37 protein-coding genes are annotated in these 43060 nt (G+C 52.1%); 6 read left to right on the forward strand and 31 right to left on the reverse strand.

What is annotated here, in order from left to right; genetic code table 11:
* From B3F49_RS10015 to larA, 3 genes are read left to right on the forward strand one after another with little or no spacing between them, the layout of a single operon-like run.
* Positions 1-1032, forward strand: coding sequence for a type II glyceraldehyde-3-phosphate dehydrogenase (locus tag B3F49_RS10015; RefSeq protein WP_293910778.1), 1032 nt, complete (start codon positions 1-3; stop codon positions 1030-1032).
* The gene (locus B3F49_RS10020; RefSeq protein ID WP_293910780.1) at positions 1020-2300 is read left to right on the forward strand and encodes a phosphoglycerate kinase; all 1281 of its coding nucleotides are present in this window, start codon (positions 1020-1022) and stop codon (positions 2298-2300) included. The genes B3F49_RS10015 and B3F49_RS10020 overlap by 13 nt, the downstream gene beginning before the upstream one ends.
* Positions 2301-2303: 3 nt before the next feature.
* Positions 2304-3557 carry a nickel-dependent lactate racemase gene (gene larA, locus B3F49_RS10025; protein WP_293910782.1) on the forward strand — a complete coding sequence of 418 codons (1254 nt, stop codon included), beginning with the start codon at positions 2304-2306 and terminating at the stop codon, positions 3555-3557.
* On the opposite strand, the gene B3F49_RS10030 is transcribed toward larA, so the two are convergent.
* From B3F49_RS10030 to B3F49_RS10060, 7 genes are all read right to left on the reverse strand, one after another.
* Entirely contained in the window at positions 3538-4560 is a 1023-nt protein-coding gene (locus B3F49_RS10030; protein ID WP_293910784.1) for a helix-turn-helix domain-containing protein, read from the reverse strand. The genes larA and B3F49_RS10030 overlap by 20 nt on opposite strands.
* Before the next feature lie 42 nt (positions 4561-4602).
* Entirely contained in the window at positions 4603-5685 is a 1083-nt protein-coding gene (locus B3F49_RS10035; protein ID WP_293910786.1) for a glycoside hydrolase family 88/105 protein, read from the reverse strand.
* Between the two features lie 9 nt (positions 5686-5694).
* Positions 5695-8817, reverse strand: coding sequence for an alpha-mannosidase (locus B3F49_RS10040; protein WP_293910788.1), 3123 nt, complete (start codon positions 8815-8817; stop codon positions 5695-5697).
* A gap of 9 nt (positions 8818-8826) precedes the next feature.
* Positions 8827-9663, reverse strand: a complete 837-nt coding sequence (locus B3F49_RS10045) for a carbohydrate ABC transporter permease (RefSeq protein WP_293910790.1) — start codon at positions 9661-9663, stop codon at positions 8827-8829.
* Positions 9660-10538, reverse strand: coding sequence for a carbohydrate ABC transporter permease (locus B3F49_RS10050; RefSeq protein WP_293910792.1), 879 nt, complete (start codon positions 10536-10538; stop codon positions 9660-9662). Before B3F49_RS10050 ends, B3F49_RS10045 begins: the two co-directional genes overlap by 4 nt.
* A gap of 61 nt (positions 10539-10599) precedes the next feature.
* Positions 10600-11868 (reverse strand): extracellular solute-binding protein, encoded by a 1269-nt coding sequence (locus B3F49_RS10055; RefSeq protein ID WP_293893095.1) that lies wholly within the window; start codon positions 11866-11868, stop codon positions 10600-10602.
* Between the two features lie 133 nt (positions 11869-12001).
* The gene (locus tag B3F49_RS10060; RefSeq protein WP_293910794.1) at positions 12002-14521 is read right to left on the reverse strand and encodes a hypothetical protein; all 2520 of its coding nucleotides are present in this window, start codon (positions 14519-14521) and stop codon (positions 12002-12004) included.
* A 116-nt stretch (positions 14522-14637) separates the two neighbouring features.
* On the opposite strand from B3F49_RS10060, the gene B3F49_RS10065 reads away from it, so the two are divergent.
* Entirely contained in the window at positions 14638-15660 is a 1023-nt protein-coding gene (locus tag B3F49_RS10065; RefSeq protein ID WP_293893101.1) for a helix-turn-helix domain-containing protein, read from the forward strand.
* Here the strand turns inward: B3F49_RS10065 and B3F49_RS10070 are convergent.
* From B3F49_RS10070 to B3F49_RS10130, 13 genes are all read right to left on the reverse strand, one after another.
* Complete coding sequence (locus B3F49_RS10070) at positions 15616-16686, reverse strand: Gfo/Idh/MocA family protein (RefSeq protein WP_293910796.1); 1071 nt, start codon at positions 16684-16686, stop codon at positions 15616-15618. The two genes, B3F49_RS10065 and B3F49_RS10070, sit on opposite strands and share 45 nt — an antisense overlap.
* A complete protein-coding gene (locus B3F49_RS10075; RefSeq protein ID WP_293893107.1) occupies positions 16683-17756 on the reverse strand; it encodes a Gfo/Idh/MocA family protein in 1074 nt (357 codons plus the stop codon). Before B3F49_RS10075 ends, B3F49_RS10070 begins: the two co-directional genes overlap by 4 nt.
* 11 nt (positions 17757-17767) lie before the next feature.
* Complete coding sequence (locus tag B3F49_RS10080) at positions 17768-18928, reverse strand: Gfo/Idh/MocA family protein (protein ID WP_293910798.1); 1161 nt, start codon at positions 18926-18928, stop codon at positions 17768-17770.
* A 62-nt stretch (positions 18929-18990) separates the two neighbouring features.
* Positions 18991-20694, reverse strand: a complete 1704-nt coding sequence (locus B3F49_RS10085; RefSeq protein WP_293910800.1) for a sensor histidine kinase — start codon at positions 20692-20694, stop codon at positions 18991-18993.
* A complete protein-coding gene (locus B3F49_RS10090; RefSeq protein ID WP_293910873.1) occupies positions 20684-21430 on the reverse strand; it encodes a response regulator transcription factor in 747 nt (248 codons plus the stop codon). The genes B3F49_RS10085 and B3F49_RS10090 overlap by 11 nt, the downstream gene beginning before the upstream one ends.
* Before the next feature lie 26 nt (positions 21431-21456).
* Complete coding sequence (locus B3F49_RS10095; RefSeq protein ID WP_293893115.1) at positions 21457-22305, reverse strand: carbohydrate ABC transporter permease; 849 nt, start codon at positions 22303-22305, stop codon at positions 21457-21459.
* Positions 22305-23186 carry a carbohydrate ABC transporter permease gene (locus B3F49_RS10100; protein ID WP_293893118.1) on the reverse strand — a complete coding sequence of 294 codons (882 nt, stop codon included), beginning with the start codon at positions 23184-23186 and terminating at the stop codon, positions 22305-22307. The genes B3F49_RS10095 and B3F49_RS10100 overlap by 1 nt, the downstream gene beginning before the upstream one ends.
* Positions 23187-23258: 72 nt before the next feature.
* Complete coding sequence (locus B3F49_RS10105; RefSeq protein ID WP_293910801.1) at positions 23259-24542, reverse strand: ABC transporter substrate-binding protein; 1284 nt, start codon at positions 24540-24542, stop codon at positions 23259-23261.
* A gap of 221 nt (positions 24543-24763) precedes the next feature.
* The gene (locus B3F49_RS10110) at positions 24764-25639 is read right to left on the reverse strand and encodes a PfkB family carbohydrate kinase (RefSeq protein WP_293910803.1); all 876 of its coding nucleotides are present in this window, start codon (positions 25637-25639) and stop codon (positions 24764-24766) included.
* A gap of 3 nt (positions 25640-25642) precedes the next feature.
* Positions 25643-26731, reverse strand: a complete 1089-nt coding sequence (locus B3F49_RS10115) for an ABC transporter ATP-binding protein (RefSeq protein WP_293910805.1) — start codon at positions 26729-26731, stop codon at positions 25643-25645.
* An 11-nt stretch (positions 26732-26742) separates the two neighbouring features.
* Positions 26743-28434: an ABC transporter permease gene (locus B3F49_RS10120; RefSeq protein WP_293894214.1), complete on the reverse strand. Its 1692-nt coding sequence runs from the start codon at positions 28432-28434 to the stop codon at positions 26743-26745.
* 74 nt (positions 28435-28508) lie between these two features.
* On the reverse strand, positions 28509-29525 hold the full coding sequence (locus B3F49_RS10125) for an ABC transporter substrate-binding protein (RefSeq protein WP_293894217.1): 1017 nt from the start codon (positions 29523-29525) through the stop codon (positions 28509-28511).
* 239 nt (positions 29526-29764) lie between these two features.
* Positions 29765-30640: a sugar phosphate isomerase/epimerase family protein gene (locus B3F49_RS10130; RefSeq protein WP_293910807.1), complete on the reverse strand. Its 876-nt coding sequence runs from the start codon at positions 30638-30640 to the stop codon at positions 29765-29767.
* Positions 30641-30756: 116 nt separating this feature from the next.
* Between B3F49_RS10130 and B3F49_RS10135 the strand changes: the two genes are divergently transcribed.
* The gene (locus tag B3F49_RS10135; protein WP_293910809.1) at positions 30757-31560 is read left to right on the forward strand and encodes a TIM barrel protein; all 804 of its coding nucleotides are present in this window, start codon (positions 30757-30759) and stop codon (positions 31558-31560) included.
* Here the strand turns inward: B3F49_RS10135 and B3F49_RS10140 are convergent.
* Positions 31541-32827: a sn-glycerol-1-phosphate dehydrogenase gene (locus B3F49_RS10140; RefSeq protein ID WP_293910811.1), complete on the reverse strand. Its 1287-nt coding sequence runs from the start codon at positions 32825-32827 to the stop codon at positions 31541-31543. The genes B3F49_RS10135 and B3F49_RS10140 overlap by 20 nt on opposite strands.
* Before the next feature lie 67 nt (positions 32828-32894).
* Here B3F49_RS10140 and B3F49_RS10145 point away from each other — a divergent pair, with 67 nt between their 5' ends.
* The gene (locus tag B3F49_RS10145) at positions 32895-33536 is read left to right on the forward strand and encodes an SGNH/GDSL hydrolase family protein (protein WP_293894228.1); all 642 of its coding nucleotides are present in this window, start codon (positions 32895-32897) and stop codon (positions 33534-33536) included.
* On the opposite strand, the gene B3F49_RS10150 is transcribed toward B3F49_RS10145, so the two are convergent.
* The 10 genes from B3F49_RS10150 to B3F49_RS10195 all read right to left on the reverse strand — a co-directional run.
* On the reverse strand, positions 33525-34133 hold the full coding sequence (locus tag B3F49_RS10150) for a TetR/AcrR family transcriptional regulator (RefSeq protein ID WP_293894231.1): 609 nt from the start codon (positions 34131-34133) through the stop codon (positions 33525-33527). The genes B3F49_RS10145 and B3F49_RS10150 overlap by 12 nt on opposite strands.
* A gap of 9 nt (positions 34134-34142) precedes the next feature.
* Complete coding sequence (locus B3F49_RS10155) at positions 34143-35561, reverse strand: FAD-binding oxidoreductase (protein ID WP_293894234.1); 1419 nt, start codon at positions 35559-35561, stop codon at positions 34143-34145.
* Complete coding sequence (locus tag B3F49_RS10160; protein WP_293894237.1) at positions 35558-36553, reverse strand: electron transfer flavoprotein subunit alpha/FixB family protein; 996 nt, start codon at positions 36551-36553, stop codon at positions 35558-35560. The genes B3F49_RS10155 and B3F49_RS10160 overlap by 4 nt, the downstream gene beginning before the upstream one ends.
* On the reverse strand, positions 36546-37367 hold the full coding sequence (locus B3F49_RS10165; RefSeq protein WP_293910813.1) for an electron transfer flavoprotein subunit beta/FixA family protein: 822 nt from the start codon (positions 37365-37367) through the stop codon (positions 36546-36548). The genes B3F49_RS10160 and B3F49_RS10165 overlap by 8 nt, the downstream gene beginning before the upstream one ends.
* Positions 37368-37528: 161 nt before the next feature.
* Complete coding sequence (locus B3F49_RS10170; RefSeq protein WP_293910815.1) at positions 37529-38845, reverse strand: TRAP transporter large permease; 1317 nt, start codon at positions 38843-38845, stop codon at positions 37529-37531.
* Complete coding sequence (locus B3F49_RS10175) at positions 38845-39384, reverse strand: TRAP transporter small permease (RefSeq protein WP_293894246.1); 540 nt, start codon at positions 39382-39384, stop codon at positions 38845-38847. Before B3F49_RS10175 ends, B3F49_RS10170 begins: the two co-directional genes overlap by 1 nt.
* Positions 39385-39453: 69 nt before the next feature.
* Positions 39454-40470: a TRAP transporter substrate-binding protein gene (locus tag B3F49_RS10180; protein WP_293894249.1), complete on the reverse strand. Its 1017-nt coding sequence runs from the start codon at positions 40468-40470 to the stop codon at positions 39454-39456.
* Positions 40471-40592: 122 nt separating this feature from the next.
* A complete protein-coding gene (locus tag B3F49_RS10185; protein WP_293892488.1) occupies positions 40593-41582 on the reverse strand; it encodes a TRAP transporter substrate-binding protein in 990 nt (329 codons plus the stop codon).
* A complete protein-coding gene (locus tag B3F49_RS10190) occupies positions 41579-42355 on the reverse strand; it encodes a response regulator transcription factor (RefSeq protein ID WP_293892490.1) in 777 nt (258 codons plus the stop codon). Before B3F49_RS10190 ends, B3F49_RS10185 begins: the two co-directional genes overlap by 4 nt.
* Positions 42333-43060 (reverse strand): sensor histidine kinase (locus tag B3F49_RS10195; RefSeq protein WP_293910817.1); only part of this gene is annotated, 728 nt, incomplete at its 5' end. The genes B3F49_RS10190 and B3F49_RS10195, both read right to left, overlap by 23 nt.

Consider the following 43060-nt stretch of genomic DNA (forward strand, 5'->3'; position numbering starts at 1 on the left):
ATGAACAAAATCAAGGTCGGCGTAGCCGGATACGGAGTAATTGGACAGCGTCTTGCTGATGGAGTCGCCCTGCAGGGTGATATGGAACTGGTCGGGGTTGCCGATGTGGCGCCAACGCTCAGCGTACGGGCCCTCAAGGAAAAAGGCATGCCCTACAAGTTCTACACAGCCGCACCGGACAACACTGCAGCCCTTGAGGCGGTCGGGATTCCCATCAGCGGTACGCTTGAGGACCTGGTGAAGCAGGTTGACATCATGCTCGACGCCACCAGTGCCGGCGTTGGCCTGAAGAACAAGGAAATCTACAAGAAGTACGGCAAGAAGGCCATTTTCCAAGGCGGGGAGAAGAACGCAATCGCCGATGTCTTCTTCCACGGCTATGCCAACTACGAACAGGGCTTGGGTGTCGACTACTTGAAGCTCACCAGCTGCAATACCACCGGTCTCATTCGTGCAGTAGACTGCATCGACCGTGAAGTCGGGGTGGAGAAAGTAGCCATCACGATCATCCGCCGTGTAGCCGACCCCGGTGATTACCACCGCGGCCTGACCAACGCCCTGCAAATCGACAAGGCTCCCAGCCATCAGGCCGTCGACTTGATGACCATCATGCCCCATGTCCAGGCTACCGGCATCCTCGTGCACACCCCGGTGACCCATGGGCATATCATCACCGTGGTCATGACTCCCAAAAAGGACATCTCGGTTGACCAAGCCATCGCCATATTCGAGAAGCACCCAAGAATTCGGGTGGTCTCCATCGACGAAGGCTTCTTGGGCAATGCAAGCCTCTTTCGGTATGCCCGCGACCTCGGCAATCCCCGCGGGGACATGTATGAGATCGCCCTGTGGAGGGACTCGGTGGTAAAGAGCGGCAGGGACTTGATGTTCGCCATCAACATCCCCCAGGAGTCGGTGGTGATCCCTGAGAACATCGATGCCATACGCGCTGCCATGCAAATGCAAAAGGACCGCAAAAGCGGGACCGAGGCAACCAACACCTATTTGGGGATTGGAACATGGAAGAAGTAACAACGGTTCGCATGAGAAGCCTCGATGATCTTGATCTCAAGGGAAAATTCGTACTGTTCCGCCCTGACATCAACAGCCCCATCGATCAGGCAACCAAGAAAATTGTCAACACCAACCGCCTTGAGAAGGCAGAGCCCACCCTCACGCATTTGCTTGAGGGAGGGGCCAAGGTGGCCATCATCGCCCACCAAGGTGATAGCTTGGACTACCAGAACCTGATCAGCCTGAGCGAACATGCATCCATCCTCACCCGTTTGACCGGCAAAACGGTCTCATACCTTGATGATGTCTGCGGTCCGGCGGCAATCGCGGCGGTAAAGGCGTTGAAGGAAGGAGAGGCTGTGCTTTTGGGAAACCTTCGGTATCTGAGTGAAGAGATCACAGCCTTCGAGAAGGAAGTGAAGCTGACACCCCAAGAGATGCAGCACACCTGGCTGGTGCGTTCCCTCGCCCCCCTCTTCGACCTCTATGTCAACGACGCCTTTGCCGCCGCCCATCGAAGCAGCCCTTCCATGGTTGCATTCCAGGAAGTGCTGCCTACCGCAGGCGGCAGGCAGCTGGTGGCCGAATACACCGCCCTCTCCAATGTGGCATCTCATCCCATCCACCCCTGCGTCTTTGTATTGGGTGGCGGGAAGATCAGCGATGCCTTTGGCATGATGAAGCATGTGCTGGCAAACAACACCGCAGACAAAATCCTTTGCGGCGGCATCACGGCCTTGGTCATGCTGCTTGCACAGGACAAGGAACTTGGGCAGAAAACCAGGGCCTTTCTGCAAGACCGCGATCTGACACACTTCATCGACGAAGCACGGGAACTAGTCACCATGTGGCCCGACCGTTTCGTCACCCCCATCGACCTTGCATACGAAGTGGACGGCAAACGCACTGAGGCTGATGTATCGAGCATTGCGGTCAGTGCGGATTTGCAGACAAACCTGTTCCCCGATCTTGGCGAGAAGACCATCGAGCTGTACAAGGCTGAAATCGCCAAGGCGGGTTCGGTCTTTGTAAACGGACCGGCCGGCGTCTACGAGGACAGCAGGTGGGAGAAAGCAACCAAAGAGATTTGGAGAGCAATCGCATCATGCAAAGGCTACACCGTCATCGGCGGCGGCGACACCATCACAGCAGCCACCAAGTTCACCAATCTTGAGGATTACTCCTATGTCTGCACTGCAGGAGGTGCAATGGTGCGGTTCCTCTCAGGCAAGAAGCTTCCCCTCATCCAAGCAATGGAGAAGGCTTGGGAGCGGGACAAGGAGTGAACCATGCAGGTGAGCATCCCGTACAACAAGAACGAGCAGGTACTGCTGAGCATCGACGATGAACTCTTGCTCGGCATCTACGAGCCCAATGCAATTCCCTCCCTTGGCGCCCAAGAGGCATTGCTCCAAGAGCTGGGGGACACGATGGATACCTTCCTGGAAGGTGCATCAAGCGTTCTTGTAATCATCAACGATGCCACCCGCCCCACACCCACCCGTTCCATGCTCAGTGCTTTGCTGCCCTGTTTCGAGAAGGCAGGCATCAGTGATGCCAATCTGATGCTTCTGGTTGCAACCGGAGCCCACCGTCCAGTGAAGGAGGATGAGCTTGATCAACTGCTCGGCCCTTACAAAGAGCGGCTTTCACCCAGATTGGTCAGCCACGAAGCAAAGGATGAGAAGAGCCTGGCAAGAATCGGGGTGACACGCAATGGAACCCCGATCCTGCTGAACAAGCTGCTCTTTGCCTATGACCGCATCGTAGTGACCGGAAGTGTCGAACCCCACTACTTTGCAGGGTTCACCGGGGGACGGAAAGCCTTCCTCCCAGGCATAGCCGGCTACGAGACCATCGTGGCGAACCACAAACTCGCAGTCAATGATGCCGCCCGCTCCTTGGCGCTCGAAGGCAATCCGGTCCACGAGGATATGATGGATGCACTCAGTCACATCAAGGCTCCCGTTTTCTCGCTGATGACCGTCTTGGACAAGGAGCAGAACGTCGTTGCTGCAACCGGGGGAGACATCGTCGAAAGCTTTATGAAAGCGGTGGCCATCGCAAGGCGGGTATTCTGCGTACCGATTTCCCGAAAGGCCGACATCGTGGTCTCAATCGCCAAGTTCCCGATGGATATCAATCTCTATCAGTCTCAGAAGGCCATTGACAACGGCGCTCTTGCCGTCAAGGACGGAGGCACGCTGATTCTGGTCTCTGCGTGCAGGGAAGGAATAGGAGACCAAGAGTTCGCCGACCTGCTGGGCTCCTGCAGCTCTCCTGACCAGGCCTTGCAAGTAATCGAAAAGACTTACAAGCTTGGTTATCACAAGGCAGCAAAAATGGCATCGGTCTGCAAACGCATGAAGGTCTTGGCATATACCAAATTGACCGACTGTCAGGTTGCCTCGCTTTTTCTTGAGCCGGTGTCAGACCTGCAGGCAGCCTTGGATGGTGCGATTGCAGAAGCAAAAGCAAAAGGGATCGAGAAGCCTTCGATCATCCTGCTTCCCGACGGCTGCGTCACCGTACCGTCTCTGTAGTGAGCAGCTCCTTCTTCTTTACCGCCCGATACTCGTCCTCGCTCTGCAACGCCTTCGAAGGCGTTGCATCGGTATTGCGTTCGGGGTCCAGGGAACGAAGCAACTTTTCGGAACGGTGATCGCTGTTCCTGCGGAATTCAGATGGCGTCACGCTGCAGAACTTGGAAAACACCCGGTTGAATTGACTGAACGAGGAGAATCCACACTGCTCGCAGATGTCCTTTATTTTCAAAGAAGTGTAAAGAAGCAGCTGCTGTGCATTCTTCACCCTGATCTGCTGCAGATAGCTTACAAAATTCAGTCCTGTAACCCGCTTGAACTGGTGGGACAGATAAAACGAACTGACTGTGAAATAGTCAGCAACATGCTGTAATCGCAGCTCCTCGGAGAAATGGGTGTGCAGATAGCTGGTCACCTCGTAGATTTTCTGCGTGATTGAATCGGTAATCTCTTGCTTGGTATAGGTATTTGCCTTTCGATTGACGCAAAGCAACCACAACAATTCAAGAAACTTGTTGTGAATCATCAACTCATACCCGACCCTCAGCTCATTACCCAGAATGTATATGGCATTGAACAAGTCCACAATCTTCATCTGGATCTCCAAGGGGAACCGAAAGATCGGGGGTTGCTGTTCAAAGATGGTGAACAACCGCTTGAGCTGACGCTCCAAACCCGGCATCTCAAAAGGAATGCGAAAGGCCACGATGAGCCGTGCCTTAGGATTCTCACCTTTCGGATACATGGTCATATGCAGGCATGAAGGCTTGAGCAGGACCAGGTCATACCGCTGCAGGCTGAAGTACTCCCCTTCTATGATATGGCTGGCATGGTCGTCGACCAAGAAAAAGAGCTCATAGAAGTCATGGAAGTGCTGGAACTCCATATTCATGGAATCGGAACGCACCCCATAGTCAAACACATAGAACAGCGGGCTTCTGTCATTGTTGACGGTGATCGAGAAATCCTGCCTGAACAACAATCGTTTATCCCATTGTTCCATAGAATGACGATACAGGGCATTCACCCGGTTTGCAAGGGTAAATCACCCTTGCATTTCCATCAGGAACAACATTGCAAGTGCTTGTCCGTAGGGCATCGGCCTGAGCGGTATTTCCTTGTAGAAATCCTTGCTCGCCCGTCCCATCGGGGTCCCGTATGAGACCTGCTGAACCACTCCGTTCTCGTCCACAACAGCAAGCAGTGCTTGCAAAGCCTTGTCCGAGATTGCACAGTATGATCGGTCCAGCAACCCCATGTTCATCGCCTTGAGGATTCCGTATCCGAAACCGCAGGTTGCGCTGCTCTCCAAGTAGCTGGTCGGGTCGTCCAACACGGTATGCCACATCCCGCTCTCATCCTGCAATGCAGAGAGGGCTTTGATCTGGCGCACCAAGACAGTCTTCAGGTAACGACTGACTGAGGCAGGGACATCCACCATCTCCAGCAACACTGGAATTGCAATAGTCACCCAGCAGTTGCCCCTACCCCAGAAAGCCTCGCTGAAGTGATGTTTTCCTTCAAACGTCCACCCGTGGTACCAAAGCCCGCTCTTCACATCACATAAATACTCGATATGCAGCAAAAATTGGTAGACGGCCTCATCGATGTACTCTTGTCTTCCAAGGATCCGACCCACATTTGCAACTGCGAGGACGGTCATCATCAAGGTATCGTCCCACAACTCACCGGGATTCTCATCATCGGTGGTGCGGTGCTGGAATCCACCTTCCTCCGTCCGGTCCAGACCGCCTTCCATCACCCATTCGACCCATTCGACGGCGATATCCCTATACACTTGCTTGTTCGTGTATTCGGCAAGAAAGGAGAGAGCGAGGATGGGAGCCATTGTATTGACGTTCTTGCCCGGCAGGCCCTGCTCGATGCGCTGGTCGTAGTACTGCGTCAGGATATCCAGATAACGCTTCTCCTTGGTCTTCTCGAACAACTTCCATAGTCCGAAAAGCCCGACCCCATGCGGCCACTCCCAAAATTGGTAGAGCTTGCGATGTGCATCATCAATTGCACCCGCCAATGTATGGGAGGCATAGTCAGGATCATCAGGTGCATAGAGCACCGGCAAAAACCCGGCAACCAACTTATTCAACGTCTCATCCACTTCTCGCATGACATCTCCTCATTCATCATTCAAGACAAGTTCCACACTCACAATCTCATGTCCCTTCATTGCTATCTTTACAGCCTGAGCCGTGACGGGCAGTTGTTCCAATCGCTGTTCGATCAGATTGCAAACCCATGCCTGTTTGACGGCAAGCGGGAAATGAAGCGTGAATCTCCCATCCCTGCCTGCCATGCTGATCAAACGCAGGATGAGCGACGGCCGCTCTTCACACTTCTTTATGGTCTCGATCACCACCCCCGCTGGATCCACCTTGGCCAAGGAGAATTGACCGGCAACCAAGCCGGTTGACTGTTCTGAACGCTCGGCGACCAGGCTTTGGTGAAGGGCATACCCTTCCTCGATCACCTTGCCTTGTTCATAGCCGCCCTCATGGGGCAAAAGAGCGTAGCAGAAGTCATGAGTGCCCCTATCGGCTGTTGGGTTGGGATAGGCAGGGGCGCGCAGCAATGAAAGCGTCAGCATATTGCCCTTGGCCGAGTACCCATACGACTGGCGGCTGAGCAGGGCCACCCCATGGGTTTTCTCACTGAGGTCCACCCACTTGTGCGCCGGCACCTCGAACTGCACCTCGTCCCAACTGGTGTTGGCATGAGTGGTCCGTTCACACACCCCGTAGGCAATGTCATAGGAGGCCCTGGGTGATCGGACATCGACAGCAAAAGAGGTGCGTAGCATCAGGTGGTCCTCATGCCAATCTACATGGAGATTGAAATCAATACGCTTGCTGTGGGCATGGAAGGTAATCTGCTGGCAATACGTCGACTTGAGCCATTTCCATGTTGCTTCAAGGGTTATACCGAGCTCCGAACAGGAAAGCACGCGGTAGTGTACCTCACTGTCCAAGGCATACTGCATTACAGCACCCTGCTTGCCGATGTTCCACGCATCGTACTCCTTGGGTAAATCGACGGCAAGGCTGAATACATTGCCCCGCTCTCCCTCGGAAAGCACTTCGCGCTGCTGCATCTTGTCATACAGCCTTGCAAGCGAACCATCGGCGGCAAAAACCACCTCATAGCAAGGTGTTTCAAGCTTTGGCTCATCCCACGAAAACAGCAAAGCGGATTGGCTTTGCTGATTTCCCAATCGATACCGCTTCCACCCCTTGGACGGCACGTTGCAGGCAATGAAATGAAGCTTCGAACCTTGCTTATAGGAAGGAAGCCGTCTGCCTGTCTCGTCATGGATGCTGCACAAGGCAGCTGCTTCAACACAGCATACATCACTGCGCTCGAAATCCAACGTATTGAAAACAACTACATCCTCGGCTGTCTTGGCTATGTTGGAAGCCAGGAATGAGCGGGCCCGGTCAGCTGCTTCATCGAAGGTGTCTGCGACCTGCTGGAGCTGGGGTATGGCTGTCTCATAGACTTCCTTGATGGAGGAACCGGGAAGGATGTCGTGGAATTGGTTGAGGGCGAGCATCTTCCAAGCCTGTTCGAAACTCTGGTGAGGATACAGCTGTTTCGCATCCAAAGCCCAAGCGAGAGAGCAGAAAAACTCCGAGGCAAAGGCCTTTTGTTCGCACAGGCGGTTGAGCCGCTTGACTTCAGCCATGGTTGTATAGGTGCCCCGGTGGTACTCGAGGTACAGCTCTCCTTCCCAGACGGGAGGTGATTGCACATCATCCTTGGCCTTGTCCAAGAAATCCCGGACTGTACTGCTGTACGTCTTGGGAAGGCCGGGGATGCCCGCCTTCATTCTGTGGTGGTTCTCAAGCATCTGCTTGGTCGGGCCGCCTCCACCATCACCGTAGCCGTAGAGATGGAGGTTGGAGAAACAAAGGTTCTTGTCCTGGAACCGCTGACGGGTGCCGAGAATCTGACTAGGCGTGAGCACCCCGTTGTAGGTTGTCTCGTGGCTGGTCTTCTTCGGATAGGAGGCAAGGCTTTCATAGTCGGTTGTGCTGACCAAATAACTGAATATCCGGCTGCCGTCCAAGCCTTGCCAGGCAAAGACGTCGTGGGGGAATCGGTTGGTCTCATTCCAACCGAGCTTGGTGGTGACAAAGTAGGAGATGCCCGCACCTTTCATGATTTGAGGCAGGGTCGCAGGAAAGCCGAAACAGTCGGGAAGCCAGAGCACGACACTGTCCTTGCCGTACTCATCCTTCATCCATCGCTTGCCCCAGTAGAACTGACGGGCAAGCGACTCCCCGCTGGTGAGTATGGTATCACTTTCGACCCACATCCCCCCTTCCACTTCCCATCTGCCCTCAGCAATCCTGGCCTTGATACGTTCATACAGCGAGGGCATGTCAGCCTTGATGAAGGCAAGCAACTGCATCTGGCTGGAGCTGAATATATAGTCGGGATACTGCTCCATCAGCGAGAGGACGGTGGCATAACTGCGTATCCCCTTCTCCCGGGTTTGGTCGACTGTCCACAGCCATGCCATGTCGATATGGCTGTGTCCTACAACAGCCACCTTGGACACGGAAGGTGATGGGAGAGAAGCAAGAACTTCAGAAAGGACAGCCCTCGCCCGTTTGAGCATCGGAACATTCTGCAACGCTTCGGGACTGGAAAAGTCCACTGCTTTGATAGCCTCGATACAAGCTTTGCAGAGAACAAGATATGCTTCACTCCCCGTTTCAACCGTCATTGCTGTTTCATAGGCTAGATCCAGATCGTAGACGAAGGCCTCAAGCTCCTCGTTTGCCAGGTACATGCTGATGTCCAAGAACACATCCTGTTTCTCGCTGGAAACATAGGAGTAGAGAACCAGTTCCACCTCCTCGGTGGGGGGAAGGTCGACTTCGGTATGGCGGACATCCAAGCCACAGGCAAGCTTGTCGTTCAGATAGACCAGAAACTGGGGGTTGTTGAAGTTCCAGATGTCCTTTGCCCCGGTTTCCACCTTCAGCCGAACATGCCTTCCAACCCAGGAGGAGGGAATCTTCAGCAGGGTCCTGAATAGGGCATGGTACTCATGTCCACCATATCCGCGGCTCTGGTCGAAAGGCAGCCAAGACTCACTTTCGTGGCGCTTGTCCCAATCATGATAGGCACATGTTTTATACTGCAGATCATGCACATTCATACGCTGTGCATACCGGCTTTGTTTGAGTGCCTGAAGCGGCCCCTGAACAAATAATTGGAGTTGTTGTTTTGTCATACCAGCAGTTTACCCTTTCACCCCTGAAGCCGAAAGTCCACCAACGATATATCGCTGCAGAATGATGAACAAGATGATGATCGGGATGATGGACATAACCGAGGCTGCAAGGATGCTGCTCCAGTCGACACCGTTGAATCCAATGTAGTTCTTGATGGCGATCTGGATGGTGTACTTCTTCTGGTCGCTGAGAACAAGCAGCGGCAGGATATAATCATTCCAACGCCACATGAAACTGAAGATGGCAAGGGTGACCGTACTGGAAGTACCCAAGGGCAGCATGACGTAGAGGAAGGTCTGAGCCTCATTGCTTCCATCGATGCGGGCCGCTTCTACAAACGAGAGAGGAATCGACAGGTAGTGCTGACGGAACATGAATATTCCGGTTGTCGTGGTCACAACGGGGAGAATCACGCCCCAGATATTGTTGTACAGGCCAAGCTCGCTGATGACTGTCACTTGCGGTACAGTCAACGTCTCGCCGGGGATCAGGGTGCCCAGCAGGAAGATGCCGAACACAAGGTTGGTGTATGAAACTTCATGTCGATAGATGGCAAGTGCGTAGCCGCACATCGCACTGATGACCAAGGTGATGGCAGTTCCCACTACTGCGAGGAAGAGACTGTTGAAGACGTACCCGAAGAATCCTTCTCCGATGACCTTCCGGTAGTGCACGAAGGTGAAGCGTGAAGGCAGCATCGCCAAGGGATAGCTGAAAAGCTCCCCGGTTTCCTTGAATGAGCTGAGGACCAGCCAGACAATGGGGAACAGAATCACCAGGGAAACCAGCAGGGTCACTGTCGAGGGGCCCAGGTTTCTGGAAACACGTAGCAATGGCTTGCTCATCGGTCACCTCCATTGCTGAATTTGAACTGCACATAGGCGATGAATGCAAAAACAACCATGACAACCAAGGAGATGGCGGAAGCATAGCCATACTGCATCTGGTTGAACCCTTTGTCGAAAATGAACTGGATGATGAAGGTTGTATTCAACCCCGGCCCGCCCTGGGTGATACCTTGCACCAAGGCGTACTCTTTGAGGAGGTTCACCGTTGAGAGCAGGGTTGCCAGGAAGGTGGTGGGAGCGAGCATGGGGACTGTGATGCGCAGGAATGTCTGCCTCGTGGTACTTCCATCGATGGATGCCGCCTCGTAGATCTCCTGAGGAATGTTGTTGAGTCCTCCAATGAAGATGACCATATAAAAACCGGTGGAGGCCCAGTTGGAAGCGAAACTGATCACAAACGTTGCAAGCTTGGGATTGAGCGCCCACTGAAGCGGGGTTCCACCTAGTGATTGGATGACGAAATTCACCAAACCATACTCTGCACTGAACATCCAGTTTATGGTAATACCGACCACCAATGCGCTGAGCAAGGAAGGGATATAGGTCAATGTCCTTGCCAAGCCCTTGATCGCAACACGCTTTGAAGTAACCAGGCTGGCGATGAGCAACGGTATGATAACCTTGAAAGGAAGACTGAACAGGGTATAGGTAAACGTTCTGCCAAGCGATTGATAAAATTTAGTGTCGGCAAACAACTCCTTGTAATTCGCCAATCCGATGAAGTTCATCACTTTCCAGCCATCATAGTTGGTGAACGAAAAACCAACACTCAACCCCAGCGGGATGAGGAAAAAGGTGGAAAAGAGCAGCAGACAGGGGGCAACGAACAACCAGAAGGCTCGTACGTGCCGTTTTACATATCGTGTCTTCATACCATACCTTGTTTCTTGCAACCATGTCCGGGCTGCCAGGCAGGCAACCCGGACAGAGATGTCAATACTTGAGATCCCAGCCTGACTTCTTGGAAAGCAGGGCTGCAAAATCATTGAGAGCCTTCGCGGCGGTGAGATCGCCGTTTACCGCCTGTTTCAGGGCATCACGGTACTCATTGTCGTAGAAGTTTCTCCACATGGAACTCTCATCGACGCTGAATGCGTAGGTGACCTTGCCGACTTCACTCTGCAATACTTTGTAGTCCTCGGCAACCTGTGCATCCGAAGGAGAATACGTCACACCGACCAAGGATGAGAGACCCTTGTCACGATTGAGGTACTGCTGAAAATTCTCCTTGGTGTAGAACCACTTGAGGAAGGAAATCGCCAAATCCTTGTTCTTTGCTTTCGCCGGTACGCCAAGACCGCTGCCACCGAGAATGGCACTTGCACTCTTTCCCACCGGAGAGGGCATGACACCCCATTTGAAGTTCTTGATCTGGTTGTAGAAGGAGTTGTAGTTCCAGCTTCCGCTGAAGTAGATGCCTACGTCGCCGTTCTTGAAGTAGTCGGCCGGGTTGTCTGTCGTACCGCCGGCCCAGATGGCCTTGGGCATGAACTTGTTGTTCCAGTCGATGAACTTTTGCAAGGTGGCGATATTCTGGGGACTGTTGATGGCGACATCGAAGCCGGCCCCGTCTTTTTCAACCATCGATCCGCCGTTGGCATACATCAGGTTGTCATAGCGTGCACGGGAGGCATCCATTGCCATTCCGTATTTGACACCACCCTTCTCCTTGAGCAGGATTGCATTCTTCTCCAGCTCATCAAGGGTCCAAGGCTTCTCAATCGTAGGGGCGGTAATACCTGCACGAGCGAAAGCATCCTTGTTGTAGTACACATTGGTAATCGTGAACTGCTGCGGCAGAATGGACTTCTTGGATGACTTATAGTCCTGAACGATGATCTCAACGGCCATAGGCTCAAAGATGGACATATCGAAATACTCTGCCATATCAAGGAACTCATCCGGATAGAGACGTGAGAGCCGGGTAGTGGTGAGCAGGTCGGGCAGGTCGTTGTTGCGTGCCATCAAGGGGAACTTGGTCAATTGGTCTTCATAGGGAATAACCATGACATCCAAGGTGTTCCCTGTCTCAGCGGCCCACTGCTTCATGGTATTGAGCAGGGCATCCTCACTTGAAGGTTCTTCGCTGAGCATCACCTTCAACACCTGTGGACCGGTACTCGCAGCCTCTTTTGTTCCAGCAGCAAAAACCATGCTGGAAAGCAGAAGAGCCATCAAGAGAATCGTCGATACTTTCTTCATATCATACCTCCTACGTATGAGAAAATAAGCCGGATCGGAGAGCTATGCTCTCATATTCAGTATAAAGAGCATCAGATGATAAACTACAACTTTATTGCCCAATAAATCGTTTTTAGTGTGCATATCTTGCGTTTTATCGCTCACTTTGCCACAGATTCGTTCCAACCGGGTCAAAACCATTGTACTTGACCGGCTGTCCTTGAACCTGCAGGGAAACACCCCATCCTCCCTCCAAGCGTCCCAAGGCCGCATCCTCGAAAACATACGTTTCTGCTGTTGCATTCATGGGGGTGTTTTGCATCGCCTGCATGAAGGATTCAAGGCTGCCATAGCCATGTTTTGAGCCCACCCTGAGCAGATAGACAGCCTTCCTGCCCTGTGCAATGAACTCCCGGTCCTTGTTCGGCCCGTAGAGTACCCGCTCAAGCTTCTCACTGCAGTACAAAGCAACATACCCGCCATTGTGTGCTTCGGCAAAGAGCCAATTGCCTCTCTGCTCAAAGGCTGCGAACTCCATGGTCGGCAGGTATACATGGGTGAAATCAACCGGATGGTCAGCCTTGGTGTTGAAGACGATAGAGGCGAAGTTCTCATACTGGTTCACCCGAGGCAACGTCCCGTTTCCAGCCCAGTAGGAGGGCCTGGCATGGCCGAAGAGGTTGTGCTCGCCCGGATGGTTGACCCACACCTGCTCGGTGGCGGAGAAAATCAAGTGGATGGGGTTTTCCTGGAAACCCCGTTCTCCAACCCGAAAATTATTGGCACTGCTGAGCAGTGAGCAGGAAGTCTTGCAGGCATAGACATCGGCGTGCCCGTTGTAGCCGTGCGTCGATTGGCTGACCAATGCCTTGCCTTGGGGAACCTGGCAGAACTGCCGGTACTTCAGTGGTGCCTGGTAGTCGGAGAAGCAGAGAGCGGTTACGCCCTTGCCTGCGTGGCTGGTATTGCCGATGCCGTAGCCGATCCAATTGATGAAGGACGGGCAGTTGGAGTTGTTGCCGAACAGCTCCTTGGGGTAGGTGCGGCCTGCGGTGGTACTGAAGATTCCATCGAGAGAGTAGACGGCAAGAATGTAATAGATGCTGTCCATCGCCTTCTTGGCAAGGGCCTTCATCTCTTGGTTGCTTGTCTGTGCATACAGGCTTGCAAAACCCAGTGCATCGATGGGCAGGTAGGGAGGACTGTTCCATTCAGTAAAGCCGATGGCAAAAAAGGTCTCAAACCAAGGACGCAGCAGGCCGATGGCCTTTTGCTGCATCTGGACTCCTGTCATGCCGCTGTTGGTGAAGATCTCGTCCGGGTAGAGCTCGCCTGCAAGCAACTGGCAGACATGAAACATGAGGGCATGGTTCTCACTGTAGAACCACATGGCATCGTCCCCTCTCTCGTCATGCCAGTACCGGAAATTGAGCAAACATTGCTTCATCTCACTCTTCAGATCCACGGTAACATAGGGATGGTCGGCAAAGGTTCTCAGGATATGAGGGAAATACGAGAGATAGAAGTCGCTGCAGTCGCTTCGCTTGTTGATGAAGGTGATCTGGCGTCGCAGGATATGTTCAAACTCATCCTGAGGTCCACCTGCATGCAGGATTGCCACCGCCCGGTTTGCATTACGCTCGCCGTATCGTGCGAGCACTTCGAAGGCCTGCTGCTTGCGTTCATCCATGGTTGGTTTGGCTTGGGGAACCAGGGAGAGGGGAAAATTCTCAAAAGCCAGGTGATAAGCCATGCTCATCCCCTGCACCCGGACAGTGGCCTTGAACTGCAGGTATCCGATGGGAAGCTGCTCGCACGGACCGAGTGAGCAGGTGCTCTTTGAGGGAAGAAAGACAGCCGTAGTCTCGTAGAGATCGCCAACCATGAAGTTTTCCTCGGTGGCCCCTGCAAGGTGGATCTCAAGATTCTGGTTTTCATAGGGATTTGGACAGAACAACTCAACTTCACCTGTGCGCACATGGTTGCTCTTGCAACTAAGGTTTCCCAAAGCTTCCTCGACCGCCAGCACCAGGGCGGCATCGCGCTCACCGATGGGAAGCTTCTGTACAAGGCCTTCTCCCTTCGAATCGAGGGTGAGAGAGAAGTTGCAGTCGCTGTCACGCTCAGCAAACTCATCCCAAAACACCACCACCTCGTTTTCTCCCTGGCGCAGCGGGAGGGTGATATGCTTTTGCTGCATCTGATTCCTGACATGCGGGGTAAACGTGGCTATCAGCTGTTGATTCACCCATATCCTCGCCCCTCCACACACGGAGAGTTCACACCCAAGATCCATAGGCTTCATTGCATCGAGAAAAGTAATTGCTGTTGCACTGATCCAAGTGGGATTTGGATAGAAGCCGGAGAGTGAGAGTACCGGGTCATTGAAGGGGAAGCGTGCAGAAAGCTCCAGCTCTTTGCCTCCATAGAGAACCGAGCCTCCAACCACCTTCTCGGTGAACGTTGGATAGGGCTCAATTGCCTCCCTGCGCTGCTTTACGAAGGTCTCCCGAACGGGATTGACATGGGATGCCGCTCCCACCGATCCCTCCCAGACATTGGCCTCCTTCTGAATGATTACAGCTTCACCTTTCACAGGTTGTACATGAGTTTCACTGACGAGAAACCGGTTGATGATGTGCTCTTGTTGTAATGCATAGCTAAGGTATTGCATGGATGACTCCTCCCACATACGCAAGTATATGCTTGGATTATTGCAAGAACCACGTATTTTTTGCTGTAATACATATTCAAGCTTGCATTTCATGCGTTCTGAGCTAGGATGGGAGTATGAAGTACGAAAAACTGGACCTGCTTTTCAATGAGACCTTGGTAATTAAGGTCAACCATGCTGACGATCCTGTCTTCTATGTCTTCGATTACCAGAAGCGCCATTTGAATATGGAATTCCAACACTTTCACACCTACTATGAGGTGTATGTCCTGATCGACGATGCGGCGACACACATCATTGAAGGCGAATATTTTTCGTTGCAGCGTGGCGACATTGTCCTGCTCAAGCCGATGTGCCTGCATAAAAGCCTCTATCCTGAGCATGAGAATCCTAAATCCCGATTGATCATCGCTTTTCAGTTTCCCCTGCCTTCAGGCTTTGAACGGCAGACAGAGCGCCTCCTTTCCCTCTTCGACGAGAAGGTCCCCATTTATCGTTTCGAGCCTGCGATACTGCAAAGCATCATCAAGCTGTTCAATGAGATTTACCTGATGGGAACCAGCAGTATTCCAGGGTCGGATTTGATGATCCACCATACATTCCAGAAAATACTCTGGATCATTGCCACCAACCGGAAGGCCAATCGCTATGCAAAGCAGGAGATTGTCGATTCGATCACCCAGAAAATCTACGAGATCACCAGCTACATGCACTCCCATTTCGAGGAGGACCTTCCGCTTGCTGAGATCGCCCTCAAGTTCTCCATCAGCCCCTTCTACCTCTCCCGGCAATTCAAGGAAGTGACGGGAACCACCTACATCACCTACCTGCAACTGGTACGGGTGCGCAATGCACAGAACCTGCTGCTGTACAGCAATACCTCGATCAGGGATATCTGCTCGCGATGCGGGTTCTCCTCATTCAGTCAGTTCAACCGTGTCTTCCACAAGTACTGCAATATGAATCCAACCGAATTCAGAAAGGATGTGAATCATCAATCACAGCTGCTGTTACGGCAATCAGATCCCGAACGCAATGCCCATGCCTCGCTGCCCAGGATATTGCAGTCTCCCGAGGAACAGGAAGGCAAGCGGTCAGAGATGCATCGACAGGGTGCCAAAGTCATAGAGAGGCAGTGAAACCGAAGCTTTGTCCACATGGCTCTTGTAGGCTGCCAGCACCAATTCCAAGGCATCACGTCCGCATCGACCATCCACCGTCGGTTGGACGCTCGTCAGCAAAGCACGTTTGAAATCGGCATACACCCTGCTGTGGCTCGAGCCATACACCGAACTCTGGACTGAATGATCGATCTCATTACGAAGAGCTTGGATTGCCGGATCGCTGAACTCCCACACTTCGATTTCCTGAGCGCATTCACCGCCTAGTACGACGGTGCCCTTCTCCCCAATGAGGGTGATCCGCTCTTCCAGATTCTTCTTATAGAGGTTCGTAGTACCTTCAAAGCTCCCGATTGCCCCATTGGTGAACTGAACAAACCCAATGCCGACGTCCTCCACCTCGAGATACGGGTGACAACGATTGGCAAGCGTTGCACTGACGGTGGAGATTTCCGATCCTCCAAACCAACGCATCAAGTCAAGGCCGTGGATGCACTGATTCATCAATGCACCGCCATCCTTCTCCCAGGTGCCCCTCCAGCTGTCCTGTGCGTAATAGGCTGCATCACGCCACCATCGCACCTGCACGGAAACATGGCTGAGCTTGCCGAATCCCCCGCTGTCCAAGGCCTTTTTGACCAACAAGCTTGCATCATTGAACCTATTCTGCTGGCAAACGCCGAGCGGCACGCCATGTTCTTGGGAGAGTGCAAGCATCTCATCGGCATCCGAAAGGCTGAGCGCCATGGGTTTTTCAACCAGCACCGCCACTCCTTGAGCGAGGCAGTATTTGGCTATTTCTGCATGACTGGCACTGTCGGTGGCAATGGCAACCATGTCCAACGATTCACTATCGAGCATCGTTCGATAGTCTGAATACCTGTTCACATGCAAACAAGGAAGGTTCAAGCCTTCCAAGAGAACATCAATCGCTGCAGGATTGGTATCACACAATGCTACAACATCCATACCACAAGCCAGGGCTGAAGGAAGGTGGTTGGGCGCAATACGCCCACAGCCTATCAATGCATAGCGTATACTCATCTGATGCGTACTGCCTTTGTCTGTGCTTCAATGGCAAGCTCGATGGCCCGGAACGTATGCTCTTGCTTCATCGCCGTCTCGGTACGATCGAGCACATCCCGGATCAAGCGGCCGAAATATGGAAATCCCACCTTACCCCCGACACGGAAATGCTGCTCCCCCTTCTCATTGACGAGAATCACATGATCACCCTCTTTGGAGGCTGCAACATCGATATATTTGCGCAGTTCAATATACCCTTTCGTCCCGACGATGAAGATGCGTCCATCACCCCAGGTACCCAGACCATCGGGGGTAAACCAGTCAAGACAGAAGTAGCAGGGGATTCCGTTGCTTGCGGTAAAGCAGGCATCCCCGAAATCCTCAAGACCGGGATACTCTGGATGGTAGAGATTCCCCACCCTGCTTGAAACCAGTTCCGCATCCTCAGAGCCGCTGAACTGCAGGATTTGCTCCAGCTGATGACTCCCTATATCCACGAGGATGCCACCGTATTTCTCTTTCTCAAAAAACCAAGCCGGTCGAGTGGGGGCGGCAAGCCGGTGAGGGCCCCATCCGCGGATGGAGACGATGTTGCCGATTGCTCCCTCGTTGAGCAACCTTTCGGCGTAGACGGCAGATTCTACATGCAAGCGCTCGCTGTAGTAGACAAACCACTTGCGACCGGTCTGGGCAACTTTCTTCCGGGCCTGATCAACCTGTGCCTGGGTGGTGAACGGCGGCTTGTCGGCAAAGAAATCCTTACCGTGGTCGAGGGCCTCAAGGCCGAGGGGTCCGCGATCGCACGGAATGCCGGCGGTTGCCACCAACTGAATGGAAGGATTCTCCAGCAACTCCTGCTTGCTTAAGCCAACCTTTGCCGTAGGAAACTTTGCTACAAAAGCTTCCATTTTCTTCGGATCGGGATCGTACACATACGCGATATCAGCGCCTGCTTCAGACAGCCCGTTGCACATCCCATAGATATGGCCATGATCGAGGCCGATGACACCGACAATGCACTCACCTTGCTTGCAAACCGGTTGGGGCTTACCCTCGGGTGCGTAATTCTGTCCATCCATTTTTTGCATTTCCAACCTCCTTATTTTCCCATCGTCCCGAGGCTTATCTCGGTGTCTTCCAAATTCTCCACTGATTTTCCTTTCTTGTGGTATCGCACCATCCGCGCCAACATCCCTTCGGTCGTATAGAACGGGTCGTCCTTTGCCAGGGGCAACGCCACCCTCACTCCCTCGGTGGAGGATTTATACATGGCACAAATCAACTCAACGGCCTTTCTTCCTTCAGAGCCGGTAACCAGCGGCTGTGACCCATCGAGAACTGCTTTGAGGACATTCTCCAGCTGGGCTTCATGGCCTTCCACCGGGAGGGAAGGAAGTGACTGATAAAGCTTCTCCAATTCACTCTCCATCGCTGGATTTGGTTCATAGAATCCATTGGGCAGCTGCTTGACCGACTTGCAATACCAAGGGATTCCAATGGAAGCCTTCTCTGCTGCAAAGAAAAATTCCTGCTTCTCATCATGATCGACCAAGCTGGCATTGACCTCAGCAACCGAATCGGAGTAGGAAAGAATCGATAACGATACATCCTCAACCTCACTGTTGGTGTGGTTGACATTGCTCATTACCGATACAACGGAATCGGGCACTCCGATGAGCCATTGAAGGATGTCGATCTGATGCACTGCATGGTTGAGGGTGCAGCCGCCACCCTCTTTCTCATACGTCCCCCGCCACCAGAGATCATAGTAGTTCGACCCTCTCCACCACATCGAGTTCACCCGTGCAAAGAGAACCCGACCCATCACTCCATCTTCCAAGAGCTGTTTGACCCGCATGGGAGCGGTACGGAATCGATTCTGGGATATCACAGAAAGGACCTTGCCGCTTGCTTGTTGGGCTGCAATCATCCGGTCACACTCAGCAAGTGAGGGAGCCATAGGTTTCTCGACAATAACGTGCTTGCCTGCAGAAAGAAAATCAACAGCCGCTTGGCAATGCTGCGACGGCGGCAGGCACAAGGAGACCAGATCAATGTCGTCCCTGCCGAGCAGGTTTTGGTAGTCTTCAACAATCGAAGCTTGTGACAGTTCAAACCGATCGGAGAGCTTTCTCGCTTTCTCAGGGTAGATATCACAAAGCGCCTTGATCTCGCAGAGCTCGTGAGAATATTGATACCCTCTGATATGAGCCGGTGCGATATTGCCCGCTCCAATAATTGCAACGCCAAGTTTTTTCATAGCATTCCCCTTTTCCAGTATTCAGCATACCCGTCTGTACGTATATCACAATGTGAGTTCTTTCACAGAACTTGGACATCTTTTTGATTCATCTCCTCTTCCTCGCTCCGGTAGACGAACGGCAACCGGACTTCCACAGAAAAGCCCTGTTCAGAAGGAATCAAATACAACCCGTATCCCTGCCCGTAGGCATAGAGAATACGTTGGTGGATATTCAAAAGGCCTATATGATTGCCTCGCACATGCAATGCTTCCTGGGAAAACGAGGACGCGGTTTTGCTGAGTTTATCCTGCAAGTCAGCAAAAACATCGGCGCTGCAGCCAGGTCCGTCATCGACAACCCTGATGCAGAGTCCTTGTTCATTACAGAACATAACCACCTTGATGGCAATAGGTTTTTGGCGCAGATACACCCCATGCACGAAGCAGTTTTCCACCAAAGGCTGCACGCAATACTTCAAAATTCTTATATCATCGGGAACGGTCTCCTGAATATCCAGGTCGAAGCTCACCAAATCCCGATACCGGATCTCTTGCAGGTGCACATAGTTGCGGATATAACGAATCTCTGATAGAAGGGGTATTTCATTGCGCCTCTCCCTCAAATCGAAATGCAGGATATAGGAAAGCGCCCGAAGCGCTTCAAGGCTCTGCTTCTTGTTTCCAAGCTCGACGATACTGACCAGGCTGTCGAGTGTATTGAAGAGGAAGTGAGGGTTCATACGTGCCTGCAACACCTCGAACCGTGATTGCGCCTGCATTGCTTCATACCGACGCAGGTTTACATACATCTTGTTGAATGCAATCATGAGCACAATGAAAACCAGGGAGAAAAGTCCTGTCAGAATCAGGATGAAAAGGTAGTTTTTCCTTGATTGATTGATGATCTTCGTCCAGGGGATTCTCGTCGAGAAGGTCAATCCCAATTGCGTATTCCTGGAGAACATAGAGATATATGCGTCTTCCTTGGCAAAGACCATACCGTTGCTCAAATCGATTGAATCGAGCACTTGCAAATCTGTATCATATTGAAGCATGGGCTTTACTTGCAACGGGATATTCCTGCTCGATTCCAATGCCATGCCTTCGCGGTCATACACAATGACTTCAAGGGGGGTGAAATCATCTCCAAAACCAACCTGATAGGAGTTCATGTGTTGAATCAAAAGAGATGTAAGGTTGAATTCAAGAAACGCAAAGGCAATCCCGCCTTCTTCTGTCCGATACCAAAAAGCTACAGGAAGAAGCGTCGACAAATCCAGATCATCGCGAAAAGCTCCAGCCACCTCAAACCCAAAGTCATTGAAGCCTCTGGATCCCAACAGCTTCAACATGGACTGCTTCTCTTCGGTCATATAGGCTTTCCACCAAGGATTTCGTTCAGTAACCGGCTTATTGACATTCGGTGCATAAAACACAGTCCCATCACTACTGACAATCCACGAACGGTCGAGGCTTGAGGAGGTCAGACGCAGGTCGAACAACTCCTGAACCAAGTCAAGGTTACGCTCTCCTTGCTCGTGGAACCGAAGCAGCATCTGTACCCGTAACGCCGCTTTTTCAATGGGAGTGAAAATTGTTGTCTGTAAATTTTCCGTATAGACCTGCAGGAATTGTTTTTTGTTGTCAAGCAGGAACAGCGTACTGCGCTGAACCCATAGCCAACTGAGCATCAAGATTACTGAGATGAGTATCGAAAGGGAAACAGCCAGAATCCTGTTCCATGACCGCTTTACCTGTCCTTTGAGAAGTCCGTCATTGGACATAGTCAATCCCTTGCTTGGACAGGGTACTCTTCCGATATTGGCCGGGAGATACGGCATACCGTTTCTTAAAGCACCGGTTGAAATAGGAACTATCACCAAACCCAACCCGGTCGGCAATTTCTTCCAGCGTCAAATCGGTATCCAGCAGATACTTTGCAGCCATATCACTTCGATAGGCATGCAGGTATTCTACAAACGTCATACCGCACTTCTTGCTGAATGAAGCACTCAGATAGCTTGGAGAAACGTTGGCAAACTCGGCGACAGCGCACAACGAGATTTCTTGATTATAGTAGTGCTCAACATATTGGACCGCTTTTTTCACATAGACAGGCAAATTTCGATCAGTAAAATAATGAATCTGCGGATCTTTGGCATTCATCAGGCGAAGAATCTTATCCAACACCTGTTCCAAGTCCTTCTGAAAGACCGGCTTCAGCAGGTAGTCGAATACTGAAAGTTTGATGGCCTTCTGTGCATAGGAGAAATCCCCGTATCCGCTGATGATGACTGCCAGTCCATCCCAATTGGATGCACGTACTTCCTCCAAGAACCGAAGGCCGGTGTTCCCTGGAATTACGATATCACTAAATATGATTTCTGGTTTGTTTTGTGCAAAGAGAGTACGGGCCTGTTCATAGGTGGAAGCCTTGGCTACAATCTCAAAAGCCGCATTATATGAGGAGATATAGGAACTGTACCGTTCCATGGCATTGGGTTCATCCTCGATCAGCATTACCCGCACACATCCCCCCCTCGGTATCAACCCTTTACGCCGGTCAAGGCGATTCCTTCAACGAAATACCTTTGGGCACTCAAGTATACCAGAACTATGGGCGCAATACTTATTAATGTTGCTGCCATGACCTGATTCCACTTCACATCGAAATCCCCCCTCAGCAAGGCAATACCCAACGTCAAGGTACGGTTGACATCACTTTGCAAAAATACCAAGGCGTAAAGATACTCATTCCATATCGCCAGCAGGGTGATGATCAACAATGTAGTCAGTGCCGCCTTGGAAAGCGGGAGAATGATGTGCACAAAACGTGCCCAGTACCCATAGCCGTCGATTACGGCAGCTTCTTCCAATTCCTTGGGTATGCTCAGGAAAAATTGACGAAGTAAAAAGGTCCCGTAGGCAGTAAAAATGCCGCTGAGTATCAACGACCAGTGGGTATCCAGCAATCCCATTTCACGAAATATGATGAAATTCGGGATGAGAACTACTTGGCGGGGAATCATAAGCGTTGCCAAGTAGAGAAAAAAGAGCATATCCCTTCCCTTGAAGCGGAGCCGCGCAAATGCATAGGCGGCCATGCTGCTGGTGGTGAGTGTCCCGATGATTACCAAGCTCGAGACCTTGATGGTGTTCCACAGGTACATTCCAAACGGGAGCGCCTTGAACACCTGTCGATAATTGTCAAAATTGAATGATGTGGGAATCAGAGAATATTGTTTGGTATAGACTTCTGAATAGGTTTTGAAGGAGGTTGCTATCATCCACCAGAAGGGGATGAAAAAAAATGCCGCCAGAATAACCAACAAGAGGTACCAAACCCAATTCTTGGTGACTTTTCTCCATTGAATCGTTGCTACTTGTGTTTTCATCAGTTGAACACCCACTTATCGGAATAATGGTTTTGCACCAGTGTGATGATAAAAATGGTTATGAAGAGAATCAGGCTGAGTGCAGAGGCATACCCCATCCTGAAGAACTGAAAACCATTTTGATAGATATACATAACAAGCGTATTGGTAGCATTGGCAGGCCCTCCTTTCGTCAACACCGAGGTCAAGTCAAAAATTTGGAATGAACCAATCAGACTCGTGGTCAGGGCAAAGAACGTGGTCGGGCTGATCAGGGGAATCGTGATATGCAAGAATACATCCATACTGTGCGCGCCATCGATGGATGCCGCTTCATAGTAGGAACGGGGGATTCCTTGCAAGCCGGCAAGGAAAATGACCATGAAATACCCGAGTTCCTTCCACAGCCCGACGAGAATGACTGAAGGCATGGCCCAGACAGGAGAAACAAGAAAAGGAATGATGTTGATTCCCAGCAGGGAAAGCACATGATTGATCAAGCCATTTTCCGAGCTCTCCAGAAGAGGCGTCCAAATAAGCGCGACTGCCACACTTGAACAAACCGAGGGGAGAAATGCGACGGAACGAAAGAAATTGCGGCCGTGCAACTGCTTGTTCAGAAGGATGGCCAAGAGAAGGGAGAGCAGCAGGTTCAGGGGGACCTTGATGAATGAGTAATAAGCAGTATTTTTCAATGCCATCCAAAACACATCGTCTGTAAGCAGCTCCCAGTAATTAGCAAAACCGATAAAGGATGGGCTGTTTAGTAATCCCCAATCCAGGAAACTTATACCAAACGATGCGAGCGTTGGAATCATTGAGAATAGTAGAAAGCCAAGTATGTTCGGCAACAAGAACAGGAATGCCGCCAAGCCCTCGCCATGCTTCATTGTTAGTTTCATACTACGTAACCTTTGGTGGATGAACGCGGATTATGTCGTCGGACAGCAACCCGTCCGACGACATACCACAATTTATTTTGAATTTGTTTCAATGATTTTGGTGATATCTCCACGGATATCGGCCATGGCTTGTGCAGCGGTCTTGGTTCCCAGCATTGCACTTTGAACAGCCGGTATTACCTTCGATTCAATGGCTGCGTATCCTGTACGAAGCGGCAATGTGTGCCCGTACTCCTTGGCGATCAACTCACTAATCTGCTTGATCTGCTTCGGATAGAGATTGGGATCAAGATACAGATCCCAGTTCTCGGCGATGTTGAGCGTCGGTGGGAATCTCTTTGCACGTACATAGAGGTCTTCACCTTCCACACCACGGAGGAACTTGGTAAAAATCCAGGCAGCTTCTTTCTGCTTGGAGGACTTGCTTATGCTGATGGTATTGCTCTTGAATACAGTGGTATTCTTGCTGTTCATTGCTTGCGGCATGGTCCATGCTTCAAAGCGAATCCCCTCGATCTTCTGGATTGCGAGAATTTCTTGTGCGGATCCGCTCATCATGGCAATGGTACCATTGCTGAACCAACGGCGCAAAGCTTCGGTGTTCCCGCTGTTGATGGTATCCTTGGGCATGTAGCCTTCCTTGTACAGGTCTGCAAGCATCTGAATTGCACTTGAGGCTTCAGGACTGTCACCGGTATAGCGACTCTTGTCCTCGCTGAGCAGGGTACCGCCCTTCGACCAGATATGTGGCAGGACACTGGAGAGATAATTGGTATCGATTGCAAAACCATACACCTTGTCTTTCTGGGGGTTGAAGGAGCGAACGATGCGTTCAAAATCCTTGGTGGTCCAATCCAAGGAAGGAAGTGCAACACCGGCTTTCTCAAAGACATCAAGATTCAACAGCATGTACAGTGGAGCGGTTCCCCAAGGAAGGCCGTAAATCTGTCCGTCGACTGTTGCTTCCTCGATACCCATCTTCGGATAGAGGTTCAAATCAATCTTGTCCCTTTGGATATAGGGGCTGAGGCTCTCGACCGCACCAAGCTTGATGAAGTCATAGAAATAGTAATCGTCGATACGCATCACATCGGGAGCCATGTTGCCTGCGATCATGGTCATGAGCTTGGTATGGTAGTCGGCATACCCGCTGACAATCGGCTCAATCTTGATATCGGGATGTTTCTCCTCGAATGCCTTGATGATGTCCTGTTCAACTCCGATGGCATCAGGATTACCCCAGAATGCATACTTGAGTGTCACAGGTCCGCTTTTCTGTGGTTCCTGGGAGCCTTGCGCTCCCACAGTGGCAAGAATCATTACCAAACCCAACAATACCAGTAGTGTTCGTTTCATCGTGCTAACCTCCTTTTGGTTTTCTTCGATGTTCCTACATCCTCATGGTCCGAGGGCCAAAACACCATGGTTGATTTTTCTCTATACTTGGATATTCTTTTGATATTTTGCAAACAATTATCCTATAAACAGACAGAAAATCCATACATACTAAATGAAACGAGTCCTTTTTTCGCAAAAAAAGAAGAGAGGCCGAACCTCTCCTCATTCCATGCATACTGCTAAATGCGATCCCGCTCCATGCGCTTGTGCACCTCATCAAGCGTTCCCCTAAACACTCCGGGCTTTTCCATCTTCAGACTGCAGAGCGCTGCCGCAAAGCGGGTGGACTCAGCTGCATCGTGGTCCTGCCTCCAGGCCAGGTATGCTGCAAAAGCGGTATCACCCCGTCCGGTACGACCACTGTTGTTGCTGTTGGTGAACGGGGCGGTATGGATGTTCCCCTGATGACAGACCATCACTTCGGTATTGTGGGTGAGCATCACCTCCTGTGCTCCCCAGCCGTACAACAGTCTGGCCGCCTTCTCGCGGTCGTCCAAGCCCGTGAGAATCTTTGCCTCGGCGGCATCGGTCTTGAAGTAGGTAATATAGGGAAGCAGCTCCTGCTTGCGCCCCCAGTCCCTGAAAACAAGATTCTTCTGTTCATCCAGACACCGAAGCACCCCTTGGGCGTCGAGGGCGACCTTCCCGCGTTTTGCAAGCGGCAAAACCAGAGAGTCTGGAATTTCTCCACCGAACAGGCCTGCAAGGTGGTAGATGGATGCCTCTGCCTGCACCTCCTCAAGCACGAAGGGATCCGCCTGGGAGAGGAGTATCACCTCACGTCTCTCCTTGTCTGCAGTGAAGTAGGTATTCTTGATCGAAGTACTCTGTTTGGAGGGCAATACGTCCCAGTCAACCAGAGGATGCTGAAGGTTTTTGAGAATATGCAGGTCATTGTCAGCCAGCTTGGTGATGACTTTAACACGCTTGCCGGCAGACCCTGCAGCAAACGAGGAGTAGACGACAGCCCCTCCTACGATATCCTGTCTCACGTTCTGATGATCGATCAGAACATCCTGGGAAATGTGTCCGAGCATCAAAATATCATACTTCACTTCTTATCCCTCCATCGGCAGCACATGCAAGCTGCGGTCCTTGAATGCCAACCCCACTTTATGACCTTGGGAAAAAATCGGGTGATACTGGGGGTCGGCTACTTCTATCTGAAGAACCGTGCGGTCGGGCAGTTCCACCTCATAGAGCATCTGAGAGCCGAAGTAGACAGAGTTCACCACCACCCCTTCCACCAGAGCCTCACTCGGATGCTCAGGGAGAATTGATTCAGGACGGGCTACAATGAGTACCTCTTCACCTGCCTTGATCTCCTTGTTCCAGCGAGGAGCAACGATTTTCTTACCCAAGAACCGCAATAGCAACTGCTGTGCATCAACCGTTTCTACGACTGCGCGCAAAAAGTTCGCCTTCCCGATGAACCCGGCAACAAAACGATTCACCGGATGACTGTAAATCTCGGCAGGAGAACCCACCTGTTGGATCAAACCCCTGTCCATGATTACAACCTTGTCGGAGAGCGTCATCGCCTCCTCCTGGTCGTGGGTGACATAGACGCTGGTAATTCCCACGCGCTGCTGCAGCTTGCGGATTTCCAGACGGGTGGAAACACGCAGCTTGGCATCGAGATTCGACAGCGGCTCATCAAAAAGCAATACCTTCGGCTCCATAACCAACGCCCTGGCAAGACTGACACGCTGCTGCTGCCCGCCGGAAAGCAGTCGAGGCTGACGATCACCCAGATTCTCGAGACCGATCAGGTTCATGATATCATCAACCTTGCGCTTGACTTCCTCATTGCTCTCCTTGCGAATCCTGAGGCCGTAGGCAATATTCTCAAACACTGTCATATGAGGAAACAGTGCATAGTTCTGGAACACCATCGCCGTCGGACGCTTGTTCGGGGGAATCTGATTCATACTCACCCCGTCGATATAGACATCACCGCAGGTAGGGGTGTGAAAGCCTGCAATCATTCTGAGGGTGGTGGTTTTCCCACACCCCGAGGGGCCGAGCAAGGTCACCAAATCGCCTTCCTTCACCTGCAGATTGATATGGTCGACAGCCATCACCTTGTCAGAATCGCTGCCGAAGGACTTCGTCAAATCTTTCAATTCCAAATATGCTTCTTTCATGGCTTCTCTTCCTATTCAATGATGGAGCTGGATTGCATGCCCCTGCCCATCCGGTCGGTTGCGAGCTTGATCAAGCCCAAGGCGAGCAAAACGATGGCGATCAGCAAAAGACTCATGGCGGCGGCCTGAGCATACTGACTATTGTCGACAAACCCGAGTACGGCGACAGTGATGAAGTTCCACTTACCCGATACGACAAAGATGATGGCACTGATGGCGGTCATCGAACGGACAAAGCAGTTGGCCAAGCCCGAGAAGAACGCCGGGGTGATCATCGGGAGGGTGATCTTTCTAAACGTGAGACCGCTGTCCGCACCCAAATCAATCGAGGCCTCCTCGATGGAGGGGTCTATCTGCTCAATGGCGGCAACACCGTTTCTGATACCCACGGGCAGGTTTCTGAACACCAAGAGAGCCATGATAATGAACCCCGTCCCGGTCAGGGTCACGGGCATCAACGGTGATGGCGTATTGAAGGCGAGAATATAACCGATACCTACGACGGTTCCGGGAACCGCAAAGGTCAGCATACTGGAGAACTCCATCGCATTACGCCCGAAAAATTGCTTTCTAGTGATCAAGTAGGCAATGAACATGCTCAAAATACCGGTAATCGGGGTAATGATTACAGAAATGTAGAGGGAGTCGAGGATGTAATTTTTCCCTACACGCCACATTTGAACGTAGTTGCGAAGGGTCAGCGTTGCATCAATACCCCAAAGCTTCTGGAACGAACCCCAGACGACCATGCTGTAGAAGAGAAGCACGATCAAGGCGAACATAATGCAAAAGGCATAGACAGGGTACTTGATGTACCACTCAAGATTCTTGATGGTTGCCGAGGTGGGCTTGCCGGTAACGGTGACATACGACTTCTTGGAAAGCAGGTACTTCTGCAGATAAAAGGCGATTACCGTAGGAATCAACAGCAGGATGGCAAGCGTTGATCCGCGGGCAAGGTCATACATGCCGGTAATCTGCAGATACGCCTGCACCGAAAGGACCGAGAAGTCCCCGCTGAGAATCATGGGATTGCCGAAATCGGCGAGTGACTGGATGAATACCAATAGCCATGCACTGACGATGCCCGGGGTGGCCAGCGGCAGGATGATGGTCTTGAAAATCTTGATCCTCGAAGCTCCGCAATCCATTGCGGCCTCTTCCAAAGCAGGGTCAATGGCCTGCAACACCCCCACCAGGGCCAGAAAGGCAGTCGGGGCATAAGCGATGACCTCAACAATGGTCAGGCCGGTCAGGCCGTAGATGTTTCCAATCGCCCCTGCAAAAATTCCCGATCTTCCAAAGAGCAGGATGCAGGCGAGAGCCACAACAAACGGCGGGCTTACCATCGGGAAGGTTGCAATCAAACGGAATGCACCCTTCGCTTTCATCGGAGTCCTGGTGATGGCATAGGCGAACACAAAGCCGACAAAGGTTCCGATGGTGGCTACAAGGACACCGAGAATCATCGAATTGAAAAGCGGCCTGATATAATACGACTGCCTAAGGACATCGCTGTAGTTCTTGAGGCTGAAATGCCCCTCATACGACAGGCTTGTCTTGAACACCTGATAAATCGGGAAGATTACAAAGAGAATCAAGAGATAGAAGATTACAAGGATGGAAATAAGCAAAAACGGTTCCTGTATCAGCTTCTTTATCTCATTGATGCGTTGAATATGGCTGCGGCCCTGATGTTTCATCACCCACCTCTTTACAGCAAGGTGCAACCCCGCTGAAAGCGTTGAGATTGCACCTTGATTTCCGACATGAACTGTTATTTGCCGATACGGTCTCTCCAAGCGGTGACGTACTCATCCTTGGCAAGTCCCATCTTCACGGCATCGTAGTCAATCAACTTGATGTCGGACAGCTTGACGGCTCCTTCTGCAACGGCTGCCTTGGGATTGACAGGCAGACGTGAATACTTCTTGAACAGGTTCTGGGCTTCTTCAGTGAAACACCAATCCATGAATATTTGAGCCTCTTCAACCTGCCTTGCCCCCTTGATCATGGAGACGGCACCTACTTCATACCCGGTACCTTCCTCGGGGAAACTCATTACCAAGGGGTAGCCCATGGCAACACCCTTTGCAACGATATCGTGGGAGAAAGAGATGCCGACTGCACATTCGCCCAGGCCGGCGCGTGCGATACAGGCAGTACCGCTCTTGGTGTACTGGTGAACGTTCTTGTCAAACTTCTCCCACCAATCGAGGGCTCCCTCCAAGCCTTTCATCTGAATGATGGTGGCCCAGGTGGTATAGGCAGTACCGCTGGTATACGGATAGGCCATTTCAATCTGTCCCTCGTAGACAGGGTTCAGCAGATCGTCCCAGCTCTTGGGGGGCTGGAGATTATGCTTTTTCAAGAACTCAGTGTTGGTCACAAAGCCGATGGCACCGGTATAGAAACCGTTCCAGCTGTAATCATCAGCATGCAACATCGGTGCAAGCTCGAAATCAGTATTGGGTTTGTAGGGAGTCAAAAGGCCCTTCGACTGGGCGTTGATGTGGTCGGTATTTGAACCGCCGAACCAAACACTTGCCTGCGGATTCGACTTCTCGGCTTCCATTCGGGCCAATACCTCGCCCGAACTCATGCGAACATACTCAACCTTGATCCCGCTGGTCTTCTGGAATACATCCAAATAATACTGGGCTTCTTCGGTATCCAGTGCGGTATACATCTGCAGTGTCTGGTACTTCTTGGGTGCACTCTCGGCCGTTGCCTGAGCGAACAAGGGCATGGCAAGCATCAGTATTGCCGCCAGTACGCATAACATTTTCTTCATCTTCAATCCTCCTTTATGTACAGCTCCCTTACCAGGAGCGGCAACGCCTCCTACCATCAAGAACGCATCCTCCTTCGTTCTTGAATCCTTTTATGAAAACGTTACCATACTTTGATGATTGCATCAAAGTCGGCATTTGTCAAACAATTCCCATTTTTCTTCTCCACCGCTACAAACAGCAATGTGTTTGAAAAAAATTGCAGGGATGCCTCACTTTCAGCTATAAGAACGTTTTCATTTCACTTCAATCGTGAAGCAAGGAGACGGGAGCGAACCTTTTCTTGAATCGCTTGGTTGAACGGTTCGAAATCCTCATAGGTGTACTCACAGATGTAGCGGCCTTGATACGATTGGAGATGGGAAAACACCTCATCAAAGGGGACGCTTCCGAAGAACGGAGGAATATGGATATCCCCCCGCCCGAACTCCCGTCTGTGGGACATCGACAGACAGTCGTAGGCAAGGCGGTCGGTGATCCTCAGCTCCTCAAAGCGTCCGGTATTGTCATTGAGGTGCATGTGGCACAGATGGGGGGCCATCTGCTTCACCGCATCGAGGAAGTCGAAATGAAAGCGCCTCGATGCCAGATAGGCATGGCCGGTATCGAGATTGAGCTTCAGGTTGGGATGCTTGATTTGGTCCATCATCTGCACCACAGGCTCCACCAGTTCCACCTCGATGTTCTCCACCGCCAAGGTAATCCCAAGACTGCCGGCAAGATCGGCCGCCCGGCGATGGGCATCGAGAAACTGCCGCTCCGCCTTCAGGTTGTTGGTCTTGATCTCATAATGCAACACCAGAATATCGATATGCAGGGCATGGCACACCTGAAGGGAGGATTGCAGCACAGAGGCATGCAGCGCATGATCGTCGAGATTGCGCAAGTCCAAGCCACGCCCGATGTGGGCGGAATACAAAAGTGAATGGCGGGTGAGCACCGGCTCAACGGCATCGACCCAGGCTTTGCAAACATTCCCATCTATGATGAAGGGAAACATCTCAAGCGACATCTCAACGGCATCGAAGCCTTGGGCTTGAACCTTTGACAAGAAGGCATCCAGGGCCTCCAACGTTCGAACTTTAGGCATCTTCACCCCGACTAGCGGCCATTTCATCTGTACTCGTCCCCTTTGCTAGAGCAAGTCTAGCACCGCTGTCAAGCAAACACCAGCATTGTTTGCTTGACAGCTTGATGACAGATGGTAGTATGAGGCACAGGAGGATTGTACCGATGCAAATTGGCTTGAATAGAATCATAGCTCCTTCGCTGCCCCTTTATGACTTTTTTTCCCTCGCCCAGCGTTGTGGTTGTTCCATCATTGAATTGAGAAATGATTTGACAAATCAGCACCCGTTCGATACTAAAAATCCAGAAGAAGTACGCGACCAACTTGCCAAGTACCACCTCAAGGTGGCCGCCATCAACGCCCTCCAACGTTTCAATGAGTATACGGACGCCAAAAAGGAAGAGCTCAAAAGCCTGCTGGAATATGCAAAAAGTCTCCGAGCTGATGCAATAGTGCTCTGCCCTGTCAACGGCGTCGAGCGCGAGGCCGACCGAGCCTCTTGGCTTGAGCGTACCACCCAGTCCCTCTCCGAGTATGGACCCTTGTTCGAGGAGTACGGACTGTACGGCTATGTGGAACCGCTGGGCTTCAGAGCCAGCTCGCTCAGAACCAAAGCCGAAGCGATCAGGGCAATCGAGGCAAGCGGCTATGAGCGATGGTATCGCCTGGTGCATGACACCTTCCATCACCATCTTGCCAACGAAAAGCAGTATTTTGCCTCCATGACTAATCTTGTACACCTCTCTTCGGTTGCATCAGGCCCCAGACACACCGAGCCGACCGATGCCGACAGGATACTCTTCCAGGAGGATGACCTGCTCGCCACCGCCGAACAAGCCCAAGCCTTGGTCAACAGTGGATACAGGGGAATTTTCTCGTTTGAACCCTTCAGCCCTGCCGTACAGAATCTCGATATCGATACTTTGGAGACCGAAGTCAAGAAAAGTATCAACCAACTCTTCCGCTGAGAGCCTCCAAGCTTTGCAGTGCGCGGTCGAACAACCCCAGCTCGTAGTAGAGGTCAAGCACGGTATAGCGGTTGCGAATCATCTGGGCTCCGGTCACGGCCCGCTTCAAATCCTCGAGCGTTGCATTGATATGACTTGGATGTACGGGACAACCGACCTCGACAAGGGAAGCCCTGAGCTCCTTTGAGGGGGGTAGTTGGAGGGCGATCCGCTCCTTGAGAATGGGAAGCAGGGCCATGAGCTCTTTGCGCCTCGCATCCAAGGCCTCCCCTTCCAAGAACTTTGCCTTGGAGACGGCTATGGCTTCTTGGGCAACCGTCTCATTGGGGAAGAAGGAAAGAATGGCCTGTTTTCGTTCCTCCCAGCTTTGGCTGCTTTTGCCGTAGCATTCGGAAACATCCAGTTCGACCAGTTCTTCATACAGGTGGACGATGGCCATCGTCCCCACTGCAACCTTGAAGCCATGACTTACCAAAAGACCATCCTTGCTCAGGTGCTCCATCTCCCAAATATGGCTGATCAGATGCTCCGCCCCGCTTGCCGGACGTGAGTCGTGCATGATCTGCATGGCAAAACCGCTGGCTGAAAGCGCATCGAAAAGCAGGCCGATCCCTTCACGCTGCCTGTTTGCGATACCCCGGTGGTGGGCATACACTGAACGCAGAGGCTTTTGAACCATGTCCCAGACATCCGTCCGGATGGCCTGCACACCCAACAGGTCTGCCAGAATCCAATCCATTCCGGCTGTAAATTTTGCCATGCAATCGCCGTATCCGCTCGCTATCATCTCGGCGGGGGCCTCGCAGAGGACGTCGGTATCGGCAAGAACCACCAAAGGAGCGGCACAACTCAAAGTCTGCTTGAACCCCTTGATGGAGACGGCGGCACCGTAGGAAGTGTATCCATCCACCGAAGGGGCGGTGGCGACAACCATGTAGGGGCGGTCCAGCTCGGAGCTGGCACGCTTGGTGATATCGTTGAGCGTCCCCGAACCAAGAACCACGGCGATACTGTTGTCCATCTCCAGACTGAGACGAACCTGGGCGATGGAATGCTCATCGGCATAGGGCTGTGGAACGGCAGGAAAAATGAACTGACGAACCTCGATGCCGGCCTTCTCCAAAGAGCGGACGGTGGCAAAGCCTCCGACTCGAAGCGTGTTTCCATCGGCGATCAACAGAGCGTTCGTATGGCCGAATGCCTCCACAAAGGTTGAGCCGACCTTCTTCAGTGCTCCACGTTGCACCAATGAAATCTTCGTATCCATACAAGCCTCCCCTGTGAGCATACCACAGACACTTGAGCGAGGGAAAGCAGTGCGATAGACTGCCCTCATGACACACACAACCTTCTCAATCCTCGGTGATTCCATATCCACCTTTGCAGGTTTCGTCCCTGCTGAAAACGAACTCTTCTATCCCAAGGAGGGGGTGGATGTGACCAAGGTCGAACACACCTGGTGGCACCAACTGGCCAAACGCTGCAACCTGGACTTGTTCATGAATGAATCGTACTCGGGAAGCAGGATCAGCAGGACCGGGCTCAGACCCCTAAGCTCCTCGTTTCTGGACGAGAAGCGACAGGCGCGACTGGGCGGGGATCTAATCATCATCTTCGGAGGGACCAATGACTGGGGACAGGCCGACCTGCCCGTCACCAAGCAGGTATTCATCCAAGCCTATGAGGAGCTGGTAACATCCATGCTCAGGCAACACAAGGCCGGCAAGCTCTACTTCTGCACCCCCTTGCAGCGTACCGACAGGGCTTTGGACCAGGTGAACATCCACAACTGGAGCCAGCTTGAGCTGGCAGATGCAATCCGCACCATTGTAGGGACTCACAAAGGAGCCCACCTCATTGACCTGGCAGCCTATCCGATCCGCGAAGGCGACGGGATGCTTGCAGACAACCTCCACCCCACCAAGCAGGGCATGGAGGTCCTTTCCCACCTGGTACAGAAGGGATTAGGGTTGTAGCAACGCAGGAAGCAGTAAAAATTGGCAATACTCAAGGCCGGCCTCCACGAGATCAAAGGAGGCCGAACTGATATTCCAATCGAGGAAGAGACCGCGGATGGCACGGTTGAAAAAGTCGGCATACTGTGCACTCGATTTCTCTCTCTTGAACAAGCCTTTCCGCTGGCCTTCCTCGATGATCGATCGGATGAAGGTGTACCAGAACCGGCTTTGGTCGGTAATGACCTTGTCCGAACCCTCCTTGAGGACTTGGTTGGCATACAGGACCTTCAGCGTCTCACAACCGATTACATCGCGGACATACGTCAGCTGCAACTCGGTGAACCTCAGCAGCCTGTCGGCATCTGAAGCCTGCTTGAGCACCTCCTCCTCAATACTGCGGTAGTAGGCGTCGATGGCCCAGAACTCCTCGACAATGATGTCGCTTTTGGTGCTGAAATAATTGTAAAAACTCCCTTTTGCCGTACCTGCAAAGTCGGTAATCTCCTTGATGGAGACCTGGTCGAAGCCCTTTTTCTTGAAGAGTGTCAACGCACTCTCAAAAATAAGCTGCTTGGTCGCCTCGGCCTTGCCGTGCGGTTTGGGTTGCTTTGCCATGTACACTCCTCAGTCCAGAATCTTGCCGGGGTTCATAATGTACAGGGGATCGAAGGCTGCTTTCAAGGCCTTGAAAAGCCTGTACTCCTCCGGCGCTGTCACCTCCTTCAGATACCCTTTCCGCTTGAGGCCGATGCCGTGCTCGCCGCTGATCTTTCCTCCGAGCTCACCGGTGATGAAAGCATACAGTTCAGAGAGAAGCTTCGGTTCCAACACCTTCCAATCCGCAAGGCTCATCTCAGGATCCTTGACGATGGTCGCATGGAGGTTTCCATCACCTGCATGGCCGTAGCAAGGAATCCTGACCTGATACTTCTCTTTCAGCGCTTCAAGACGGGGAAGCACGAGGGGGATTGAGGCGATGGGAACCACCACATCCTCCAGGCTCTGAACCGGGCTGTAGACCTTGATCGCCTCGGCGATGTTGCGTCGGACCGACCAGATGCGCTCGCGCGTGGTGGCATCCTCGGCGATATACACCTCCATCGCACCCTGTTCACTGCACAAATCCCCTACCTGGATCAGCTCGCGCTCGACCGTCTGTTCATCCGTTCCGTCTATCTCGATCAACAGCATCGCCCCCACACCCTCAAGCGGCAGGCTCTCATTCAGGTACGAACAGGACATCTCGACAGAGCTACGGTCCATGAACTCAATGCTCGTCGGGATGATTCCCTGCTTCATGATCAGGGGAACCACGGCGATCGCTTGTTGGGCGGTGGCAAACGGAACCAAGAGATCGGAGGCGACCTTGGGAACACCCAGCAGTTTGATCGTCGCCTTGGTGATGATTCCCAGTGTCCCTTCGCTGCCGATGTACAGCTGCTTCAGGTCATACCCGCTGACATCCTTGGTGACCTTGCCACCGAGCTCGACAATATCACCCTGCGGCGTGACCACCTCCATTCCCAGGATGTAGCGTCCGGTCACCCCGTACTTGACCGCCTTGCCGCCACCGGCATTCTCTGCGATGTTGCCTCCCAGAAAACAGGTTTCAAGACTCATCGGATAGCCGGCGAAAAAGAGTCCCCGGCTTTTGAGCTGCTCGTTCAACTCGTTGGTGACAATACCCGTCTCGGCGGTAACAGTCAGATTCGCCTCATCGATTTCCAGTACCTTGTTCATCTTCTCCACCGACAATACGATGCCCCCGAAAAGGGGGATGGCGCCACCGGAGAGGCCTGAACCGGCTCCACGGGGAGTTACAGGAATTCTATAGCGGGTGGCCAGCTTCATAATTGATGCAATCTGACCGGCAGAAACCGGGGTGAGCACCACCTCGGGAGTGTGGGCGTACTCCTCCTTGGAAGTCTCGTCATGACTATAGTTTTCGATGCGTTCCAAATCGGTCAGGAGGTTTGCCGCCCCTACAATGGCCTTAAGCTCATCCACTATTTCCTTGGTGACAATTCCGTATGCGTTGTTCATACCTTACTCCTTGCTTCCAGCCGTTTTTGGATTTCCGGCAGGATGGTGAACAAATCTCCGACCAAGGCAAAGTCCGCAAGATCGAGGATGGCTGCATGCTCATCCTGGTTTATCGCCACGATGCACTTTGCCGTCTTGATGCCTGCAAGGTGCTGGATGGCCCCCGAAATTCCCACGGCCACATACAGACGAGGTGATATGGTCTTGCCTGAGAGCCCGACCTGGTGGGGATAGGCCGCCCACCCTCGGTCCACCGCATCCCGGCTCGCCCCGACCTCTCCTCCAAACGCTTTTGCAAGGCTCTCGATCAAGGTGAAATTGTCACGCTTCTTCAGGCCTTTTCCTCCGCTGACGACAATCTCAGCCTCTTCGATGCTTGCACTCTGCCCTTCCAAGCTTCTCAGGCCAAGGACCTCGACGTGCTCGTTCTTCCAAGCAGGGGAGGCGGGAATACGGATGATCGTGCCGACCCGGCCGGCATCTCGTAGAGGTTTCTTGGTGGAGTGCGGCCTGATGGTCGCCATCTGGGGACGATGGTCGGGACTCTTGATGGTCGCCATGATATTGCCCCCGATCGCCGGGCGGGTCTGCAGCAGATTTCCCGTTCCTTCCTCGATTGCAAGCTCGGTGCAGTCGGCAGTCAAACCGGCATGGACCTGCACAGCCACATAGGGCATCAAGGTACGTCCGGTTGTGGTGGCAGCAGCAATCATCACCTGCGGCTTATGCTCCTCGAGAAGTGCAACCAGGATTCGGGCATAGCTTTCACAAGTAAAATCGGCGAGATGCTCGCTGTCCGCAACATACACCACATCGGCTCCATGCGCTATCAAGGAGTCTAAGGCCGACATCTCAATCCCATGGCCCAGAACCACTGCTGCCAATTTCACTGACAAGCTGTCGGCAAGAGCCCTGCCGCGACCAAGCAGCTCATAGGAGACATCCTTCAATCCATGCTCACCGTACTCACTGAGCGTCCATACTTCAGCCATGATGGGCACCTCCTTTGGGCAGCAGGTCCTTCTCATCCAAGAAGGCCATAAGCTGGTCGACTGCCGCAACAAGCGATGCATCATCCTCCACCTTGGCTACAATACAGTTCCTGCCGACCTTGGGAACATCAATCTTGACCACCTTCGTCGGAGAGCCCTTCAGTCCGATGAACCGGCTGTCAGCATCAAGCGCCTGGGCATCCCACACGGCAATCGAGCTGGCCATCGCCCGCTTCTTGCCGCTGAGAGTGGGGAGGCGGACCGACGAAATTTCCTTCACGACGGTAAGCAGGGCCGGCAGGGTGGTTCTCACCTTCTGATATCCCTCTTCCATCAAGCGCTCGACAACCAAGAATGTATCGTCCACTGTCTCAATCTTTGACACATAGGTAATTGCAGGAAGCCCGAGCCACGAAGCGAGAGCCGGTCCGACTTGGGCGGTATCACCGTCGGTCGCCCGCTCTCCGGTAATGATGAGGTCGGGTATGCCGAGCTTCTTGACTGCCAGCGAAAGAATATAGGAGGTGGCCCAGGTATCAGAACCGCCGAAAGCCCGGTCGGTCAGATGCACTGCGTCATCACATCCCATGGCGATGGCCTCCTTGAGCACTTTGACGGCACTCTGCGGACCCATGGTGATGACGCTGACCCGTGCCTGACAGCGATCCTTCAGCTGCAGTGCCGTGCTTATGGCATACAGATCCAATGGGTTGAGAATGGAAGCAGAACTGGACCGAATCATGGTACCGGTTTGCTTGTCCATCTGAACATCACTGGTCTGGGGAACCTGTTTTATGGGAACAATAATATGCATGCATACCCCCTCTTTTGCTCTATCTTAAGCGGGGTTCTGCTTGCCGTCAACAAAAAAATGACCGCGGTCACTTTTTACTATCAATGCTGCAAGGGCAACCTAAAAAAAAGAACCGGAGAAAAACTCCGGCTCATGCTTACACGATATACGATGGAAGACTGCTAGGCGTAGAGAGGAATATATCCTCCGAAAACCTGCGGCAGGAACAGGCTGATCTCAGGAATGAATGACACCAAGAGAAGTGCGACAATCATACAGAGATAGAACGGGAGCGTTGCTTTGACAACCCTCTCCATGGGAATCTTTCCAACGGCTGAACCGATGAAAAGGACTGCTCCGACAGGAGGCGTCAAAAGGCCGATACCGCAGTTAAGCACCACCATGATGCCGAACTGGATGGGATCGAGGCCGCAGACTCCGGTTGCAATGGGGAACAGGATCGGGGTTGCAATCAGGATGATCGGAGCCATGTCCATGATGGCACCCAGCACCAATAAAATCACATTCAACAGCAGAATCAACAGAATCCTGTTGCTGGTAAGGTTTGTAATGGCTTGGGCGGCAAGCGTAGGAACATGCAGCGTAGTCAGACAATAGCCGAAGACAGAGGATGTTGCGATAAGGATAAGGACTATTGCAAGGGTACCTACACAATCATCCAAAACCTTCCAAACACCCTTCCATGTCAAACCTTTGTAAATGAAGACGGAGACAATCAAGGAGTAGATTACCGCGATGGCAGCCGATTCAGTAGCAGTGAATACACCTGCGACAACGCCGACGACGACGATTACAACCGCAGCGAGCGCCCAGATGGATTTACTCAGCTGAATAAAGAAATTTTTAAGACTGAACGCATCCCCCTTTGGATAGCCCCGCTTCACCGAGATGATGTAGGAACCGATCATCAAGGTGATGGCAAGCAAGGCACCGGGAAGATATCCAGCAAGGAACAGACTGCCCACCGAAATTCCGCCGGCGGTAGTGGCATAGATGACCATGTTGTGACTCGGAGGTACCAGCAGTCCTTCGCAGGAGCTGGTAATGGTAACCGCAGTGGAGAAGTCTGCATCGTAGCCTTCGTCGACCATCATGGGAATGAGGATAGAACCAAGGGATGCACTATCGGCGGCGGCCGAACCGGAAATACCTCCAAAGAAGTAGGAAGCTACAATGTTTACCTGGGCCAAGCCTCCCCTCATCCATCCTACACAGGCGTTTGCCAAGGCGATGAGTTTTTGCGAAATACCACCGGAGCCCATCAATACACCCATGGTGATGAAGAAAGGAACCGCCATAAGGGAGAATGAGCTGATGCCCTTTACCATGAGGCGACAGATGTCATTGAGGCTGTTGCCTTGAAAGAGCATGCAGAATACCGAGGAAAGTCCTACTGCATACGCGATAGGGAACCGCAGCAAAATCATGATAAAGAAGCTTCCCAGAAGAATCAGAATTGCAATGCTGTTTGCGTCCATCAGGCCTTCTCCTCTTCCTTCACAAAGAAGGACTTCAAATGGTTGTAAAGAGACTCCAATTCAAAAATGATCATGGCAAGCCCGGCAAGAGGTACAGGGAAATACATCCAGAATCGGCTGAGCCAGGGAATGGAAACATAAAACCCCCTGCCTCCGAGTGTCGTTGCATACCGCCAGCCGACGAAGAGCATGATCAGGCCGAGACTGAGAACAGCGATATCGGAAAGGATGTCCAGAAACTTGATGACACGCTTGGGAAGGTATTTGTCAAAGGCGGTCATCCTGATATGCGACCCCCTCCTGATGGCAAGGGCGGCTGAAAGTACAGCCATATAGGACATGCAGGTCAAAACCACCTCTTCCGTCCAAGCAGGATCCTTGAGGAACGGAACATATTGATTGAACATACGACCGGCTACCGCATAACTGGTGATAAGAATATCGGCTATCAGTAGCAATTTACAGATAATTAGTACAATCTTATCTGTCAAATCGTATGCATGTTTAACTTTATCCATGGTTGCAAAGAACTTTGGCATGGTGTATCTCCTGAGACTTGAAAAGGTGGGATTGACTGTGCAATCCCACCAATACCTGACAAAAAACCTTTACTTCAATGCCTTGATCTTCTGATACAGAGCGGCCTGGCTCTTTGTATTCTCTTCGATTACAGCCTTACTGGCATTGGCCCACTCGCTCTTGTCGGCAACTTCAACAATATTGACACCTTCCGCCCTGAGAGCTGCAAGCACTTCATTCTCTGCGTTCTCGCTGATCTCGGCATTGTATGCCTGAGCAAGCTTGCCGGCTTCCATGATGGCGCTTCTCTGCTTCTCGGACAGCTTGTTCCAAGCGGTGTCGGTAATGACAACCTGGATGGCACCAAGGGTATGACCGTCAAGAATCATGTTTGGGGCGACTTCGTGGAAAGCATTGGCCTTGTAGTTTGCAATCGGCTGCTCGGCGCCGTCGACAACACCGGTCTGGAGGGCGGAATACAGCTCACCGAAGGAGACAACGGTCGGGGAAGCACCAAGGCCTCTGACCATGCCGTTCATAACCGGGTCATTGGATACACGGAGCTTCATACCCTTGAGGTCGCTCATCTTGGCGACCTTCTTTACAGTAAAGAAATGTCTGAAGCCTTCCTCACCATAGAAGATACCGCGAATCGGAAGACCGATGGTCTGGGGTTCGTTCAGGAACTCGGCAGCGAGGTCGGAGTTGGCGAAAGCCCAGAAATGAGCTCTGTTCTCGAAGGTGAACGGAATGGACAGAAGCTTGGACTTCTCAGCACCATAACTGGTCAGCGCGAATGCGGAGATTCTGGACATGTCGATCGACGTACCACCACCGAGGATGGAATCGAGAACGTCGTTCTCGGAACCAAGAACACCGGAAGCCTGGATGTCGATGGTGACCGTACCACCGCTGAGCTTCTCGACCTGCTCTTTGAAATACACACCGGTCTTGCCGACGATGCTGTCAAGCGGGTTTACCTCGGCATAGACAAGCTTTACATTTTTTTCAACTGCGGGACCCGCAGCAGTTTCTTGCGAACCAGCAGCAAATGCCATGGAAGAACAGAGCAAGAGTGCCAAAAGAACAAACATTACACGTTTCATAGGAGCCTCCTCAAAGAAATTCGACCTGATTACCACAGGTACACGAAAAAATCTATACGAGGAAAATCGTGCACGCAAGGTGCAGTGAAAGAAAGTGCAATCTATCCAAAAAATTGAAAAATTTATGTATCTCCAATCCTTTGAACAATATCCTGTTCCTTCGGGCCAAGTTCCTGGTACAGAGGCTCCATGGCTTTCTTCAGGGCAAGCATGTCGTCCTCACCGGGAATGGTGAACTTCACCCCTGATTGCACAGCCTCCTCATACGCCCGCTTTTCTTCTTCCTGCCAGAGCTTTCGCTCATAGAAACCGCTTTCCTTGGCACACTCGGTGATGAGATTGACAAAGGCCGGATCGACAGCTTCCACCTTCTTCCGGGCATCGTTGCTTATCATCACAACCTCGGGGAGCCTGAAGTGTTCATCTTGATAGAAGTAAGGCGCCGCTTGGTTGTGATCCATGAATACATAGCTTGGAAGGTTGTTCTCAGCCCCGTCGATGCGCAGTTTCTGAAGCGCAGAGTACACATCCCCATAGGGAATCTGCACCGCCTTGGCACCAAGCAGTTCGATGGTACGGCTCATCATGTCATTCTCTTGGACACGGATGGTCAGGCCTTTGAGTGAAGAGACGCTGGAGATCGGCATTCTGGTATAGAAACTCCTGGCCCCGGCGTCATACCACGCCAATCCCACAAGACCTTTGTCGGACATGCCTTGCAGATACATATCACCGATCTCTCCATCGAGAACCCGCCACATATGGGCGCTGTCGGTATAGAGGTAGGGCAATTGGAGCGTCCAAAGCTCGGGGAAAAATTGGGAAAGCGTGCCCAATGAGAACCGGGACATGTCGATGCCCCCGTAGACCATCTGCTCCATCACACTGTTTTCCGATCCCAATACACTGTCCGGATACACCCTGATCTCGATTTTCCCGCCGGTCCGCTCTTTCACCAGTTCAGCCATATATTTTGCCGCTTCAACCGTTGGGTACCCGTGCCCCTGATTATCGGCATAGCGGAGGACCAATTCAGGATGGCTTGTTTCCTCTTTGCGACAAGCGAAGAATACACAGACAAGGACAACAGCAACGAGCAATACCTTTCTCATCGATGCATACCCCCTCCGGCCTGTCTTCGGTATTCAGTCGGCGTAAGCCCTGTGTTTTTCTTGAAAGCACGGGTGAAGTAGCTGGAGCTGTCATATCCTACCATGGACGCAATTTCTGAAGCAGACTTGAAAGGATCGCTGAGGTATTCCTTCGCTGCGGAAATCCTGAGGTTGGTGATATAATCAAGGAAGTTGACTCCGGTACACCGCTTGAAAATGCAACTCAGATACGATGGGCTGATATTGAGCAGGCTGCTTACCGAATCCAGTGAAAGATCATAGTTCATGTAGCTGTGTTCCAGGTACTTCTTCACCTTTGCCATCATCAAGGCAGCCTTGTCGGTCCCTTCATCCTCTTCCATGCAAGTGCCCTCCCGAGGACGCATGGCCTTGAGCTGCCGCTCGGCCTCCACCTGGCTGATCGCCCGCTTGACGGCCCTTTGGACATCCTCCCTGTCCACCGGCTTGAGGATGTAATCGATGGCCCCCAGCTTGACTGCTTCACGGGCGTAGGAGAACACACTATATGCAGTAATGAAAATAATGCGGCAGGAGGGTTTGTCAGCCAGGATTCTCTGGGAAGCTTCCAGCCCGTTGAGGGCTGGCATTTCGATGTCCATCAGCACAATATCCACATCGTACAAGGATGCATAGGTAACAGCCAAGCGCCCGTTTTCCGCTTGATGGATCTCAAGAAGCGGATCAGGGGAGAGGATTTTATACAACAGTTCCCGTTCAATGCTTTCGTCATCAACAATCAGTATCTTGATCATCTTCTTCCTCCTCCTTTTTCAGTACCAGCGGCATCTCGATGAGAATGGTGGTACCCTTTCCTTTTTCAGAAGTCACCTCAAGACGACAGCGGGAATCAAGCAGCTTCAATCGGGCGGCGACCGTATACAGTCCGATATGCTTCCCTGTCATCGGAGAATCGAGAAGACGGGATTGCAGAGCCTCGAGCTCGGGTTTCTCCATCCCCACCCCGTCATCCTCGACTTGTACCAAGAGTACACCATTATTCTCTTGCAAGGTAAGCCAGACAGTGCCGGGTAGCTCTTTCGGCCCAAGCCCATGCTTGAAGGCGTTCTCAACCAGCGGCTGGAGAAAAAAGGAAGGCACCAGTGTTTCGGTCAAGACCAAGGATGGCGCAATATCCCAAACAAGGGACATCTTCTCCTTGAACCTGGCCTTGAAGAGGCTGTAATACTCATCCACAATCTGGATCTCCCTGGAAAGGGGGACCTGCACCTCGTTGTCGGCCAAGGCATAACGGAACAGACGGGCGAGGGAGGAGAGCAAGGCATCGGTTTCCTCGGCCTTCTCCTCCTGGGCCGTATATTTTATCACGTTGATGGTATTGAAGAGAAAATGGGGGTTGATCTGGCTCCTAAGAAGCTGCAGTTTCTCCCGCTCCAACAGATTCTGCATTGCCAATGCCTCGGTATTCTTTCTATGCAGCTCCTTCTCCATCTCATTGT

It is taken from the genome of Sphaerochaeta sp. UBA5836, assembly GCF_002432845.1.
In the GTDB taxonomy this organism is placed as follows: Bacteria; Spirochaetota; Spirochaetia; order Sphaerochaetales; family Sphaerochaetaceae; genus Sphaerochaeta.

What these genes read in the sequence shown, in the direction of transcription:
- B3F49_RS10015 (WP_293910778.1), top strand. Translation starts at nt 1, where the DNA reads ATGAACAAAATCAAGGTCGGCGTAGCCGGATACGGAGTAATTGGACAG.
- B3F49_RS10020 (WP_293910780.1), top strand. Translation starts at nt 1,020, where the DNA reads ATGGAAGAAGTAACAACGGTTCGCATGAGAAGCCTCGATGATCTTGAT.
- larA (WP_293910782.1), top strand. Translation starts at nt 2,304, where the DNA reads ATGCAGGTGAGCATCCCGTACAACAAGAACGAGCAGGTACTGCTGAGC.
- B3F49_RS10030 (WP_293910784.1), bottom strand. Translation starts at nt 4,560, where the DNA reads ATGGAACAATGGGATAAACGATTGTTGTTCAGGCAGGATTTCTCGATC.
- B3F49_RS10035 (WP_293910786.1), bottom strand. Translation starts at nt 5,685, where the DNA reads ATGCGAGAAGTGGATGAGACGTTGAATAAGTTGGTTGCCGGGTTTTTG.
- B3F49_RS10040 (WP_293910788.1), bottom strand. Translation starts at nt 8,817, where the DNA reads ATGACAAAACAACAACTCCAATTATTTGTTCAGGGGCCGCTTCAGGCA.
- B3F49_RS10045 (WP_293910790.1), bottom strand. Translation starts at nt 9,663, where the DNA reads ATGAGCAAGCCATTGCTACGTGTTTCCAGAAACCTGGGCCCCTCGACA.
- B3F49_RS10050 (WP_293910792.1), bottom strand. Translation starts at nt 10,538, where the DNA reads ATGAAGACACGATATGTAAAACGGCACGTACGAGCCTTCTGGTTGTTC.
- B3F49_RS10055 (WP_293893095.1), bottom strand. Translation starts at nt 11,868, where the DNA reads ATGAAGAAAGTATCGACGATTCTCTTGATGGCTCTTCTGCTTTCCAGC.
- B3F49_RS10060 (WP_293910794.1), bottom strand. Translation starts at nt 14,521, where the DNA reads ATGCAATACCTTAGCTATGCATTACAACAAGAGCACATCATCAACCGG.
- B3F49_RS10065 (WP_293893101.1), top strand. Translation starts at nt 14,638, where the DNA reads ATGAAGTACGAAAAACTGGACCTGCTTTTCAATGAGACCTTGGTAATT.
- B3F49_RS10070 (WP_293910796.1), bottom strand. Translation starts at nt 16,686, where the DNA reads ATGAGTATACGCTATGCATTGATAGGCTGTGGGCGTATTGCGCCCAAC.
- B3F49_RS10075 (WP_293893107.1), bottom strand. Translation starts at nt 17,756, where the DNA reads ATGCAAAAAATGGATGGACAGAATTACGCACCCGAGGGTAAGCCCCAA.
- B3F49_RS10080 (WP_293910798.1), bottom strand. Translation starts at nt 18,928, where the DNA reads ATGAAAAAACTTGGCGTTGCAATTATTGGAGCGGGCAATATCGCACCG.
- B3F49_RS10085 (WP_293910800.1), bottom strand. Translation starts at nt 20,694, where the DNA reads ATGTCCAATGACGGACTTCTCAAAGGACAGGTAAAGCGGTCATGGAAC.
- B3F49_RS10090 (WP_293910873.1), bottom strand. Translation starts at nt 21,430, where the DNA reads ATGCTGATCGAGGATGAACCCAATGCCATGGAACGGTACAGTTCCTAT.
- B3F49_RS10095 (WP_293893115.1), bottom strand. Translation starts at nt 22,305, where the DNA reads ATGAAAACACAAGTAGCAACGATTCAATGGAGAAAAGTCACCAAGAAT.
- B3F49_RS10100 (WP_293893118.1), bottom strand. Translation starts at nt 23,186, where the DNA reads ATGAAACTAACAATGAAGCATGGCGAGGGCTTGGCGGCATTCCTGTTC.
- B3F49_RS10105 (WP_293910801.1), bottom strand. Translation starts at nt 24,542, where the DNA reads ATGAAACGAACACTACTGGTATTGTTGGGTTTGGTAATGATTCTTGCC.
- B3F49_RS10115 (WP_293910805.1), bottom strand. Translation starts at nt 26,731, where the DNA reads ATGAAAGAAGCATATTTGGAATTGAAAGATTTGACGAAGTCCTTCGGC.
- B3F49_RS10120 (WP_293894214.1), bottom strand. Translation starts at nt 28,434, where the DNA reads ATGAAACATCAGGGCCGCAGCCATATTCAACGCATCAATGAGATAAAG.
- B3F49_RS10125 (WP_293894217.1), bottom strand. Translation starts at nt 29,525, where the DNA reads ATGAAGAAAATGTTATGCGTACTGGCGGCAATACTGATGCTTGCCATG.
- B3F49_RS10130 (WP_293910807.1), bottom strand. Translation starts at nt 30,640, where the DNA reads ATGAAATGGCCGCTAGTCGGGGTGAAGATGCCTAAAGTTCGAACGTTG.
- B3F49_RS10135 (WP_293910809.1), top strand. Translation starts at nt 30,757, where the DNA reads ATGCAAATTGGCTTGAATAGAATCATAGCTCCTTCGCTGCCCCTTTAT.
- B3F49_RS10140 (WP_293910811.1), bottom strand. Translation starts at nt 32,827, where the DNA reads ATGGATACGAAGATTTCATTGGTGCAACGTGGAGCACTGAAGAAGGTC.
- B3F49_RS10145 (WP_293894228.1), top strand. Translation starts at nt 32,895, where the DNA reads ATGACACACACAACCTTCTCAATCCTCGGTGATTCCATATCCACCTTT.
- B3F49_RS10150 (WP_293894231.1), bottom strand. Translation starts at nt 34,133, where the DNA reads ATGGCAAAGCAACCCAAACCGCACGGCAAGGCCGAGGCGACCAAGCAG.
- B3F49_RS10155 (WP_293894234.1), bottom strand. Translation starts at nt 35,561, where the DNA reads ATGAACAACGCATACGGAATTGTCACCAAGGAAATAGTGGATGAGCTT.
- B3F49_RS10160 (WP_293894237.1), bottom strand. Translation starts at nt 36,553, where the DNA reads ATGGCTGAAGTATGGACGCTCAGTGAGTACGGTGAGCATGGATTGAAG.
- B3F49_RS10165 (WP_293910813.1), bottom strand. Translation starts at nt 37,367, where the DNA reads ATGCATATTATTGTTCCCATAAAACAGGTTCCCCAGACCAGTGATGTT.
- B3F49_RS10170 (WP_293910815.1), bottom strand. Translation starts at nt 38,845, where the DNA reads ATGGACGCAAACAGCATTGCAATTCTGATTCTTCTGGGAAGCTTCTTT.
- B3F49_RS10175 (WP_293894246.1), bottom strand. Translation starts at nt 39,384, where the DNA reads ATGCCAAAGTTCTTTGCAACCATGGATAAAGTTAAACATGCATACGAT.
- B3F49_RS10180 (WP_293894249.1), bottom strand. Translation starts at nt 40,470, where the DNA reads ATGAAACGTGTAATGTTTGTTCTTTTGGCACTCTTGCTCTGTTCTTCC.
- B3F49_RS10185 (WP_293892488.1), bottom strand. Translation starts at nt 41,582, where the DNA reads ATGAGAAAGGTATTGCTCGTTGCTGTTGTCCTTGTCTGTGTATTCTTC.
- B3F49_RS10190 (WP_293892490.1), bottom strand. Translation starts at nt 42,355, where the DNA reads ATGATCAAGATACTGATTGTTGATGACGAAAGCATTGAACGGGAACTG.